General features: G+C 42.7%; 57 protein-coding genes and 1 riboswitch (1 of these 58 running past the window's edge). Of the genes, 26 read left to right on the top strand and 31 right to left on the bottom strand.

Annotated elements, in window-relative coordinates:
• Positions 1–674, top strand: partial view of a Ppx/GppA phosphatase family protein gene (locus HUZ36_RS08235; RefSeq protein WP_176032563.1) — the final stretch only. The gene continues 802 nt to the left of window position 1, outside the view; the window shows 674 of its 1,476 coding nt (coding positions 803–1,476); its start codon lies beyond the left edge, outside the window; its stop codon occupies positions 672–674.
• A gap of 308 nt (positions 675–982) precedes the next feature.
• Here the strand turns inward: HUZ36_RS08235 and HUZ36_RS08230 are convergent, their stop codons facing one another.
• Complete coding sequence (locus HUZ36_RS08230) at positions 983–2,260, bottom strand: EAL and HDOD domain-containing protein (protein WP_125252143.1); 1,278 nt, start codon at positions 2,258–2,260, stop codon at positions 983–985.
• A 284-nt stretch (positions 2,261–2,544) separates the two neighbouring features.
• On the opposite strand from HUZ36_RS08230, the gene HUZ36_RS08225 reads away from it, so the two are divergent.
• Positions 2,545–3,300 carry a substrate-binding periplasmic protein gene (locus tag HUZ36_RS08225; protein WP_176032562.1) on the top strand — a complete coding sequence of 252 codons (756 nt, stop codon included), beginning with the start codon at positions 2,545–2,547 and terminating at the stop codon, positions 3,298–3,300.
• A gap of 471 nt (positions 3,301–3,771) precedes the next feature.
• Positions 3,772–4,341, top strand: coding sequence for a PhnA domain-containing protein (locus tag HUZ36_RS08220; RefSeq protein WP_128729821.1), 570 nt, complete (start codon positions 3,772–3,774; stop codon positions 4,339–4,341).
• Positions 4,342–4,419: 78 nt separating this feature from the next.
• Here HUZ36_RS08220 and HUZ36_RS08215 read toward each other — a convergent pair whose 3' ends face one another.
• Entirely contained in the window at positions 4,420–5,262 is an 843-nt protein-coding gene (locus tag HUZ36_RS08215; RefSeq protein WP_147389861.1) for a 23S rRNA (adenine(2030)-N(6))-methyltransferase RlmJ, read from the bottom strand.
• A 225-nt stretch (positions 5,263–5,487) separates the two neighbouring features.
• On the opposite strand from HUZ36_RS08215, the gene HUZ36_RS08210 reads away from it, so the two are divergent.
• From HUZ36_RS08210 to HUZ36_RS08180, 7 genes are all read left to right on the top strand, one after another.
• Complete coding sequence (locus HUZ36_RS08210) at positions 5,488–5,715, top strand: DUF904 domain-containing protein (protein ID WP_125252147.1); 228 nt, start codon at positions 5,488–5,490, stop codon at positions 5,713–5,715.
• The gene (locus tag HUZ36_RS08205; protein ID WP_125252148.1) at positions 5,715–6,005 is read left to right on the top strand and encodes a cell division protein ZapA; all 291 of its coding nucleotides are present in this window, start codon (positions 5,715–5,717) and stop codon (positions 6,003–6,005) included. Before HUZ36_RS08210 ends, HUZ36_RS08205 begins: the two co-directional genes overlap by 1 nt.
• Before the next feature lie 41 nt (positions 6,006–6,046).
• Positions 6,047–6,979: a hypothetical protein gene (locus tag HUZ36_RS08200; RefSeq protein ID WP_176032600.1), complete on the top strand. Its 933-nt coding sequence runs from the start codon at positions 6,047–6,049 to the stop codon at positions 6,977–6,979.
• A 27-nt stretch (positions 6,980–7,006) separates the two neighbouring features.
• Positions 7,007–8,503, top strand: coding sequence for a LysM peptidoglycan-binding domain-containing protein (locus tag HUZ36_RS08195; protein ID WP_254879520.1), 1,497 nt, complete (start codon positions 7,007–7,009; stop codon positions 8,501–8,503).
• Between the two features lie 101 nt (positions 8,504–8,604).
• Positions 8,605–9,093: an FKBP-type peptidyl-prolyl cis-trans isomerase gene (locus HUZ36_RS08190; protein WP_176032561.1), complete on the top strand. Its 489-nt coding sequence runs from the start codon at positions 8,605–8,607 to the stop codon at positions 9,091–9,093.
• A 3-nt stretch (positions 9,094–9,096) separates the two neighbouring features.
• Positions 9,097–9,825 carry an SDR family NAD(P)-dependent oxidoreductase gene (locus HUZ36_RS08185; RefSeq protein WP_176032560.1) on the top strand — a complete coding sequence of 243 codons (729 nt, stop codon included), beginning with the start codon at positions 9,097–9,099 and terminating at the stop codon, positions 9,823–9,825.
• 17 nt (positions 9,826–9,842) lie between these two features.
• On the top strand, positions 9,843–10,691 hold the full coding sequence (locus tag HUZ36_RS08180) for an amidohydrolase family protein (protein WP_176032559.1): 849 nt from the start codon (positions 9,843–9,845) through the stop codon (positions 10,689–10,691).
• Here HUZ36_RS08180 and HUZ36_RS08175 read toward each other — a convergent pair.
• The 5 genes from HUZ36_RS08175 to HUZ36_RS08155 form a co-directional block, all read right to left on the bottom strand.
• The gene (locus HUZ36_RS08175; RefSeq protein ID WP_128729816.1) at positions 10,671–11,441 is read right to left on the bottom strand and encodes a YggN family protein; all 771 of its coding nucleotides are present in this window, start codon (positions 11,439–11,441) and stop codon (positions 10,671–10,673) included. The genes HUZ36_RS08180 and HUZ36_RS08175 overlap by 21 nt on opposite strands.
• Positions 11,442–11,647: 206 nt before the next feature.
• A complete protein-coding gene (locus HUZ36_RS08170) occupies positions 11,648–12,151 on the bottom strand; it encodes an Lcl C-terminal domain-containing protein (protein WP_128729815.1) in 504 nt (167 codons plus the stop codon).
• Between the two features lie 10 nt (positions 12,152–12,161).
• Positions 12,162–13,847, bottom strand: a complete 1,686-nt coding sequence (locus HUZ36_RS08165; RefSeq protein WP_176032558.1) for an Lcl C-terminal domain-containing protein — start codon at positions 13,845–13,847, stop codon at positions 12,162–12,164.
• A gap of 16 nt (positions 13,848–13,863) precedes the next feature.
• Positions 13,864–14,196 carry a hypothetical protein gene (locus tag HUZ36_RS08160; RefSeq protein WP_125252155.1) on the bottom strand — a complete coding sequence of 111 codons (333 nt, stop codon included), beginning with the start codon at positions 14,194–14,196 and terminating at the stop codon, positions 13,864–13,866.
• Between the two features lie 22 nt (positions 14,197–14,218).
• Positions 14,219–14,923 carry a DUF2982 domain-containing protein gene (locus tag HUZ36_RS08155; RefSeq protein WP_125252156.1) on the bottom strand — a complete coding sequence of 235 codons (705 nt, stop codon included), beginning with the start codon at positions 14,921–14,923 and terminating at the stop codon, positions 14,219–14,221.
• A gap of 228 nt (positions 14,924–15,151) precedes the next feature.
• Here HUZ36_RS08155 and HUZ36_RS08150 point away from each other — a divergent pair, with 228 nt between their 5' ends.
• From HUZ36_RS08150 to msrA, 3 genes are read left to right on the top strand one after another with little or no spacing between them, the layout of a single operon-like run.
• Positions 15,152–16,204, top strand: a complete 1,053-nt coding sequence (locus HUZ36_RS08150) for an efflux RND transporter periplasmic adaptor subunit (protein ID WP_147389874.1) — start codon at positions 15,152–15,154, stop codon at positions 16,202–16,204.
• A gap of 6 nt (positions 16,205–16,210) precedes the next feature.
• Positions 16,211–19,309 (top strand): efflux RND transporter permease subunit, encoded by a 3,099-nt coding sequence (locus HUZ36_RS08145; RefSeq protein WP_128729812.1) that lies wholly within the window; start codon positions 16,211–16,213, stop codon positions 19,307–19,309.
• On the top strand, positions 19,310–19,843 hold the full coding sequence (gene msrA / locus HUZ36_RS08140) for a peptide-methionine (S)-S-oxide reductase MsrA (protein WP_128729811.1): 534 nt from the start codon (positions 19,310–19,312) through the stop codon (positions 19,841–19,843).
• Positions 19,844–19,894: 51 nt separating this feature from the next.
• On the opposite strand, the gene HUZ36_RS08135 is transcribed toward msrA, so the two are convergent.
• The 3 genes from HUZ36_RS08135 to HUZ36_RS08125 form a co-directional block, all read right to left on the bottom strand.
• On the bottom strand, positions 19,895–20,872 hold the full coding sequence (locus HUZ36_RS08135; protein WP_176032557.1) for a hypothetical protein: 978 nt from the start codon (positions 20,870–20,872) through the stop codon (positions 19,895–19,897).
• Positions 20,873–21,357: 485 nt separating this feature from the next.
• Positions 21,358–23,220 carry a TonB-dependent receptor domain-containing protein gene (locus HUZ36_RS08130; RefSeq protein WP_128729810.1) on the bottom strand — a complete coding sequence of 621 codons (1,863 nt, stop codon included), beginning with the start codon at positions 23,218–23,220 and terminating at the stop codon, positions 21,358–21,360.
• 46 nt (positions 23,221–23,266) lie between these two features.
• Positions 23,267–23,492: riboswitch (cobalamin riboswitch) on the bottom strand.
• Between the two features lie 93 nt (positions 23,493–23,585).
• Positions 23,586–24,068 (bottom strand): YajQ family cyclic di-GMP-binding protein, encoded by a 483-nt coding sequence (locus HUZ36_RS08125; RefSeq protein WP_128729809.1) that lies wholly within the window; start codon positions 24,066–24,068, stop codon positions 23,586–23,588.
• A 146-nt stretch (positions 24,069–24,214) separates the two neighbouring features.
• Here HUZ36_RS08125 and HUZ36_RS08120 point away from each other — a divergent pair, with 146 nt between their 5' ends.
• Positions 24,215–24,565 carry a VanZ family protein gene (locus HUZ36_RS08120; protein ID WP_176032556.1) on the top strand — a complete coding sequence of 117 codons (351 nt, stop codon included), beginning with the start codon at positions 24,215–24,217 and terminating at the stop codon, positions 24,563–24,565.
• Positions 24,558–25,460 carry a ketopantoate reductase family protein gene (locus HUZ36_RS08115; protein ID WP_176032555.1) on the top strand — a complete coding sequence of 301 codons (903 nt, stop codon included), beginning with the start codon at positions 24,558–24,560 and terminating at the stop codon, positions 25,458–25,460. The genes HUZ36_RS08120 and HUZ36_RS08115 overlap by 8 nt, the downstream gene beginning before the upstream one ends.
• A 139-nt stretch (positions 25,461–25,599) precedes the next feature.
• On the opposite strand, the gene thiI is transcribed toward HUZ36_RS08115, so the two are convergent.
• On the bottom strand, positions 25,600–27,057 hold the full coding sequence (thiI, locus tag HUZ36_RS08110; RefSeq protein ID WP_176032554.1) for a tRNA uracil 4-sulfurtransferase ThiI: 1,458 nt from the start codon (positions 27,055–27,057) through the stop codon (positions 25,600–25,602).
• Positions 27,058–27,262: 205 nt separating this feature from the next.
• Complete coding sequence (locus HUZ36_RS08105) at positions 27,263–27,919, bottom strand: TetR/AcrR family transcriptional regulator (protein WP_125253791.1); 657 nt, start codon at positions 27,917–27,919, stop codon at positions 27,263–27,265.
• Between the two features lie 174 nt (positions 27,920–28,093).
• On the opposite strand from HUZ36_RS08105, the gene coaD reads away from it, so the two are divergent.
• Positions 28,094–28,576, top strand: coding sequence for a pantetheine-phosphate adenylyltransferase (gene coaD, locus HUZ36_RS08100; RefSeq protein ID WP_125253790.1), 483 nt, complete (start codon positions 28,094–28,096; stop codon positions 28,574–28,576).
• Positions 28,573–29,931 (top strand): capsule assembly Wzi family protein, encoded by a 1,359-nt coding sequence (locus tag HUZ36_RS08095; RefSeq protein WP_176032553.1) that lies wholly within the window; start codon positions 28,573–28,575, stop codon positions 29,929–29,931. Before coaD ends, HUZ36_RS08095 begins: the two co-directional genes overlap by 4 nt.
• A gap of 17 nt (positions 29,932–29,948) precedes the next feature.
• Here HUZ36_RS08095 and HUZ36_RS08090 read toward each other — a convergent pair whose 3' ends face one another.
• The 7 genes from HUZ36_RS08090 to argC all read right to left on the bottom strand — a co-directional run bounded on the left by HUZ36_RS08090 (position 29,949) and on the right by argC (position 36,677).
• A complete protein-coding gene (locus tag HUZ36_RS08090; RefSeq protein ID WP_147389882.1) occupies positions 29,949–30,485 on the bottom strand; it encodes a hypothetical protein in 537 nt (178 codons plus the stop codon).
• A gap of 37 nt (positions 30,486–30,522) precedes the next feature.
• Positions 30,523–30,681, bottom strand: a complete 159-nt coding sequence (locus HUZ36_RS08085; protein WP_167508256.1) for a hypothetical protein — start codon at positions 30,679–30,681, stop codon at positions 30,523–30,525.
• Between the two features lie 176 nt (positions 30,682–30,857).
• On the bottom strand, positions 30,858–32,723 hold the full coding sequence (gene argH / locus HUZ36_RS08080; protein ID WP_147389883.1) for an argininosuccinate lyase: 1,866 nt from the start codon (positions 32,721–32,723) through the stop codon (positions 30,858–30,860).
• Positions 32,724–32,737: 14 nt separating this feature from the next.
• Positions 32,738–33,949, bottom strand: a complete 1,212-nt coding sequence (locus HUZ36_RS08075; RefSeq protein WP_176032552.1) for an argininosuccinate synthase — start codon at positions 33,947–33,949, stop codon at positions 32,738–32,740.
• A 10-nt stretch (positions 33,950–33,959) separates the two neighbouring features.
• On the bottom strand, positions 33,960–34,880 hold the full coding sequence (locus HUZ36_RS08070; RefSeq protein ID WP_125253785.1) for an ornithine carbamoyltransferase: 921 nt from the start codon (positions 34,878–34,880) through the stop codon (positions 33,960–33,962).
• Positions 34,881–34,890: 10 nt separating this feature from the next.
• Positions 34,891–35,670: an acetylglutamate kinase gene (gene argB, locus HUZ36_RS08065; RefSeq protein WP_176032551.1), complete on the bottom strand. Its 780-nt coding sequence runs from the start codon at positions 35,668–35,670 to the stop codon at positions 34,891–34,893.
• Entirely contained in the window at positions 35,667–36,677 is a 1,011-nt protein-coding gene (argC, locus tag HUZ36_RS08060; protein ID WP_176032598.1) for an N-acetyl-gamma-glutamyl-phosphate reductase, read from the bottom strand. The genes argB and argC overlap by 4 nt, the downstream gene beginning before the upstream one ends.
• A gap of 175 nt (positions 36,678–36,852) precedes the next feature.
• Between argC and argE the strand changes: the two genes are divergently transcribed.
• Positions 36,853–38,001 carry an acetylornithine deacetylase gene (gene argE, locus HUZ36_RS08055; protein ID WP_128732022.1) on the top strand — a complete coding sequence of 383 codons (1,149 nt, stop codon included), beginning with the start codon at positions 36,853–36,855 and terminating at the stop codon, positions 37,999–38,001.
• Positions 38,002–38,224: 223 nt separating this feature from the next.
• Here argE and HUZ36_RS08050 read toward each other — a convergent pair whose 3' ends face one another.
• Both HUZ36_RS08050 and HUZ36_RS08045 read right to left on the bottom strand, forming a co-directional pair.
• Positions 38,225–38,410 (bottom strand): hypothetical protein, encoded by a 186-nt coding sequence (locus tag HUZ36_RS08050; RefSeq protein ID WP_125253781.1) that lies wholly within the window; start codon positions 38,408–38,410, stop codon positions 38,225–38,227.
• A 330-nt stretch (positions 38,411–38,740) separates the two neighbouring features.
• Positions 38,741–41,164: a zinc-dependent metalloprotease gene (locus HUZ36_RS08045; protein ID WP_176032550.1), complete on the bottom strand. Its 2,424-nt coding sequence runs from the start codon at positions 41,162–41,164 to the stop codon at positions 38,741–38,743.
• A gap of 154 nt (positions 41,165–41,318) precedes the next feature.
• Between HUZ36_RS08045 and HUZ36_RS08040 the strand changes: the two genes are divergently transcribed.
• The gene (locus tag HUZ36_RS08040) at positions 41,319–42,287 is read left to right on the top strand and encodes a class 1 fructose-bisphosphatase (protein ID WP_125253779.1); all 969 of its coding nucleotides are present in this window, start codon (positions 41,319–41,321) and stop codon (positions 42,285–42,287) included.
• A 117-nt stretch (positions 42,288–42,404) separates the two neighbouring features.
• Here the strand turns inward: HUZ36_RS08040 and HUZ36_RS08035 are convergent, their stop codons facing one another.
• The 5 genes from HUZ36_RS08035 to HUZ36_RS08015 form a co-directional block, all read right to left on the bottom strand.
• On the bottom strand, positions 42,405–43,235 hold the full coding sequence (locus HUZ36_RS08035; RefSeq protein ID WP_128732024.1) for a sulfurtransferase: 831 nt from the start codon (positions 43,233–43,235) through the stop codon (positions 42,405–42,407).
• Between the two features lie 2 nt (positions 43,236–43,237).
• Positions 43,238–43,639: an adenylyltransferase/cytidyltransferase family protein gene (locus tag HUZ36_RS08030; RefSeq protein WP_128732025.1), complete on the bottom strand. Its 402-nt coding sequence runs from the start codon at positions 43,637–43,639 to the stop codon at positions 43,238–43,240.
• A 396-nt stretch (positions 43,640–44,035) separates the two neighbouring features.
• Entirely contained in the window at positions 44,036–46,372 is a 2,337-nt protein-coding gene (locus tag HUZ36_RS08025; RefSeq protein WP_128732026.1) for a bifunctional diguanylate cyclase/phosphodiesterase, read from the bottom strand.
• Complete coding sequence (locus HUZ36_RS08020) at positions 46,369–46,998, bottom strand: methylamine utilization protein (protein ID WP_128732027.1); 630 nt, start codon at positions 46,996–46,998, stop codon at positions 46,369–46,371. The genes HUZ36_RS08025 and HUZ36_RS08020 overlap by 4 nt, the downstream gene beginning before the upstream one ends.
• Positions 46,999–47,121: 123 nt before the next feature.
• A complete protein-coding gene (locus tag HUZ36_RS08015; RefSeq protein WP_128732028.1) occupies positions 47,122–48,222 on the bottom strand; it encodes a phosphoribosylaminoimidazolesuccinocarboxamide synthase in 1,101 nt (366 codons plus the stop codon).
• Between the two features lie 351 nt (positions 48,223–48,573).
• On the opposite strand from HUZ36_RS08015, the gene HUZ36_RS08010 reads away from it, so the two are divergent.
• From HUZ36_RS08010 to HUZ36_RS08000, 3 genes are all read left to right on the top strand, one after another.
• Complete coding sequence (locus tag HUZ36_RS08010) at positions 48,574–49,269, top strand: ABC transporter ATP-binding protein (protein ID WP_128730724.1); 696 nt, start codon at positions 48,574–48,576, stop codon at positions 49,267–49,269.
• Positions 49,259–50,632: an ABC transporter permease gene (locus HUZ36_RS08005; RefSeq protein WP_176032549.1), complete on the top strand. Its 1,374-nt coding sequence runs from the start codon at positions 49,259–49,261 to the stop codon at positions 50,630–50,632. The genes HUZ36_RS08010 and HUZ36_RS08005 overlap by 11 nt, the downstream gene beginning before the upstream one ends.
• 64 nt (positions 50,633–50,696) lie before the next feature.
• Positions 50,697–51,149 carry a DUF3299 domain-containing protein gene (locus HUZ36_RS08000; RefSeq protein WP_373865594.1) on the top strand — a complete coding sequence of 151 codons (453 nt, stop codon included), beginning with the start codon at positions 50,697–50,699 and terminating at the stop codon, positions 51,147–51,149.
• A gap of 85 nt (positions 51,150–51,234) precedes the next feature.
• Here the strand turns inward: HUZ36_RS08000 and HUZ36_RS07995 are convergent, their stop codons facing one another.
• Positions 51,235–51,468, bottom strand: a complete 234-nt coding sequence (locus HUZ36_RS07995) for a hypothetical protein (RefSeq protein WP_125253768.1) — start codon at positions 51,466–51,468, stop codon at positions 51,235–51,237.
• A gap of 219 nt (positions 51,469–51,687) precedes the next feature.
• On the opposite strand from HUZ36_RS07995, the gene HUZ36_RS07990 reads away from it, so the two are divergent.
• From HUZ36_RS07990 to HUZ36_RS07975, 4 genes are all read left to right on the top strand, one after another.
• Complete coding sequence (locus HUZ36_RS07990) at positions 51,688–52,032, top strand: helix-turn-helix domain-containing protein (protein WP_176032597.1); 345 nt, start codon at positions 51,688–51,690, stop codon at positions 52,030–52,032.
• Between the two features lie 257 nt (positions 52,033–52,289).
• Positions 52,290–52,469: a hypothetical protein gene (locus HUZ36_RS07985; protein ID WP_176032548.1), complete on the top strand. Its 180-nt coding sequence runs from the start codon at positions 52,290–52,292 to the stop codon at positions 52,467–52,469.
• A complete protein-coding gene (locus HUZ36_RS07980) occupies positions 52,466–53,152 on the top strand; it encodes a hypothetical protein (protein WP_176032547.1) in 687 nt (228 codons plus the stop codon). Before HUZ36_RS07985 ends, HUZ36_RS07980 begins: the two co-directional genes overlap by 4 nt.
• A gap of 44 nt (positions 53,153–53,196) precedes the next feature.
• Positions 53,197–53,421, top strand: coding sequence for a hypothetical protein (locus HUZ36_RS07975; RefSeq protein ID WP_128730719.1), 225 nt, complete (start codon positions 53,197–53,199; stop codon positions 53,419–53,421).
• 157 nt (positions 53,422–53,578) lie between these two features.
• On the opposite strand, the gene HUZ36_RS07970 is transcribed toward HUZ36_RS07975, so the two are convergent.
• The 4 genes from HUZ36_RS07970 to gmk form a co-directional block, all read right to left on the bottom strand.
• Positions 53,579–53,971 carry a RidA family protein gene (locus tag HUZ36_RS07970; RefSeq protein WP_125253763.1) on the bottom strand — a complete coding sequence of 131 codons (393 nt, stop codon included), beginning with the start codon at positions 53,969–53,971 and terminating at the stop codon, positions 53,579–53,581.
• A 10-nt stretch (positions 53,972–53,981) separates the two neighbouring features.
• Positions 53,982–56,084 carry a bifunctional GTP diphosphokinase/guanosine-3',5'-bis pyrophosphate 3'-pyrophosphohydrolase gene (gene spoT / locus HUZ36_RS07965; RefSeq protein ID WP_128730718.1) on the bottom strand — a complete coding sequence of 701 codons (2,103 nt, stop codon included), beginning with the start codon at positions 56,082–56,084 and terminating at the stop codon, positions 53,982–53,984.
• Positions 56,085–56,298: 214 nt separating this feature from the next.
• Positions 56,299–56,574: a DNA-directed RNA polymerase subunit omega gene (gene rpoZ, locus HUZ36_RS07960; RefSeq protein ID WP_125253761.1), complete on the bottom strand. Its 276-nt coding sequence runs from the start codon at positions 56,572–56,574 to the stop codon at positions 56,299–56,301.
• A 100-nt stretch (positions 56,575–56,674) separates the two neighbouring features.
• Positions 56,675–57,304, bottom strand: a complete 630-nt coding sequence (gmk, locus tag HUZ36_RS07955; RefSeq protein WP_176032546.1) for a guanylate kinase — start codon at positions 57,302–57,304, stop codon at positions 56,675–56,677.
• Positions 57,305–57,671: the final 367 nt, after the last annotated feature.

Here is a 57,671-nt window from a genome sequence, read left to right as displayed (position 1 = left end):
TTGCAGTATTAATTGCATTATTCCGACAGCTACATATTGCAGCCATGCGTCTAAGTGATTATGCGCTTAGAGAAGGCTTATTATTTGAAATGCATCAAACGGAAGCATTTGATATTCGAACCCGAACTATCAATGCTTTTAGTGACCATTACAACATAGATAAATTACATGCTGACAATATATGTGAAACTATTCAGTTGTTTACATCGCAACTGAAAACCCACTGGCCGTTATCAAGCTACGATGTAGAAATGCTTTGCTGGGCAGCAAAACTGCATGAGGTAGGCCTCGCGATTAACTCATCAGGAATGCATAAACACGGGGCGTATATTGTTAGACACAGTCAACTGCCAGGCTTTACGCAAGCTCAGCAATTAACACTCAGCGCATTGGTACGGTTTTATCGAAAGAAAATTAAATTACCTGAATTGCTTGAGCTGATTGAAGGGGAATTAAGTCATTTTAGCCGCCTATTGGCAATTTTTCGCTTGAGTATACTAGTGAACCAAAAGCGTCAGCAGGAGCAACTTCCTGAACTTAGTATCGCAGCCCTAGACAATACGCTAGTGTTGCACGTTGGAGCACAGTGGCTTGCTTCCCATTCATTATTTGAAGCCGATTTAGAACAAGAGCAGGGATATTTAAAAGCATTGGGGATCCAGCTGACATTCTAAAGATTAGGACATCAAGACGCTGGCGATGACAGTGCTATCAGCAGGTTTTTTGTCTCAAAATAGCAAACTTAGTTAAGAGATATAATCAAGCAATCATAATGGATAACAGCGACAAAGAAATATACAGCGACTCAAAGTAGAGGTTTTATACCAATTTGCTTAATTAAGTGGTCTATTTTGAGGCGAGAAAATCTTGTCGATAACTAGGAAAAAATTTTGCTATTTAGTTGTTCTAAATGAGAAATTTTTAACGCTGTTAGCGTCAGATTTACTCCTTCAAATTGAGCAAGTATTAAGTCAAATTGGTATTATTCAATCTCTTCGGTAACGATGGAGAGAATATCATCCGCATACGCTCTACTAGCGAGTGCCATATCATATAAATAGTTGGTTGGTGTGGCAGGTCTAATCGCTTTTAGTATACGCTCGGCTTCTTTCCAATCGTTCCGCTCAATTTCAAACGCCAAACGCAAAGCGCCCCCCAGCAACCCCTGATAGCTCAGCAGTGCACTTGATAGTGAATCATCAAGTGAAAACTCAGATGCAATAACAGCAAGCTCGACATCGAGGATAACATCCAAAATAGACATCAATCCCAATAAGTAGCCCGTTTCAGCCATTTCTTCACCACCAGGCATGAGAAAGGTCTCTACAAATTTAGCACGTACTAAGCCCATTCTAGTAAGCTCACTTGGCTTATCAGAACCAAGTTCACTCAGCGCAAGAACTTTAACAAACTGTCTTATTGCATCTTCACCGAGATATACAACCGCTTGAGAAATTGACTTAATTTCTAATCTTTCTTCTCCAGCTCTGGCATTGGCAAGCTTCAATAATCTGGCTGTTAAGCTAAGATCTTTACTCACCCGAGATTGTATTTCTTTGAAACAAAGTGATTTTTTGGCTGTCGCCTGTAGCAGCTGGAATACCACCATTTTTGATGGTTCAACATTACCGTGATTGAGCATTTCCGGTTTAGCGAAAAAGAAGCCTTGAAAATAGTCAGCGCCTGAGGTTTTGATAAGCTCAAATTCGTCTTTTGTTTCGATCCGCTCAACGATGACTTTTATATCAGGAAACTGTCGCTTCAGCCGCTTCACAGCCATATTTGTTTTTATGATCGGCTGCTCAACTTCCACTTTGACAAACTCTACTAACGGTAATAACGGCTCCCACTTAGCATCACCATCATAATCATCCAGAGCAAAGCGGTAGCCTTTTTGCGTGAGTTTAGTCACAGTATTCACTAAAGAAGGAATATCTTTCGAACGCTCCACTATCTCAATCACAATTTTTTGTGGAGAAAGTAGTTTTGGCAACTCTTGTAATAGTGATTCATCGGAGAGATTAATAAAGGCTAACTGCCCTGCGGCTAATCGGTCTACCCCGATAAACATAAGCGAGTTAAAGAACATTCGGCCGGTTGCTTGACCATCGCTCACCCCAACAGGAAACGCGTTATTGTCTGAGTCACGATAAAGCAGCTCATAGGCAAAAACTTCCTGATCAGGCCGCAAAATAGCCTGCCTAGCAATATACTGTACTGCTGATTTGCGAATTTCAGTCACCGGACCACTCATTAACATTCGTATCCTTTAGAAGCCAAAAGGAAACCACGTATCTGGAAGCGTATAATATGGTTACGCCTTGGGCAATAAAAAGTTTCTATATTTTACAACACTTATAACCAAAAGTTACCACCTATTCATTTTAAGTGTGGTTTTACAGCAGCTTGATTACAATATAGATAAAACAGATAGTACTTGACCTGAACTTGGAGCAGGAAATGAGTTATACCAAGTCTAGGTTACTTATTAAAAGCTTCAGCGCTCCCTTGTCTTTATTTGAGCAGTTAAGCTAAGATGGGACTATGAAGCAAATTTTAATTCTTTGGCTCTTTACTTTCACAAGCTTTGTTAAAGCTGACCTCACCCCCTACTTAAAATATAGTTTAAGTGGTTCGGGTAGCTTTTATCCCTACTTTACTCATAACCCCGAAAAACCTGGTATATTTCCAGAAACAGTCGAAGCAATATTGAGCCATGCAGAGATCCGGGGGGAAAACCTACTACTTCCAGCTAAGCGTACTAACGCATATTTGGAACAGCAGCAGATTGACTTTGATATTATTAGCCCAGACTGGCTAAATGATGAACAGAAAAAAGACCCTCGATATATCTACTCGGAACCAATACTTAGCATTAGAGAATATATTGTGACTCGTCCATCGCACCCTCCCGCTTTAACGCTTACAGGAAAAAAGGTTGGGACTGTTCGAGGCTACTATTACCACGACGATAACCAGTTTCATCGAGTGGACTTTGCCTCTGAACGAGAATTGTTATTAGCGTTAAAATTGAAACGTATTGACTACATTATTATCGGTGACTTACCTGCTCAATATTGGTCAGAGCAGCTTGGTGTTGCTTTTATCTTTAATCAATTACACTCCGAAGGCATGCTGGCATTTCGCTTACTTGCTAAACATAAAAAGCTACTCAAGCCTCTCAATCAAGCGATTGCAGCCTTAAAGCAAGCGGGAGAATTCGAAAGAATTGAGCGGCAATACACCAGCACACTCCCACTAAACAAAAACACGCCAGTTAATCACGCATTAGCAAATTGATGTAACGCAAGCTTGCACAATACCACTTAGCCTTAATACTTGCTCAATTTGAAGGAGTAAATCTGACGCTAACAGCGTTAAAAATTTCTCATTTAGAACAACTAAATAGCAAAATTTTTGCCTTGCCTACAGGACGTAGGTACCTCGGCGTGAGCAGGACGCGGAAGCGGTGTTATCGACAAGATTTTCTCGCCTCAAAATAGACCACTTAATTAAGCAAGTTGGTATAAATCTGACGCTAACAGCGTTAAATATTCTCATTTAGAACAACTAAGTAGCAACATTTTGCCTTGCCTACACGGGTGTAGGTACCTTGGCGATAGCAGGACGCGGTAGCGGGGTTATCGACAAGGTTTCTCGCCTCCAAAAAAGACCACTTAATTAAGAGAATTGGTATAAATTGCCCTTTTCTAGCTGAGTATCAAGTGCGTTTCTTGCTATAATCACCGCTTTATCGCTTGGGAAGTTATTATGACAATCGCTGCCGCGCTAGCTGAGCGCAGTAACAATCAATGTGAATTATGCACATCAACTACAAACCTTGACGTCTACGAGGTACCACCAGTCAACGAAGCGCATTCAGATAAATGCGTGTACCTTTGTCAGCTTTGTAAAGACCAAGTTGAAGGTCAACAAGACTTAAACGCTAACCATTGGCACTGTTTAAATGACAGCATGTGGAGTCAAGTACCTGCGGTACAAGTCGTGGCTTATCGTATGCTTAACCGTTTAGCTACTGAGAATGGCTGGGCGCAAGATGCGTTAGATATGCTTTATCTAGAAGATGATACCCAAGCATGGGCTGAACAAGTACTTGCGGAAGATGACGATATTGTGCACCTTGACAGCAATGGCGTGAAGTTAAATGCCGGAGATACCGTTACCTTGATCAAAGACCTAGACGTAAAAGGCAGTAGTTTAGTGGCTAAACGTGGTACTGCGGTGCGAAATATCCGCCTGTCACCTTCCAACTCCGAACATATTGAAGGAAGAGTTGAAGGTCAGAACATTGTAATCTTGACAAAATTTGTTAAAAAGTAACCCTATTCTTGTTACCTTGAGTGTGGATAAAGAGCAAGAAAAGCTTTGCATTATCCAGCACTCAGGTGACTTACAACCCTACTCTTCAACTAGCTGAATACTGCGATAAAATGCCCCTTCTTCTTCAGCAAGCAAAGTGACAAGTTCAGGCAGCACCGCATCCATCGTCTTTTTTAACGTCCAAGGTGGATTAATCACTAACATGCCCGATGCCGTCATTCCTCTTTCTTGGGTATCTGCACGGGTCGCGAGCTCGAATAACTGGATATTACGAATACCAGAGTCGATGAGCTGTGACTCCATGGCGTCAATGCGCGCTCGGTCTACAACCGGATACCAAATCATATACACACCAGAGTCAAACTTTTTGTATGCTTTAATGATGCTTTGCACAGCAACGTCATAATCCGACTTTATCTCGTAGGGCGGATCCATTAATACACAAGCACGTCTGGATGCCGGTGGCACTAGGCCCTGCAACCCTTTAAAACCATCACTACCAGTTACTCGTAATGACTTTTTATGCGCAGTATTTTGCTGCAATAGTTCAAGATCTCTCGGATGTAGCTCAAAAAACCATCCTTTATCTTGGCGGCGTAAGTAATGCTCAGCAACTTTTGGCGAACCTGGATAATGACTCAGTCGCTCTCCTTCATTAAACGATTTAATCAAACAAACATAGTCGCTAATAGCTGTCACAGCGCCTGAGTATTGCCACAATTTTGCGATCCCTTGCAAATACTCTTGAGTTTTTTGCGCATCATCGCTTGCAAGTTCAAAAAAGCCTGCGCCTGAATGTGTATCAACATAGTCAAAAGGCTTCTCTTTTTTGACCATATATGACAATACTTCCGCCAATACTAAATGTTTTATTACGTCGGCAGGGTTACCTGCATGAAAAGAGTGTCTGTAACTGAGCATAAACCTGCCTTGCTAAAAGTAGCTTGCTAATTGAAACGGATTAAGTTTGAGCAGTTATTCATCTATTTTTAACTTTAATCTGAATCACTTATGAACAAAATATTCGAATACCGCTATTATCGCTTAAAAGTTGAGAAAAATCAGCAGAAAGTCGCGTAAACACTAGCATCCTCGGCCGCTTTGTTTTACATTTGCATGACAAATCACAGTCATATGAGCGCATTTATGAATAACCAAGATCTCCAAAAACTCGACCAGTTGATTGACCAACTTTTGAGCCAAAATAATCAGTTAAAATTGGAAGTTTCGGCACTGAAAGAACAAAATCAAAAACTCATCGATGAAAATGAAACATTACAGCTCGAAATGCTAGAAAGTGAAGAAAAGCAAAAAGAATTTAGCTCTTCTTTATCGGGCTTACTAGATAAGTTGCAGACCCAACAGGCGAGCTAATGTCTGAGCAAAATAACCAAGTAACAGTCACGTTGCTTGGCAAGTCGCATCAATTCGCGTGCGCACCAGATCAAGAGCAAGCGCTACATAATGCCGTAGCGCTACTTGATAGGCGTGTTGAAGAAATGCGTAAACGTTCAACCGTTCGTAATGACCATAGTGCACTGCTGCTTGCCGCTTTGCACTTATGTCACGATTTACAAGCACTAGAATTGAAACAACAGCAAGATGCTGATTTTGTCTCCTCTCTCCTTGATAAGCTCACACCAACATCTGGCGATACAAAGTGATAAACATCTGTAAACCGCTGCTATACCACATCACTTTACTTATGAGTCTAGTGTTATCGGTAATAAGCTTTCGCAGCAGCGCGAGCAATGCAATTTCGCTTCATCAGCTAAATGATTCGGTTTACTTTGTTCAAGGAAAAAACCAGCCACTGATCCCCAATCAGGCTTTAGTGGTTGGTCAGCGCTGTGCGCTACTCGCTTCTATCCATGGTGATCTGGTCGCAACAGAAGCGCTCATTTCAACACTACAAAGTCAATTCAGCGTCCCTCTTTGCTATGCGGTGTCACTACATTCAGATATAAAGCAAGATACTAGCATCGCGTTACTACAGCATGCTTTTCCAAAACTGGTATGGTTAAGCCCAACAAAGACTTCTGGCGATAAGCTACAGCAGGCTTTCGCTGCACAATTAGCGCTGTTTGAACAAAGTATTGACCTGAGTAAGACCAGAGTTTCCACTCTAGATAAAGACCAGCAGGGGGCTTGGCAAGAAAAGCTGACGATTGCCAAACAAAGAGTGGCAAGCTGGTCAGAGCGCATAACTCACTTTCGTTCAAGTGAGACCCTTGATACCCACATCACCTCTTTGAATTTAGGCGAAGTAGAAGTTAACATTGCAAATTTTACAGGATTCACAGGCTCAGATCTCACCATCTATCTTCCTCATTCGCAGGGGCTAATTGGTGGCTACAATGTCGATTTAGTCCCCTTAGTACATAGAAAGCATTGGCAACAGTGGCAACAGGCACTCCAGACTCTACGCTCCAGACCACTAAGCTGGGTGTTACCTGCAACAGGAAAGCCATATAAACCTAATATGCTCTCTATCCCGGACAAATTTTTCACCTTACTAAATCAGACCAAAGAACAGCAAGTTATTGAAAAAATAACCACTTTGTACTCAAATAAGCAGCAACAACAACGTGCAATATCACAATGGCAGCATATTCAACAACAAACTGACTTTGAATAATACTTAGCCTCTCGGTATAGTTAAAGGATGAACAGAGTCTTAATAACGCTATATGCTGTTGTGCTGATGGTCACACTCAGCGGGTGTAAAAGTAGCAGCAGTGTACAAGTAAGCAGACAAGCCATTTTGTCCGCGCTTACCCAAGTGCCCGTAGTGCCTGCAAAACAACCAGAAGCGTCCCCGGAGCCTAAAGTAATTACACCCAAAAAGAACATAAGCTCCACTCATGAGGATGATTTGTGGCAATATGTTCGTCATCGGCTTAGCTTTAATACTGCTTCTCATCCTCGGCTGGATAAACGTATAAAATGGTATTTATCACAACCTAATTATCTTCAGGTCGTTAATCAGCGGGCGGTTCCATACTTCTATCACGTAGTCAATAAAGTAGAAAGTAAAGGGCTGCCAATGGAAATCGCTTTGCTGCCATTTGTTGAAAGTGACTTTAGGCCTAGAGCCAAATCTACCCAAAATGCAGTCGGAGTTTGGCAGCTAGTTGATGCCACTGCCTATCATTTTGGGATTAAAAAAGACAAATGGTATGACGGACGACAAGACGTTTTAGCCTCAACCGACGTAGCCTTGGAGTACCTTTTATATTTACACCAACGTTTTAATGGTGACTGGCTACACGCACTTGCGGCATATAATAGTGGTGAGGGACGAGTCAAAAAAGCCATTGCGAAAAATAAAAAAGCTGGGAAACCAACACACTTTTGGCATCTGAAATTACCAAAAGAAACTGCTGAGTATGTGCCTAAGTTGCTCGCACTCAGCCATTTATTAAAAACCGCGCCTTCAGATTTTACTATTCCCAGTTTACCAAATCACGCCACAACATCCGTACTAGATATCGGCCAACAGTTTGATATTGGGCAACTCGCTAAGCTAAGTGGGATAGATAAGCGCGAAATATACGCGTTAAATCAAGGCTTTTTAAAGCACCGAAGCTCACCAAGTGGGCCACATGTCGTGCTATTACCACTGCCCCAAAAAGCATTATTACAAAGCGCATTTTTTAGAGACAACTTTAGTCACGGCTACACCGTCAAAGCTAATGACACCCTATATCGTATCGCACTTAATGCGGGCATGAGTGTGACAGCGCTAAAGGCGCTTAACAATAAAACCTCTAACTTAATCCACGTGGGAGAAACATTACGGATATCCAAAAACACAGCCCAACAACAGTGGCTCATTGACCATGAAATAAGTCCCTATATAAAGGAAATTGAAGCTAAGCCGTTACCTCAACGTGCGCATCACCATACTGTTAAAACGGGAGAATCGTTATGGACGATAAGCCGTCGGTACAATGTTGCGGTAAAAGACTTACTCAATTGGAATTCACTCACTGCACAAACACTGATTAAACCAGGGGAAGTATTGACCTTACTACTGCCAGCGGTAAATATGCGGCAGCATCAACAAGACCCGCCTCCCCCCGCCCCGGTCAATAGGGTAAAAGTCATCCAGTCGTTACTTCGCCATGGGAAACCTTTGGCAAATGAAGAGCCGAATTAATCTCGAGAAACTTGCGTCCCAGAATGCCAGTCACGTAAACTACTACCTTTACCGGTTGATGCAGCAAACATCACCTAGGACTAATTATTTAAGGTTTACTTATGCAAATTGCAAAGAACACAGTGGTAGAGTTTCACTACACACTTCATGAAGGTGACAGCCAAATCGAGTCTAGCAAAAATGGCGATCCGCTAAACTATCTTCACGGCACTGAAGGCATGCTACCAGGGCTTGAAAGTGAACTTGAAGGCAAAACAGGTGGTGATAGCTTTACAGTAACCTTAACTCCAGAGCAAGCCTATGGGGAGTACCAAGAAGGCTTAGTGCAACGTATCCCTATCAAACACCTACAAGGTCTTGGTGATAGCAAAGTGTGGAAACCAGGCATGACAGCTATCGTTGATTCAAATCAGGGACGTCATCAAGTAAAAATCGTAAAAGTTGGTCGTTTTAACGCAGATTGTGATTTAAACCACCCATTTGCCGGTAAAACACTAACATTTGCTGTTGAAGTCATCTCTGTACGTGAAGCCACAGCGGAAGAAATCTCCCATGGTCACGTGCATGCAGAAGGTGGTTGCGGACATTAAGTTATGAAAAAAGTTGCCATCGTTACCGGTGGCAGCTTTGGCATTGGCCAAGCCATTGTCAACAAGCTGCTATCGCAACATTACACAGTTTATAATCTAGATATAGTGCCTTGCGAGCAGGGTATTTTTCGTTACTGTGATGTTAGTAAAGTCGCTGATGTAAAGGGTGTCATTTCTGACATTGTGACAGAAGTAGGCCATATTGATGCGCTGGTTTCAAACGCCGGCAAACACCTAAGCGCAACGATTGAAGACACCGATGAAGCGACATTTGACGCTTTATTCGCGCTAAATGTAAAAGGTGCTTACGCTGCTATTCAAGCCGTATTACCCAGTATGAAGGCACAAAAAGCCGGAAGTATCGTGTTAATTTCGTCGGATCAAGCGCTGGTTGGTAAGCCTAACTCTTTTGCTTATAACCTGAGCAAATGTGCTCTCGCTTCTATGGCTAAAACCACGGCGTTGGATTACGCTAAATTTAATATCCGCGCTAATGCGGTATGTCCAGGTACAATTGAAACGCCGCTATTCCACCATGCCATTGACAATTACTGTCAACGAAGTGGCGCCGACAAATCACAGATAGTCGCTGAGGAAGCAAAATTACAACCGCTAGAGCGCTTGGGACAACCTCAGGAAGTTGCGGCACTTGTGGCTTTTTTACTCAGTGAAGACGCCAGCTTTATTACCGGCAGCTTACAAAGTATTGATGGCGGTTATACCGCACAGTAGCAAGCAGAGAGCCTACAATGAGCCTACCGATTATTGATACCCACCTACACTTTTTTGATTTGGCACAGGGTCAATACTCTTGGCTCAAGCACAATCCACCAGCTTGGCCGAACTTAGCGCAGATCAGGCAAAATCACCACCTCGCAAGCATTCCTGCTCATGATCGATTTACTTTGGCTGGGCTGGTGCATATTGAAGCCGGTTTTGATAATCAACATCCTATCAACGAGCTGCATTGGTTAGCACAAACTCTCACAGGGTTTCCATTTAAAGCCGTTGGCTACGCACCGATTGATGCCCCCCCAAAACAGTTTAGTGCAGCCATTACTCGCCTCATGACGCCGACGCTTGTTGCAGTAAGAGATATTACGGAAGGCGCAGATAGTCGCCGTTTGCATACGCCTTGGCTGCAAGAAAATCTAATCTACCTTGCATCATTGGGCTTGCATTTTGAAGCGCAGTTAGCTTTCTCACAGTGCGACACAATAGAATTATTACTGACACTGGCACAGCGCCACCCTCGCCTAAAAATCGTGTTTAATCATGCAGGGTTTATAGAACAAACACAACCATGTACGGCTGTCTTACAGCGGATCAGTACCTTAAAGAATGTCATGATTAAGTGCTCCGGCCATGAGATGCTTCAAAGCCCGATGGCACTGGAAAAATGGCTAGGTCACCTCATTGAACATGCTGGTGAAGATAGCTTAATGTTAGGCTCAAATTATCCGGTCTCATTGATGCAAAAGCACTACTGGCAAGTTTGGCAAGACTATTTTAATGTTATCGGACTCTCATCGACTTGGCACAAGCTGAGTCGAGAAAACGCCAGTAAGTGTTATCACTTAAGAACGGATCTGGACTAGATCATAAGCTACCAACTCAGGGACTATACGCTGTAGTTTTTCTTCCGTTTTATCCAACGAGTTTAAGCACTCACAATACTCTTCGGCTTTTTCCTCTAACTGATGGGCTTTTTTCTGTAGTGACTTGTCTATCTCTTTTGAGATGATCTCCATACGCTGCCCCATATCATTAATCCTATCTTCAATATTGCCTTCTCGAGACTTAAACGCATCACCTAAAGAAACGAGGATCGACCCTAACGAGCCATGCACAGCAGAATGAATTTTTTGGCTAATTTCCTTAGTAAAAAAATCATCAATTTTTGACAATGATTGTGGTGCGATAAAAAAGAAATCATCACCGCGTTTGAACTTGTCCATGAGTGCACGTTCAACATATTGCAGCTGAGTTTTAAGTACCTCGGGCTCTTTATCTGACATACCTTCGACGACCTGCTCAATGGCACTTAACCCTAAATTGACCCCATCCGTAGCTAAGTTAACTAACTCTGGTACCGTATCTCGGATACCTAGCGAGTATTCACGAACGACAGCCTCGCCTTGTTGGTCAAGCTCAATCCAGCGTCCAAGAATAAAAAGCTGGCTATCGTTGTTGATTTGAATACGCGTTTGTCCGTCGTCAACAATTCGGATTTCATTATCCGTAATAATAAGACCATGTCCAAGCTCAACGTCACATTTGCTTTTTGCCTGTACCGAAGTGGTCAATACTGCACAAGACACGGCTATCGCACTGATTAATCGATTCACATGGCCTCCTGTGTAGTATATAAGAAATAAAATACTTCGAGAGAGTAGCAAAATATCAAACATTCCCAAAGCCATTTTAGATAGATGAAAACTGCGTGCAGGTCAAAAAAGTAATGTAGAGTGAAATCTATAAACGATAAGTTAGTTATCTGCCTACCACGCTAAGAACTGACTACGGGGTAGGCCAAAAAGCGACAGTAACGTGCTTACTGATAGTAGCGCACTAATCGAACAAAGGCATCCGATGTTTTATTGGTTGGGTTATTCTTACCATCCGCAAACTGATATGCCCACGCAAATGTTGGCTGACTCGCTTGCGTCGTTGCAGACCAATAGTTGTTACTTTTTGTCGTAGGAAATATTGTGGCATTGACAGCAGGCGCAACACATTGATGTAGTACAATACTCGCCAATTCCTTGATATTTGGCACATGCCAATCGCTAAAATCTGCAAAGCTGTCTTGGCTGGCTGCTATTAATGCTTGCTGCCATGTTAGCTGCTGGCTATCCCCTTCACAGTTTTGTGAAGTGCTATTGTAACTTTGTCCAAAATTACAACGCTGCCACATTAATCCAGTTTGACTATCGAGTATCGTGCCATTCGCATTTACCGTATAACGGCTTGTATCCGTCACTGTACCAACACACGTTTGGGCGTAGCCTACAGTTGAAAATAATATCGTGAGTAGCATCGAAATTACATGCTTCATAGCGCTCTCCTTATGGGTTTCTAACCAATCTCACAAATGCCTTACTCGACTTTTCAACCGCAAAATCGTTACCAGTATCCATGTCTATCACATAAGCACGTCGAAGCGCTATTCCTGTGCCATCTAAACTTGATTGCGTCGTCCAATAGTAGCGGTGCCCAAGTAGTGCAGAGGCAGGCAAATTGGGAAATAGTGATTGATCAATAACCGCCGAGTTTGCATAGCTAAAATCCAACAAACCAAGCAGCTCCATGTACGTTGGTAAACGCCAATTATTACCTCCACAGTAGCTTTGCTCTCCAGTGGCAGGGTTATTAACTTCATCAATTAGCGCTTGAATTCCACAGTGGTTATCTTGCGGGCAGCTGGTATTCGCCGTTGATTGCACACTGCCTTCCGCAAATGTGCCATCTACAGATAACGCCCAGGTATAACTATTTTGTGCGTTGCGTGTAGAGGTATTCGGTAACGTCCCAGCACTGGCCTCTTTTACTTCCCAGATAAGTCCTGACACATTGTCTCTAATACAGGCAAAGTCAGTCGCATCATCAGGTAACTCATCAGCAAACTGGTTCAGCTTGGTAAAATCAAATCCGGCGTTACCTCGACCTTCTTTCGCTACTTGCGTTGCAAAATAGTCTCGCCCACGTAAGGCGTCTTGACCACTAAAGCTATCGCTGTTGCAGGCAATTGCAGTATTGTTGTCGTAGCAAGCAAGTTGACCACTATCATTGAGTTTACCCAGTGGTTTTTTCTCAATATCAACGACCACATTATCGGTCGCAGTGCGGTTTTGCGAGTCTGTTACTGTAAGCTCGAATTCAGCTTTTGATAACACATTTTTATCTGGGGCAATAAAACTGGTCACACAATCATTTGGTGCACTTAACGAGACAGTGGTTGTGGCTGGTATTTGCCTCCAACTACACTGCTTTTGACCAGACACTGTATCACTTTTAGAGCCATCTAGCGTCACCGTATCAAAGGCTTGTACCTGCTGATCACTTCCTGCATTCGCGACCACGACTGGGGTATTAGCTAATAATCCCACTGGAAACTGATTACTCGCCTGCCCTCCTTCATCATCGGTGACAGTCAACTTCCACACTGAGGTTTGTGCCGTATCTAACAGAGGATGGATAAATGATAATGTTGCATTGTTCAGACTTGACGGCTGTATGGTGTTGGGACCACTTAGCTGTTGCCATTGATAGGCGACAATCTGACCGTTTTCATCTGGATCGGAAGATCCCTCGCCGCTAAGAGTGATGGTATCTTGATATGTTGCAGGTAGTGTCTCAGGCGCTGTTTGCGTAATATTGACCAGTGGTAGTTGGTTATTAGACTTAACAGAAACCATCACCTGATCGCTGGCAAGACTGCCATCTGGCGCAACATAATCCACTTGGATTAATAAATCGACATTAGCCTTAACATCTGGCGCAACGAAGCTTGCTTGTTGATCTGTGATGGGAAACTCACTCACTGTCGCACCAGACACAACTTGCCAGTTAAACGTTCCCCCTGCAGGAGATCCTGTAGCATTCAAAGTAACGTCGGTCTTTTCAGTTACTTCTTGATCCATTCCAGCGTTTACCGAAGCGCTCACTTGTGTAGGCTCACTACCACCTGAGCCTCCGCCACAGCCGCTAAGTAGCAACGCTAATAAACACCAACTTCCCCTAAACGCTGTCATATAATCCCTATTTAAGTTACAAGTAACTCTCTTGATGTATGCGAACAAACAACTTGGTGCCCACTTTGCTGTAATCTACTTTATACTCACGGCCATCTAACGCTTGAATAAATAGCAAGCGCTTCACTTCCCCAAACACATCAACGCTTGCAACATGGACAACTTCTAGGTAGCGCTCTTTCGCTTCTCTTCGGTTTCTTGGTAGCTCTTCCTTAAAAGGCACCAAGCCATTGGCCGTCACCATGATTTTTGGGTGTGCTTCACCATTAACAATCACAAGATCTAATTTCTTCTCTTTGTGAATAATGGTATTGCGCCCACTTTTAATATAGGCCGTCTCTAAGCTCATATTGGTGTATCCTGTTACATCTTCAATGGGTGGTATGTTCTTCTAACAATGCGTTTACCACCTCTTTAGGGTTTAGTTTCCAGCGGTTTAACATGGCTGAAAATTGCCAAATATCCCTGTCTAAAGCGGTCGCAGGCAAAAGTAAATCATAACCTGTAACCGTTTTTAAATTATCCATTCGGTTTGCAAACATTGCCATTAAACCAGTGTATTCTTTACCAGCTTTGGAACGATAACTTGTATCTTCTATTAACCATTCCGATGGGCAATTGCCATTTTCACAATGTATTTTAACAGCTTGTAAAAAAATATGCCGCTGTTCTATCAATAATTTACCCGCAAGCCTCGGGGTTAGATTAATTAAAAATGCGTCAATATCATTAAGTTTAATACCAACTGTATTTAACTCAAGTGTTTCAATACCTTGTTGCACGCTCGGTATGCCACTTGAGTGAAAGTTTACAATAGGAAGAGACCAAGCTCCATACTTGTGTACATAGCTAAACTCTTGTTCATTAAAGCATAAACTAAAGTAGGGTTGCTGACTTTTCAAAAAACCGATAAAGATAGCGACTAGCATGGCACTCGCTAGAAATATTTCGATAATCGAAATAGGCGTGCCACGAAGATTGACAAAAAGCATGATCACCACCAGGCCGATGGCACCGACAAGCATAAATTCAGCACCGTGTCTGTTTGCTGTTGCACGTAATTTAGCTTCAAGCATACGTATACCAAGTGTAAAAAAAGTACATAATGATCGCCCATACTACCAATTTACGTATTGTGATACACCGTTTACAAGAGTGACTGCTTTTCATAATATTTAATTTAGGTACAAATACTTAAATTGAATTAGATTTTCGTTTAACGCACAAATTTACAGGATATGCCGTCGAGTTTGCTAGCCTTTATTTTTGTAAACTAGAAACAAATTATAATCTGGGTCACCTATATGCGTCATCAATCAGGGAAAGCACTGTTTCCTTTTATTATTATAGTGCTAGTCGCGATCAGCGGCTATTTATATTTACCAGCATCCCAAGGAAAAGCAAATGGCAGAGCAGTATCGGCAACACCGGTTCAAGCACACACAGTAGCAAAGGAAGAGCGTGTCATTACCGTTAATTCAATTGGCTCTGCACGCGCAAATCAAGCCATAAACGTAACCAGCGCGCAAAGCGATTACATTGCGCAACTGTACTTTGACGACGGAGCTGTAGTAAAGCAAGGCGACAAGCTTGTGCAGTTACGTGACGCAGAAGAAAAGCTCGACATAAAAGCGTTAAAAGTGACGCTAAAAGAAGAAATTCGACAGCTTAACAGACTCAAAGATCTCGCCAAAACCCAATCTGCGGCCCGCTCGCAGTTAGAGGCACAATCAGCTAAAGTAGACTCATTAACTGCGCAGCTTGAAGCAACGAAGACCAAATTGGCAGAAATGACTGTGTATGCACCTTTTGATGGCTTACTTGGTACTCGAAATGTTTCAATAGGTAGCTTCGTTAATAATAGTACCGTGATCACCACATTAGATGACATCAGCATCATCAAAGTTGACTTCCAGGTTCCTGAGAAATACCTAGCTCAACTGCAACTAGGTATGCAAGTGAGTGCAAATAGCGAGGCCTATCCAGCACAAACATTTACCGGAAAAGTATCCCATATAGATCCGCGCATCAATGAACAAACTCGTTCAGTACGTGTTACAGCAAGTTTTACCAACACAGAATATAGGCTACGCCCAGGTATGTTGCTGCACATCGCACTTGAGCTGGCGAGATTTGAAGCCCTTGTCGTCCCAGAGAAAAGTATTATTCCACGACAAGACAAGCATTATGTCTTTATCGTTGACAAAGAGGGCAAAGCCCAACAACGCGAGGTGCACTTGCAAACTCGCTTTAGCGGCTGGGTTGCGATTGATAAAGGCTTAGCAGAAGGCCAACAAGTGATCACCGAAGGCACATTAAAAATCCGTTCAGGATCAAAAGTGGAAATTAAGGGGTAACACGGCGTGAAAATCACTGATACGGCGGTTAAACGCCCGATCTTCGCGATCGTAATAAACTTGCTATTACTGACCTTTGGTCTGGTCGCATTTACTATGCTACCGCTTCGAGAGTATCCAGACATTGAAAGCCCCATAGTTAACGTAAGTACTAACTACACGGGCGCTTCTGCGGAAGTCGTGGAGACCAAAATAACCCAAATTCTAGAAAACCATATTTCTGGTATTGAGGGTATAAAAAGTATTAACTCGAGCAGTCGCAACGGTAGCTCAAATATCACCATAGAATTTAACATCGACCGTGACATTGATGCAGCGGCAAATGATGTGCGCGAGCGAGTATCACGAGCACTTGATAGGCTACCAGAACAAGTCAGACCCCCAGAAGTATCTAAGTCCAATAGTGATGATAGCCCCATAGCTTGGTTTGTATTAAACAGTGAAACTATGGATACGTTGCAACTGTCCGATTATGCCCAGCGCTTTATAGTTGACCGCCTCGCTGTTGTTGATGGCGTGTCTAATGTTCGCATTGGTGGCGAGCGTAAATACGCGATGAAAGTTTGGCTCAACAGACAAGCCATGGCGGCTCGAGGGATCACCAGCAGTGACATAGAGCAAGTATTACGTCGAGAGAACGTTGAACTCCCCGCCGGTGAGATTGAGTCTCTTGACCGCGACTTCTCGGTAAGGATTGCCAGAAGTTATAAAACGCAAGACGACTTCAACAACCTTGTTATTAAACGAGGTGAACAAGGTTACTTAGTAAGATTAGGCGAAGTTGCTGATGTACACCTTGAAGCGGCTGATGATGAAAGTACTTTCCGAGGCAATGGTAAAAATATGATTGGCCTTGGGATTGTCAAACAAGCCAAAGCCAACACTTTGGAAGTCGTTGATAATGCGCGTAAAGAGCTTGAAAAAATCAAGCGTAATTTACCGCAAGGTACCACAATCCAAGACAGCTATGACTCTTCTATTTTTATTCGAGAATCTATCACTGAGGTATATCGTACCTTAGCGATTGCCATGATTTTGGTGGTGCTGGTTATTTACATTTTCCTTGGCAATATCCGTGCAACTCTTATTCCCGCTGTGACAGTTCCTGTGGCCCTCGTCGCCACTTTTATGTTCTTACTTGCCATGGGCTACTCCATTAACCTCCTTACCTTGCTTGCACTTGTACTAGCAATTGGCTTAGTGGTTGATGATGCCATTGTAATGCTAGAGAACATTTATCGTCGCATTGAGCTTGGTGAGCCAAAATTACTCGCAGCATACAGAGGGGCACGGGAAGTTGGCTTTGCTATTATCGCCACCACCCTAGTGCTGGTTGCGGTATTTATCCCTCTCGTATTTATGGACGGTCGTATTGGTGCGTTATTCACTGAGTTTGCTTTTGCAGTAAGCGCAGCTGTCTTGTTCTCAAGTATTACCGCGTTAACATTGTCACCAGCGCTGTGTTCCAAGGTATTAAAGCCAAGCAATAAAGAAAACCGCTTTAGTCAGTGGATGGATAATCAGTTTAGTCGACTTGAGCAAGCATACCGTCGTGTATTACAAAGAAACTTGACGCGAAAATATAGTTTGATCGTAATGCTTGCACTAGCTGGATTTACTAGTTACAGCTTATTTCAACAAATCCCATCAGAGCTCACGCCAAAAGAAGATCGCGGTACATTTTTTGTCATGATGAATGGCCCCGAAGGCGCAAGCTATGAAAATAACGCCGAGAATATGGCCAAAATCGAAGAAAGATTGCTGCCATACGTCGAATCCAACGAATTAAGCCGTGTTCTTGTCCGTGTCCCTGGTTGGGGTGGCCAAGGAGGTGTTGCGATTATTGGTATGCCAGACTGGGATGAACGCAAACGCTCAACGTGGGAAGTCATTGATGAAATCAGTGGTAAAATGCAAGAAGTCACTGACATTCGTGCATTTGCCATCATGCGCCGAGGTATTGGTGGCGGTGGCAATGCTCGCCCCATCGAATTTGTGCTTCAAGGAAACGACTACGATGAATTGGCAGCATGGCGCGACCGTATACTTGCCCGAGCACGGGATAACAAAGGACTGGTTCGCTTAGATCATGACTACAAAGAAACTTTCCCGCAGTTTCTGATCAGTATTAATAAAACCAGAGCTGCCGATCTAGGTGTGTCCGTCAATGCAATTGGGCAAACACTAGAAACCATGCTTGGACAACGCCGCGTAACTACCTTTATTGATCGAGGTGAGGAATACGACGTCATTCTAAAAGGTACCAAAGCAGACTTCTCTGCGCCTGACAATATTGCTGATATTTACGTTAAGTCTAGAAGTGATGCGCTGGTGCCTTTAGATAGCTTGATCACGATAAAAGAAGAAGCAACCGCAGCACGACTGAATCGCTATAACCGTATGCGTGCAATCACTATCACCGCCAACCTTGCTGGTAACTATACGCTTGAACAGGCTCTGGACTTTTTAAATAAAGTTGCCGCAGAAGAAAATGACATAGATGGTGCTATTGATTATAAAGGTGAGTCTCAATTATTTTATGAAGGCGCATCAGCAATGACTTACGTCTTTATTCTTGCGCTCACCGTGACTTTCTTGGTCCTAGCGGCACAGTTCGAAAGCTTCGTGCACCCTTTAGTTATCATGTTGACTGTTCCATTGGGGTTAGTCGGTGCTATGTATGGACTATTCTTAACGGATAGTACATTAAATATCTACAGCCAAATTGGCATCGTTATGCTTATTGGGCTAAGTGCTAAAAATGGTATCTTGATCGTTGAATTTGCCAATCAGCTTCGTGATAAAGGAATTGTATTTGAGCAAGCAATAGTCGATGCCGCAGCACAACGACTTAGGCCTATCATTATGACTTCGTTAACCACTGTGATGAGTTCTATTCCGCTGGTGTTTGCTACTGGTCCTGGGTTTGAAAGCCGTATGGTTATTGGCGTCGTGATCTTTGCAGGTGTAAGCGTTGCGACCATTTTAACGTTATTTGTGATCCCAACGGCTTACACTTTACTGGCGAAAAAGACCCAATCTCCAGAAGAGACGAGCAAGCGCCTAGAAGAGCAATCTCAACAATATCCAGAGCAGGAGATGTAGATGGCAAACTTACAAACCGCAACCTTTGGTGGTGGCTGTTTTTGGTGCATTGACGCGGCATTTCGCCGTGTCAGTGGCGTCGAAGCAGTAACATCGGGATATGCTGGCGGTCATACGGATCAGCCTACGTACCAAATGATCTGTCGTGGTGACAGTGGACATGCTGAGGTGGTGCAGCTGCAATTTAATCCTGATAAGGTCAGCTTTATCACACTACTTGAGATGTTTTTTACGCTACATGATCCGACCCAGCTTAACCGTCAAGGCAATGATATAGGTACACAATATCGCAGCGTGGTGTTTTATCACAACGAACAGCAGCAACAGCAAACTCAAGATTATATAGCGCAGCTGCAACCCCAGCTACCTGAGAAAATTGTAACCGAAATAAGTCCAGCTCCGATCTTTTATCCTGCAGAGCAATATCATCAGGACTACTTTACTGAGAATCCAAATCAAGGATATTGCAGTGTGATGATAGCACCCAAGGTTGCCAAGTTCGAAAGCCGATTTGCGGCAAAATTGAAAAACTAAATGACTCGATGTTTAGAAAAGCCGAGTGCGCCATGCACTCGGCAACAGAAACTACGGTAACATAGGTACTGCAAATACATAGAAGCTTGTTTGACCATCCTTAATACGTAGATGCCCTCGCATAACTTCCATCTCTAGGTTTGCTGTATCTCCAGGCCTTAAATTGTCCAGCCCTTTGAGCGGTACAGTCCCAGCCCCGATAAGCTGCACATTGTGTTTAATCACTTGGGGAATATCCTCGCTCATATCCACACCTAGGAACTCAAAGACATCAATTACAATGCGACTAAATTCAGTATAAAGTTTATCAAAGATCCCTGGAGTCAAGCGATCCATCAGATCTAGGATCCATGGTAACTCAACCTCTGTGGTAACCACAGGTTTAAAGCTTGAAATCAAAGGGTCTAACTCAAGCTGCTGAGTTCGCACGTCATACTTACCCTTAATGGTAACATTCTCATTATTAATATGAACATGAATATAGATATTCATACCAAGCTGTTTCTTACGAAATTTGGCGTAAGACTTTAAGTCGAATCCATCAATTAAAACTGGTACTTTATTTTGCCCATCCACACGACCTGCAATTTTCATGTGCATAGTGCCAAATAAGTTTGTGGTGTGGCTAACTTTAGTCGCGCTCGCTTGCGCCGCAACCGTATTTACTATATCTGTGGTTAACTCTTTATAGTTATGCTCAACATTAGAAAATTGCTGATGAATAATCGCTGAGACCTGATCATACATTGCTTTAGGCCCTTGGCTAGAAGTCGTCCTACCTGTAGACCAACATTCCCCTCCAGTATAAATCACAGGCACTGACACAGGGGTCAAATGATCATTACCGGGGTGGCGGTAATACAGCATGCTTCGGATCTGACGGCAAGTCTGGGACTGGGCATTAAACCAGGCAAAATCACCACTCATTGCTTGTGTAGTAACATCGGGTTGTGTCGCTAAATCTACTTCACTGGCATAGGCGGACGTAACCAACCCTAGGCCAACTAGTCCTAATAAAAATGACTTCATACTCTTTTCCTTGAAGTTGTTAAATGCTAGCTCGTCTTTATATTTCAATACCCCTTGCTGTCTAACCAATTTATGCCGTTAAAGATAGCCAATTAACTAAACACTCCAGCTGTAGTAACAAAAAGTTTAACCAATAATAAAAACGAGATTTATTATTAACAAAATTTCACTAAGATTGCTAGTTACAAATGTAATTTGTACCTATTCACTTAATTAAGTGACCTATTCTGAGCCAAGAGATCTTGTCGAGCACCAGGGAGACTTGCTTTCAGCTGTTCTGAGTAAGAAGTTTTTAACGCAATTAGCGTCTGATTTACTCCTTAAACTTGAACTAGTAGTAAGACTAATTGATAACACAACCGAAGCAGCTAACTTTATAGGTAAGAAAAATGAGATTAAAGATTAACCTGATAATCAGGTTAATCTTGATAAAAGTGGATAGACGCGAGCTTTATTTTATCTTCAAGCACGATTGAAGCCTGAGGTTAAAAGCGGTAGCTTACCCCAACGTATGCCTGTCGACCCGGTGGTTTATAACCGAGTAGCGAGCCATCTTTCGCTTCCCCAGCAGTTGCATTGAAATAGCGCTTATCAGTCAGGTTTTCAATGCGTCCTGTTAGTTTGAACCTATCGAAGAAAGTATAGTTTGCAGCTAAATTAAATACGGTATAAGACGGTAACGTTACAGTATATGAGCCTTGGGCTCCCCATACTTTATCGTTGCGCTCACCACGATGCACTAACGTCAGGGTTGCATCCACATCTTGCCATGTTTTACTGATCGTATAGGTCAGCGTGCGTCTAGCACGACGCTGCAATTGCTGCTGTGTTTTTGCATCCTTTGCACTAACGTAACTGGCATTGAGTGTATGTTCAACTCCAAAACTATCTTCAACTTCAACAACTAAATCTGCACCTTCAAAATCAGCCCGTTCAATATTAAACGGTACGTACTTCCAATCGCTATTCGGTTCATAAACGATTTTATCGGTGATGCGATTATCATACACTGCCGCTTCAATTCGAAAACGCTCATCACTATAAGTAACGATGATTTCGCTATTTTTTGCCTCTTCAGGGCTCAGATTAGCGTTAGGTAAATAATACGGGCTATCGATAACAAAAGTCTGAGATAAAGAAGGTGCTCTAAATGCACTACCATGATTGAATTTTACGCTCAGTCCATCCGTAACTTGTTTACCTAGCGCTAAGGTGTAGGTATTTGCTCGACCGTGAAAGTCATAGTCATCAGTTCTTAACACGACCTCTGCTAGCCAGTTTTCATCATTATAAAAACCGCCAAATGCCACTGAGAGATTGTCACGCTCAGATTCTGAAAACGTAGCGGTTGATTCACCAACATCTTCATTTAAAAACGTTATATTACCCGTTAAGCTCAATGCTTCACTGATATGATACTGAGATTGATATTCAAATTGTCCACGCTTTGTTACATAAGCGTTGTCATCAGCACTACTGCCTATTTGAACATTTTGCTCTTTTCCTAGGCTATAAGAAACATGCTGACTAAGTTTTTCGGAACTTCTTTTCCATGCTAATTTATTGGTATAGTTATGAAAACGGTAGGCATCACTTCCCCAAGCATCGTATTCACCTTCACCCTCACTGTACTGTGAGCGAAGGCTAAAAATACCACTTTGCTCATCACCATACTGTAAAGTTAAGCCTGCGTTACCGTTATAATAACCATCGCGGTCATGGTTTTTACCGACGATAGCCTGAGGATCTTTTTCAATTACGTCATAGCCATCAGTATGGCTATACCCCGCATTAGCTGACAGAGTGAACTTATCTTTTTTATAGCTTGCTGTTGCTTCAATATCAGAATAATTGTGACTACCCGATGTTAACGTAATGGTGTTGTGGTTACCTTCACGACTGATAATATTAATCACACCAGCAATCGCATCAGAACCATAAATTGCCGCCTTCGCACCACGAATGATTTCAATTCTTTCAATACTATTTAATGGAATATTCGTTAACGAATTATCACCCGAGTTAGCGTCAGTAACTCGTACACCATCAACTAAAACCAAGGTATGCTTGGCATCATTACCGCGTAAAAATAAGCTCACGCTTTGGCCGAAACCACCATTTCTCACGGCCTGAATACCGGCGACATTGTCAAGTAATGAAACCACATCTTGCACATTGCTTTTTTCGATGTCGCTACGACTGATCACCGAGATCGCGGCAAGTGCACTTTCAAGTGGCTGTTCAAATTTGTTCGCCGTGACTGTGATGTGTTCAATATTTTGATCTGCAAATACAGAAAAAGAGAGCGCCGCAGTGATGGCTGCGCTTAGAGCAGTTTTATTTAACATGGTTTCCCCTAACTTGTACCCACCGTACAAGAACACAAAGTGACTGTCTCAAGGCCGGTCTCCGGGCTCAGTTAACTTGGATTTGCATATTAACTCTACCGTTGCGGGGGCAGCGCAGGCATTGAACCGATCCACACTAAATAATACACCTGATTGTGATACTTTCGCGTACCTAGTATCAAGACTATTTAGTTGTTCCCTTGTGTTCGCACCAACTTCCCGATTATCTATGCACTTGGCAACCAAACTAGGTTGTGCATAGCACCTTGAAAATTCGTGGCTATTGTCTTGGGTTTAGAAGGAATTGTCAATGGACGTCTAGAAATCTAAAAGTGCAGCGTGCTGCACTTTTAACATAGGCAAGGTTAATCGCGGAAGTTTTTAAACTGGAAAGGCTGTCCTAGCTCTGCGCCACGGATAAGCTGCATAGTTTCTTGTAAGTCATCACGCTTTTTACCAGTTACACGAACTGTATCACCTTGAATTGAGGCCTGAACTTTAACTTTTGAGTCTTTGATCAACTTGACTAGCTTTTTCGCCATGTCTTTATCGATCCCTTGTTTAAGGGCAACTTTACGTGACACATATTTGCCCGAACGCTCAATGTCTTTTAATTCAAAACTTGCTACATCTAAACCACGTTTGGCTGCTTTGCCAACAAGCATATCAAACAACTGCATTACTTGTTGTTCTGCTTCAGCTTTTAGGTTGATCACCTCTCCTGTTAACTCAATAGAGGCATCAACACCACGAAAGTCAAATCGAGTATCAAGTTCACGAACCGCGTTGTCTACGGTATTTTTTGCTTCTGTCATTTCTATTTCAGATACAATATCAAATGAAGGCATGCTTCTCTCCTAAAGTCGTTTTGGCTGGATTATAACAGTTTATACTCTGTTTGAGTTATTTTAAGTTTTTACCCTATGTATGTTCACCCAATGGCCAGTTTTCAATGTTATACTGCCGACTTAGTCATGTAGAAGTGGAATGAATTGTGACACGGCGCGTTTATAAAACCTTGCTAATTATTTCTTTAATCATATGTACTGTGCTATTTGCTAAGGAAGTGAGCTTGTCTCCAAGGCTATTTCCACATGTCGATAAAGTAGCGCATTTTGGTGTCTTTTTTATACTCGCTTTTATCTCGCACCACGCATTTAAGTTTAAGGTTTGGTTTCACTTACTCCTGCTTTCTTTATACGGTGCGGGAATAGAGTGGATGCAAGACTCACTGCCCTACCGTCAAGCATCAACAGCAGATTTTATTGCTGATGTTGCCGGTGCGCTCAGCTACTTTGTGTTATTTTATTTTTGGGCGCGCTGGCGTAAAAAGCAACATGGCTAGTATCCACATTGTTGGTGATGGTGCGATAGGCTTGCTACTGGCTCAACATCTGAGTCAGTCTCATCACGTAACCTTGATCACACGAACAAAACGTGCTGTAACCTACCACTACCAGCAACAAAGTGACACTCAAGTAATAGCATGCCAACATACACTATCAACTGAGATCCCAGCAAAAAGCATAGACACCCTGATTATTCCTGTTAAGGCTTACCAAGTCGTTGACGCTATCACTGAGCTCTACCCAAAGCTATCTGCACATGGCAGCTTGATCTTAAGCCATAATGGCATGGTTGATTGCTCAAAAGAACTGGCAAAATTAGGTAGCAATCAGTCAGCTTACTTTTTAAGTACCTCTATTGCAGGATACAAGATTAAAGATACGGTATACCATACAGGCCAAGGAGCGACTTGGTTTGGCCCTCTAAATTTGTCAGCTCAATGTCATTATCAAAAGCTATTTTCACAGCTGTTTGGCACATTCAAAAATGCTCAAACCACTTCTGACATCATGCCAATCCTTTGGCGAAAGCTCGCTATAAATATTGCTATTAACCCATTAAGCGCACTTGAACAAATCAAAAATGGTCAGCTCAGGCAGCCCAAATATGCGGCCAGAATACTCAATTTAATGAATGAAGTACAGTTTATAGCTGCAAAAGCTGGGGTTAACGTAGCACTGAACGAGTTACTGACGCTTGCCTACACCGTGATGATGCAAACAGCAGAAAATCGCTCTTCGATGAATCAGGATATCGCGAATAATAGACGCAGTGAAATTGATGCCATGTGTGGATATATCTGCAAGTTAGCTGCGAAGCAACATATTACCGTTCCTTATAATCAGCAACTGCTCGACGAAGTAAAGAAATGTGAGTTGAATACCTCAGTATAAAAACCTATCCACGCTCTGCTGGCAACTTAACGTTTATGTCGTTCACCAACAATAATTACGCTATTCATCTATTGGGTGAGCCGCATGCTCACCCAACACGATAATACTAGTTAAGCTAATCGGTATAAGGTTCTTTATTTTAAGGACGATACACCTTTACATTGGTGTAGCCATTTTCATGCAAAATAAGCGCTTGTAGTTGGCTCATTACGCCTTTGGCGCAATATAAATAGTATTCTTTATCTTGTGGTAAATCGCCAAATTTGGTGGCTAACCTAAAGAAAGGTAAATGAATGACCTCAGCGCCTTCGAGTTCTAGCGGGTTTGCATCTTCTTCATCTGGAGAGCGAATATCCAGCACTACCGCGTTGTCGGGTAATTCGCTTACCGACTCAGCCTCTTTGACCTCTTCTTTTGCTTCAACTTCAATGTCACGAATACCTTTCACTGTGGCATTTGAAACCACGGTGTTTAACACATCAAAATCAAACTTTTCTTCTTCCGCTAAAATTTTATCAAGCTGTGCTTTGACCGTCGGTTTTTTAGAGATCACACCGCAGTATTCCGGCATCGCTTCAGCCATTTCATTGGTACCAATAGCACGCGCGATACGAATGATTTCTTCTTTATCATGCTGGATGAGCGGTCGTAGGATAAGCATTTCGGTAACACGGTCAATGACATTGAGGTTAGCCAGTGTTTGACTTGATACCTGGCCGATACTCTCACCGGTCACAATTGCAGGGATCCCCAAACGTTCTGCAACCACGGTACCAGCGCGCATCATCATGCGCTTCAGAACCACGCCCATCTGCCCACTTTCGACGTTTTCAAGAATTTCAGCAACAACAGGTTCAAAGTCAACCGTGATAAACTTCACTTTATGCGTTGAGCTAAACTGTTTCCATAAATAATGGCTCACTTGCTTAACCCCTATCTCATGCGCCGCGCCGCCCAAGTTGAAGAATAAGAAGTGAGTACGCGCCCCTTTTCTCATCATTTGATAGGTCGCAACACCTGAGTCAAAACCACCGGAAATCAAAGAAAGCACATCTTCTTGCGTTGGCAATGGGAAACCACCCAAACCAAAATGCTGATGGCGGACGATATAAGCTTTATCGTCTTTAATTTCAATTTTTACCGTCACATCTGGTTTTTTCAACCTAACACTTGCGCCCTCAATGTTTTGGTTTAATCCCCCCCCGACATAACGCTCGACATCGCTTGATGTAAATTCATGCTGACCTTGGCGTTTTACGCGAACGCAGAAAGTTTTACCTACAATTAGTGGTGCAACTAGTGCAAGCGTTTGCTGATAGATATCATCAAGCGTTTCAAACTGGGTCTCTTGCACCTCAATAAATTGCACGATCCCAGGTGTGCGCTTGAGATTATCAATTAACGCCAAGCGCGTTTTTTCATCATCGAGCTGACTGGTCACTGAGATGTTGTCCCAGTTATTTTTAACTTTTACGTTTTCGTCAACACGCACCAACAGCATTTTGATGTTTTTCTCTAATACTTTGGTGAAGCGCTTACGGACAGATTTGCTCTTAATAGCAATTTCAGGGTGTAATTTGACGATAAATTTAAGCATAAAAGTCACTCTACTACAGGTCGATTATCGGTTGCGATGCTGCTTCGATTTGACCAAAGAGGACGATATCGTGGCGCACACCGGCCGAGGGACGGTTCGGGCGCGCGAGTATATCAAATTCAGAAGCGATTAGGAAATAATCAACGTATTTACTATCAATCTTCACGTGCAATAGCGAAACCTAGCTCTGTCACTTTGATAATAATTAAGCAATACTTGGTAAGCTTGCCTCAGCTAATGCCTGATAATGTTGCTGTAATTGCGTTATTTTCGGCATACTCATTTGCGTCGCATAAGGTTTAAATAACATGAGCACCTTGACGATGCCGTTGTATATATCTTGCTGTTCTAACACGCCCGTCATTCGCCTTGCTTTCACATAAGGCGTCCAAAAGCTCACGGTCATTTTTAGCATATGGGCGAGCTCTTTTGCATCAGCGTCATTAATCGTGATAACCCCCGACTCTCTCAGCCCAATCACCACCGCTTTTACTTGCTCTAGTAGGCGAGCTTGAAACGCAATATAGTTTTTCTTTAGCTCATCATCTTTGGCTAAAATATCTGTCAAATTGTCATAGAAGAAATGATAGCGCCACATTAAGTCAAACAATGAGTCTAGGTAGAGCGTTAGTTGCTCAAGCGGCTCACTATGTTGCTCTAAAGGCTTAAAGTGTGTATTTAAATGCTCGCTATACAGTGCGAATATCTGCCTGATAATGTCTTCTTTATTTTTAAAATGATAATACAAATTGCCTGGGCTAATACCTAAACTAGAAGCAATATGGTTGGTCGTAATAGCGCGCTCTCCATGCAAGTTAAATAAAGCAATGCTGGTACGGATTATTTTTTCCTTGGTATTCATTACAATTCTCTATGATTGTTGAAACTTACTGAGCCCTATCATTTTCGTCTTGAGCGCCCTTGATAAAAGTAGCACTAATTTTACCCTGAGATAAGCACCATGCCGACAGAGCTGACCAGTGTTTTTTGAAAAAAACCTTGCTACCATACAAAAAAATTCAACACAGTTATGCTCATGAAAGTCACAGCACTCTACCCAGGTACATTTGATCCATTAACCAATGGACATGAAGATTTGATTAAACGAGCCGCAAAGATGTTTGATACTGTCATCTTAGCCATTGCCCACAATCCAAATAAAAAGCCATGCTTCTCTTTGGAACAACGTGTTGCTTTAGCTCAAGAAATTTTAAAATCGCACGAAAATGTAAAAGTCATTGGATTTTCTGGTTTATTGGTAGATTTAGCTAAAGAACAACAAGCCAACGTTTTGATCCGTGGCATTAGAGCGGTATCTGACTTCGACTATGAATTTCAATTGGCAAATATGAACCGTCGATTACACCCAGATTTAGAAAGCGTGTTTTTAACGCCATCTGAAAAGAATTCATTTATCTCATCAACTTTGGTAAAAGAAGTTGCCCTTCACAAAGGTAATGTCAGTGAGTTTGTTCACCCACTGGTCGCCAACGCGTTAGAGGAAAAATTACACGGATGAAAAAAAGCCTATTATCCCTTGCTGTATTGATGGGTACATGTGCTCATGCCTCACCATGGATAGAAGTATCCCAGAGTGAGCTTAAACATAGTATAGACCTGCTCGTTGCGCAGGGAGTGATCAATCGCCCAGTGAATCAATACCCGCTACTGTGGAGCGGAATTGTCAATGATCTTGCAAGTGTTGATGATCGTAACTTATCGCAAACTGCAAGCTTCGCGTTAGCCCACCTGCGCCATGCACTAAAGCAAGCAAAAAGAGAACGCTATAGTAGTGTAACTGCTCACTTTAATGGTGCTGACGTACGCTCAACCGGGTTTGGACAACGTCATGATGCTCGTTCTGGGGTACGCAGCTTTGGGATCATCACCGGCAAGTCTGTCAGTGCCAAGGTAGCGGTTAACTACACAGATGAAGGCCAAGATGGTAAATATGTGAATCATCATGGTAGCCATATGGCAGTGCTATTTGGTAATTGGTCACTCAGTGCTGAGCGCTTAAGTTACTGGTGGGGGCCAAGCAATGAAAATACGCTGATGCTTTCTAATAATGCAGCACCGATGAAAGCAATCCGCTTAAGTCGAGCAAATAATAACTATAGTGGCCCAAGTTTTCTGTCTTTTGTAGGGCCTTGGCAAGTAACCGCTATCATGGCAAAACAGCGCCCAACCATCAGCAACAAAAAAGAAGGTGATTTCTGGGGATTTCGAGCCGCAGCTTTTCCTATTCAAGGGTTGGAGCTGGGCTTTAGTACCACCTACAGTGATTTTGTGTATCAACAACAAAACCTTGAAAGTGAAAAGCAATCACAACGACTCACCAGTGTTGATATAAAGTACTCCACTCGCTTAGGCGACAGACCATTTGCATTTTATGGTGAATTTGCGGGAGGAAACGACAGTGGCGCTTTGCCAGATGAGCCAATGTTTACCTTAGGAGTAGAGAGCTACTGGGGTAACACAACTCACCGCCTAAAAGGCTTTGTTGAGTATTCAGATACCAATATTGAGTGCAAAGATGCCCTCACTCTGTCACTTTGCCCAAGAGATAATAGCCTCGACTTAGCGAATTACCAAGAGCGAGGCTTATGGCTTGGCGCCAGCACAGGACTAGGCGCAAAAAGTATCACGGTTGCGCTAGACTATTTTAGTACCAATGGCGTAGGTGCCTATGCAAAATTAAAGCGCATTGATTATGAAACTCAAGACCTCGAACGAAACCAGTTGGAGCTTGGGTATCAACAAGGTGTATTTGGTACACTTGCTAAAGTTGGTGTAACTGCTTGGCAAGATAAATCTTTAGCAGAAGATGATAGTCATGCTGCTTTGACATTAAGCGTCGAGTATCAATTTTAATGAGCGGCTAAAGCCGCTCATTTATTTTCATTCGCGTAATCAGGCATACCAAGTCGGTTTATTCTGGCCATTAGCTTTTTCAGCCCAAGCCAATCTTTATCAATAATCAAAGTAATGACAATCGCGCAATCACAAACTAACACAGCAACGGAATAAACACTCCAAAACCACCACTGCTCGCGGGTCTCAAATACCCCTAAATCTATATATAACCCCAAATAAAGTAGCGAGTTAATCGCTAGAAACAAAAAGACATAGTGCAGCGCAGTACACCATGGTACTTTCAGCTTATAATTTATCCCGATTAATAAAACAATGGTAAGTAGGTCATAAAAAAACCACAGTAGATAGAGAGTGTGATCAGCTTGGGTTAAATCAAGGAAAACGTTACTACCCAAGTAAGACAGCGCAACAATGCCACTGGTAACAATTAAAGAAAGGTTATCTTTTATCTTCAGTAAAAAAAACAGTAAATTTAATAGGAAGCCGGTCACAAGACCGACCACCACTATCGAGTCAAAGAAGATACCAATTTTTGTAAGATCAAAATACATAGATTATTTTGATCAGGACTCGACTTTTTTCTATACATTAGCAGAATCTTGGATCCTTAATAAGGATACCGCCACCGCCGCGAGCACCTGATACTTTACCTAAAACAGACTCAGTTAAAATTACCTTATCAGAAAGTAACTTTACTTGACTAGTTGTTTTTGCTTGGTTTTTTCTAGCTAAGATGGCTTTTTTCATGATTTCCCTCAAAAATACAAAATATCAATTCAACTCCTAAACAGAGTCGTCTACAAAATTATCAGGAAATATCAAGCACACAACATGCCAACATTTACACAAAATTAACATAAAACAAGTCAACTTATAAAAAACGCGCCAAATAATGCGCGCCCTTACCCAATACCTGATGACTATTAAGCCACAAATTTACATGGAATACTTAAGCTAGATGATTGTTTTATAATGAAATCCATAGCAATTTCATCACAATTATCTTTTCGCAAGCACAGCTCGCAATCCTTCATGACTTTTTCAGGCAAACTGTCTTTAGTACAGTTATTAAAACCTTGCTTTGTGAAAAAACCTGGCACTCTAGTGAGTACGATTATCCGATTAAGCGCCAACTTTTTGGCTTTCTCTAATAAGTGCTCAACCAACCTTTGACCTTGCCCCTTCACATTGCAATTGGGATTCACCCCCAAAGAGCGGATCTCAGCAAGCCCAGTGTCATAGATATATAACGATGCACATCCTGTCACTTTGCCGTCAACTTCAGTCACTGCAAACTCATTAATACTATGGATCATGTCACTCTTGGCTCGAGGTAGGTTTTCCCCCACCTTTGCCCAGTACTGTATAAGCTCCGCTATCGCTTCGACATCATCTAAATTGGCATCACGAACTTGAATTTTTCGCTTTTTTTTTGCCGCTTTAATCGCTTTTGTCACTTGCGGCAAAGAAGTGCCGCCTAATGCTTGGCGGGCGGCAATACATGCGTCAATTTCAAGTACAGGATATACATCTTTTTCGATCACTGAACATACCTGCTGAAACTCTTCGATACTCAAGTTCTCAAGATTTTGTCCTTTGCTAATTGCTAACTGCACTAACTCCCCAACAATATGATGACCTTCTCTAAAGGGGATCCCTTTAGCAACAAGATAGTCAGCCAGCTCAGTTGCGTTAGCATGTCCTCCTTTGGCTGCTGCAAGCGTTTTGTCACCATTGACTTTAATGCCTTTTACACACGCTTCAGCCATATGAATACAGGCAAGCCAAGTCGGCATGGCATCAAATAAACCTTCTTTGTCTTCCTGCATATCTTTATTGTATGCAAGTGGTAGTGCTTTTAATGTCATCATCATGGCACTGAATGCACCAAAAACTCGCCCTGTTTTGCCACGGATTAACTCCAATGCGTCAGGGTTCTTTTTTTGAGGCATAAGAGATGAGCCTGAAGTTACACTATCCGCCAGCTCTATAAACCCTGACTCACCAGAATTGTAAAAAATCAAATCTTCAGAAAAACGGGATAAATGTATCATTGAGATAGAAGCACAGCTTAGCAACTCAACGACAAAGTCCCGGTCAGATACCGCATCTAAACTATTGCGAGCAGCTTCTCTAAACCCAAGGTTGACCGCCAGTGCTTGACGGTCAATGGGATACGCAGTGCCAGCTAGTGCGCCTGAGCCTAAAGGGCACACGTTCAAGCGATCTAAAGCATCATGCAGCCGTGACTCATCTCGCTCAATCATTTCTACATACGCCATACACCAATGACTAAATAAAACTGGCTGTGCACGCTGCAAATGAGTATAACCTGGCAAAATGGTACCTAACTCTTGCTCAGCCAGCGTGACTAGTGCCTGTTTAAGCCCGCTCAACGCATTTAGTAGCTGCTGCGCCGTTTTTCGACTCCACAATCTAAAATCAGTCGCTACCTGATCATTACGGCTTCGCCCTGTGTGCAGCTTTTTACCTAAATCGCCAACTTTGTCGATTAGTTTAGCTTCAACATACGAATGAATATCTTCATATCCAGCCCTTGCAACGCTATGAGGATCAGCAAGCACCTCATCCAACAGTAGCTTAAGTGCTGAAACAATCTGCTGGTGCTCACCTTCACTTAATATGTCAACCTGCTTCAGTGCTCCAGCCCAAGCGATAGAACCAACAATATCTTGTTCTGCCAACTGATAGTCAAATGGCAAAGAATCATTAAATTGCTTAAATGCTTCATCAGGACCTGATGAAAAACGGCCGCCCCATAATGCCATTTTATGCTCCTAATTTATTGCTGTTTTAGTTTGTTTAATGCCGAAATACGGCTAGACAGAGAGAAAAGACGAATAAAGCCTTCAGCATGTGATTGGTCATACACGTCATCCTCACCAAAGGTCGCGAAGTCCTCGCTGTACAAGCTATTTATTGACTGCTTTTGAACGGCCTGCACATGGCCTTTATAAAGCTTAAGTACCACTTCCCCTGTTGCTTGTTGTGCGAATGATTCAGCCGCTGCCAAAATAGAGTCTTTGAGAGGCGTAAACCAACGACCGTCATAAACGAGATGTGCAAACTCCTCACTCAAGCTGGCTTTCCATTTGCGGCATGATTTATCTAGAATTAGCTCATCTATGGCTTGTAAAGCAGCCATCATTACTGTGCCTCCCGGTGTTTCATAGCAACCACGAGATTTCATACCAACTAACCGGTTTTCAACAATATCGACCCGACCGACACCATGCGGCGCCGCAATCTCATTGAGTTTCACTAAGCATTGATATGGAGAGTAACGCTCACCGTTAACCGCTGTGATCTCCCCTTTTTCGACTAATAAAGACACATATTCAGGCTTATCTGGTGCCGCTTCAGGGGAGTTTGTCATAGTCCACACTTGTGAACTTGGTTCATTCCACGGATCTTCTAATTCTCCCCCTTCATGGGAAATGTGCCACGCATTGGCATCACGGCTATAAATTTTAGTGGCAGAGGCAGCACAAGGAATATTTCGCTCGGCCAAGTAATCGAGTAACGACTCTCGACTTGATAATGACCATTCACGCCATGGCGCAATCACTTTAAGATCAGGGGCAAGGGCAGAAAAACAAGACTCAAATCGCACTTGATCATTCCCCTTACCGGTGCAGCCATGAGCTAAAGCATCAGCGCCAACTTTGCGCGCGATCTCCACTTGTGCTTTAGCGATAATAGGACGAGCCATTGAGGTACCAAGCAAATAAGTGCCTTCGTAGGTTGCGCCTGTTTTCAGCGTTGGATAAATATAGTCGCTAACCATTTCTTCTTTTAGGTCGACGACATAACAAGCAGAAGCACCTGACGCGATTGCCTTTTGCTCCACTCCGGCAAGCTCTTCTTCGCCTTGACCGACATCCGCAACGAATGCAACTACTTCACACCCATAGTTTTCTTTTAACCAAGGGACAATCGCTGATGTATCTAAACCACCTGAATAAGCCAGTACAACCTTATTAATCTTGCTCATGTTTCTCACCTCAAACGTAATCTTTGTTAAACAGCGATACCAACAGTGCATTTTGCGCATGCATACGGTTTTCTGCTTGTTGAATAATTTTTGACTTCGGCCCATCCATTACTTCAGACGTAATTTCAAACTCACGGTGGGCAGGCTGACAATGCAGCACAGTTTGTGCACCGCAAGCCTCTAGCAATTGTTGGTTGATTTGGTAGGGCATAAATGTGTCTTTCACTTGTTCAAGTGGTGTCTGATTTCCCATTGATACCCAAGTGTCAGCATAGAGTACATTTGCCCCAGCAGCCGCTTCCACTCGGTCACTGACTAATACAGATGCCCCATTTACCGCAGCAATCTGCTCTGCTTGTTTAACAATTTGGGCATCAGGAGAATGGCCTTTTGGACATACAGCAACAAAGTCACTACCTAATGTCGCTGCAAGCAGCATCAATGAGTGAGTAACGTTATTCCCCTCACCAAGATAGGCAATTTTGATTTGGCTGACATCCTGATAGGTTTCAAATAAGGTAAGAAAGTCAGCTAAAGCTTGGCATGGGTGGTAAAGATCGCACAAGCTATTGACTACAGGAACAGATGAAAACTCCGCCAATGTTTCAAGCGTACTGTGATGATTGACTCGAGCAACTAATCCATCAGCCCATGTTGCGATGTTTAAGGCAAAATCTTTTACAGACTCACGCGCTCCCATGGCGCCATTTTGCTGGTCAAGATAAACGGCATGGCCTCCTAATTTATGAATACCAATATCAAACGAAAGTCGAGTTCTTAAACTCGGTTTTTCAAATAAGGTAACGATAGATTTCCCAGCAAGGACTTGGTTATATTCTTGTGGATGATCCTTTATATTTTTTGCAAGTTTCAGCAACGCGATTACTTTGGCTTGATCTAATTCCAAACCGGTTAAAAAGTGTTTTGTCATGGTTTTGATCCTACGGAAGTATTTGTGTACCCACATGCTCACCATTGAGCAGTGCAATTAAGTTTTCTGGCTTTTTCCAGCTAGAGATGTACACCCCTCGTCGTAAGTGTTGGGCAGCGTGAAGACTGGTCTTAACTTTGACCTCCATCCCGCCCACAATGACCTTTTGTGCGATTAACGTAGTAATTTGTTCTGCGTTGAGCTGATTTAGTGGCTGTTTTTTTTCATCCAGTACCGCAGCAACATCCGTCATCAAAATAAGTTCAGCCCCCAGTTTATTGGCAATTGCAGCGGCTGCTTCATCAGCATTGACATTGTACAAATGACCATCAACACCAATACCCACTGAACTCACCACTGGTAACTTGTCGAACTCCAATATAGCTTCAAGCATCCCTCCAGCGGTCGCTTCACATGTACCGACACGGCCTAATGCTTTTAGTTTTTGAGTGGTCGTAAACCCAGCATCGTACAAGCACAACCCGACAGGATTAAGCTGCGCCGTTATGGCATCTGCCATCAGTTGCTTGTTTGCACAGCCAGCAAGCGCACCAACAATATAAGGCATTTGCTCTTGTGGGCTTATGCGCAGACCTTGATGTTTTGCCGTAGCAAACCCGGCATCTGCTAACCATTTGTCAACTAATGCCCCACCACCATGAACAATTACAAACTGTTTATGTGGTGCACTTTGTTGAATTTGTTTAATGGCTAAAAATAGTGCTTGCGCTGCACCTGATTGATTCAGCACCGCACCACCGAGTTTAATCACCCAAGTTTGTTTGCTCATGCTGACATTCCTAAACCTTGATAATGATCCAACCCCGCCGCCAAGTTCATGCACTGTAACGCTTGCCCTGCCGCGCCTTTAAGCAAGTTGTCAATTGCCACCACCACGATCAGCTGATTGCCTTTTTGTTGCCAACCAATATCAACAAAAGGCTGATTTTCAACAGCTTTAATTGATGGAAGTTGACTTGCCTTTAGTCTAATAAGTGGTTCATCAGCCAGCACCTGGTAAGCAGCATCGACTTGATTTGTAGTGACATTTTCCTTCAGAGTGACGTAGATTGTTTCTAAGATACCACGCTTAAAATTTCCTAAATGCGGCGTAAACAACACTGGATGACTTAGATATTTCTCAATTTCGGGGGTATGTCTGTGCGTAAACAAACCGTATGGTGCGAGTGATACCTCACAAAAATGGCTTGTAACATTCGCCTTTCTACCAGCACCTGTTACACCAGAAACAGCGTTGATGATCACAGGCTGCGCTGATATCAAGTCAGCCTGTTGTAATGGTTTGAGTGCATTGAGCGCAGCGGTTGGGTAACAACCAGCAACGGCCACCAACTTCGCCGCTTTAATCGCATCGCCATACCACTCAGCTAAACCATATTGCGCTTGTGTTAGCCAGTCTTGGTATGGATGAGAAAAGCCGTAGTAGGTTTCATAATCCTCATTGTCAGATAAGCGGTAACCACCAGAAAGATCAAATACTCGCTTTCCCATTTGTAAAAACACCGGAGCAAGCTCCACGCTTACCTTATGGTCAGTGCACAAACAAACGTAATCTGTAGATTGTTCAATGAGCGAAAATGCTTGCTGATTTAGTGGTTCAAGCTCAATATCTAACAAGCCTGTATGTTCTGGATATAACTCGCTGATGAGTTTGTGTTTATCTGTGCTTTGTTCAGACACAAAGCAGTGCGTAAGGGAAAATTCAGGGTGTCTGGCAACCAGCTTAGCAAGCTCAGCACCACTGTAGCCGCTCGCTCCGATTATAGATACATTCAACATAGTACTCTCAAGATTAAAAAGTTTAATTGGAATTGTTTTTTCTAAGTGTTGAAGTCAAATCGTCGCATTGCCGCCTCTAAATATATTTATGCCAAAAAAGTGAATTGATATTCACTTTAAACACCTTTATATTTTTATGCAAGAACTTTGAATAAGTATTTTAGGAATTTTTATGAAACTTCCCGCTTTTATGGACATGTACCAACAGCTGATCGCAGCGCCATCTATCAGTGCATTAGAAGAAAGTCTAAACATGAGCAATCGGAATGTGATCCAGCTACTCGCACAGTGGTGCGAAACGTTAGGGTTTACAGTTGAAGTGACGGAACTTGAACAGGCAAAAGGTAAGTACAACCTGATTGCAAGACGAGGTAGTGGTGATGGCGGCTTAATGTTAGCGGGACATACCGATACCGTTCCATTTGATGAAAGTCGATGGCAATTTGATCCATTTAAATTGAGCATGGAAGACAATAAACTTTATGGCCTTGGCAGTATTGATATGAAAGGTTTTTTTGCCTTTGTATTAAACGCTATTGGTGAATTAGATGAGTGTGAGCAATGTGCACCAATCATGATTTTAGCTACCGCTGATGAAGAAACAACCATGGCTGGTGCACAGGCTATCGCTAAGCACCCCAACCTAAGACCTGCACGCTGTGTGATTGGTGAACCTACCGATATGGTGCCCGTCTTTACTCATAAGGGGCATATGACCAGCGCCATTCGTATTGTTGGTCGTTCAGGGCATAGTTCAGACCCTGAACGGGGCCTAAATGCCATTGAGATCATGCACCAAGTGATTGCAAATTTATTAAAGTTAAGAGAAGAATTAAAGAATAAATATTCAATAAAACATTTCGCAATTCCCTATCCAACTCTAAACCTTGGGCACATCCATGGTGGCGATAATGCAAACCGTATTTGTGGCTGCTGCGAATTACATATTGATATACGCCCTTTACCTGGGTTGAGTATTAAAGAGCTACAAGGCATGTTGATAGATGCAGTTGCGCCCATTAACGCTCGCTATCCACACTGTGTTTCGGTTATGGATATGCACGACCCTATTCCTGCGTTTACTGGCTCGACAGACTCAGCGCTGGTCAAGATGGCTGAGCGCATATCAGGGCAGCAAGCGATTGCGGTTAACTACTGTACTGAAGCACCATTTTTGCAGCAACTTGGCTGCGAAACCATTGTGATGGGGCCAGGCTCTATTAACCAAGCACACCAACCAAATGAATTTCTAGCAATGGAAAAAATTCAGCCCAGCCAAGCGATACTGACACGTTTGATTAAAGAGAGTTGCTTTTTATAGAAGTCATAAAGAGAGGGTATATAACCATCTTAAGATTTGGATAAATATTGGGTTTATATCCTTTATCTTTATTGAGTGGTCTATTTTGAGGCGAGAAAGTATTGCCGATAGCCGCGCTCTGCTATCGTTAACAGTAGATACTAAAAAACCTCGCCATATTTTGACGAGGTTTTTCTATATCAGTAGCAACCTGAGTCCAGGTTTACCTGATTACTGAATAGGCTTACATTTCAGTTTTACAAATCACAATAGACATAGTGTATGTAGTCGGTCTGTCGCAACGTAAACCATCGCTGTTACATAGGTTTGTTGCTACACCACCGGCAATAGCTGGAGTTGCGTTTACAGGTAGCGCTTTGTTATCACGAGATAGATTTTTGATGCTTTTTTTATTTAGGTTTAGTTTCATTTTCAATTTTCCTGTTGAAATAATCCAATATCTCAGAATACAGCCAATGTTATCACTTAACGAAATAATAAAACTGGCCTAATTATGTCTGCTAAATTGAGTTTGTACCCATACAAGCCTAAATAGCAGTCATTTGAAATTACCAAAAAAGGTACTATTGTCAATAAATAATTTCTTTTTTGTTGATAATTTAGCTTTCAATAACACTAAAAAAGTGCACAGTTCTATATTCAAGCAGTAAGGCTTGAACTCAAACAAGCAACGACTAAAGAGCATGTTATTAATCCAAGTTCAAGCAAAGTGAAAACCACCTATGATGAAGGTTGTATATTAGATTGGTGAGCCTGGTGGCATATCGAGTGTTTTAAAGTGCCCGCTCCATTCACCAGAACGTAGATACTGGTTTATTTGCTCAGCCAGCATATGCCTGAACGCCTTATCAAATGATACGTCGTTAAACACCGATGAGTGGCTAAACGCGTTCGCTATTTCTGCTAAATAAAACTTTAGTTGCGCTTGCACTTCAGGAGCGACCTTATCACTTTGACTCAGTGTCACCAGTTTCACCGCGCTTAGATATTGCACCCTTTGCTTTAGTTTTTGTCTCATACCTGCACTCTCTGATTGCTCAAATACGCGTGTATACATTGAATCTAGTAGCGCCTGTGTGCCAAAAGATTCAGGGTCGCGCGCATGTTGTTGTGCGAGGCGGTTTAAACGTTGAGGATGTAACAATAAATCTAGACTATGCTGTGCAGCAACCTCTGGAAGCGCCATGGCATCTAGGGTTAGCCCTGTGCGACCTTTGATACTCTCGCGAGTTTTATACTCTCCATAAGCTTTGGGTGGGATCAAAGCTAAAATCGACTCCGCGATAGCCAAGGTATCAGGTGAAAGCGTGTCCAATAGTGCGTTTGTTGCACTTTGTTGCCGTGCCTTGTCAACGACTTGCGCTCCTTTTATTACCTCTTCACCACGTACTTCATAGTCATAGTCTACCCCCGCGATAAGTTTAACCGCAGCTTCAACTTGATAGCGATGGAATAAATAAAGCGGCACGAGTCTTTCTTCTAACTGTGACAGTGCAACTCCTTTTTTAATGCTGTTAATTCCAAAAGTATCCAAGGCTTGTTGACGTACCTCTAGTACTCGCCGTAGCTCAGCAGCAGGATCTGCGCCATTATCCCAAAGGTGAGCTGTGGGGTGTGCACCGCCTTTAGCCCTGGCATCTGAGTCCGAAATAAACTCCAGCTCCAGCGCTTTATTTTCAGCTAGGATGGCAGCAAGCTCAGTGGCCTCATCGGCACCGCGAAAGTCACTGTAACCATATTTAATAACCTGCGTATCCCATGCGCCCATTCCTTTGGCATAGCCTTGGGTCACATCTAATTTGCCATTTTCAAAACTTACCAGTGGATGAGGGTAATCCATCACAGATGCTCGGTTTTTTACCGATGCAGAGAAATTGTGCGCAATCCCCAAAGTGTGGCCTATTTCGTGGGCACTGAGTTGACGGATACGCTCCAGTGCCATCGCATGTAACCGCTCGGTGGTCTCATTTCCTTCAACAAACGGCGCAGAAAGAGCCTCTGCAATAAGGATATCTTGACGCACACGCAACGAGCCTAGCGTAACATGCCCTTTTAAAATTTCACCGGTACGTGGGTCGATCACCGATGCGCCGTATGACCAACCTCGCGTCGCACGATGCACCCACTGGATCACGTTGTAGCGAATATCCATGGGATCAGCATGCTCAGGTAAGATTTTGACCTGAAAAGCATTTTTATAGCCCGCAGCTTCAAATGCTTGATCCCACCACTTTGCACCATCAAGTAATGCGGTTCTCACCGGCTCAGGTACGCCTGGGTCTAGGTAATATACGATTGGTTTTACCGCTTCTGATACTGGCGCAGTTGGATCTTTTTTCTCTAAACGATGGCGCGGAATGTAGCGCACTAGCATCGACTCTCCAAGTGGTGCAGAGTAATCTTTATGCTCAATACTCCAGTAACCCGATTGCGGATGAAATGCCCGCGGCTGATAATTGTCCTCGGGAAGCTCAATCAAAGAGTGGTGTTGATGTACGGTGAGCGCGTGAGGATCTGCACTGACTTGACGAACATACTCTCCAGGCTTATTACCTGTAAAAGTCAGCACAGCCTCCAGTTCCGTATTTTTTATAAATGCCTTTGAGCGTGGCATAAATACTGCGCTGCGGCTGCTGTCTAGGGAAAACGTGCCTTGGTTTCGCCTAGCAAGCGTACGAGAAACCCCATGCACATCACTAAGTAAATAAGGGGTATAGTCTATCAGTACACTGTCGTTATCCTCAGCGACGACTTTAAACCCATGCAGTATGCTTGAGGCAAAGGCCTCTTTCACACTTTGTTTTTCCGCTTCATTATTGGCACTAGCACGATAATACGTATTTATCGCACGAAGCATGACTTTATCACCAAAGCGTTCAAACTGAACAAGGTGGGTGCCACCTAACTGGCCTCTATCTAAACCAATATCATTAGAACCAATGCCGTAGGGTAAGCTATGCTGTAGTAAGAAGGGTGCATTAAACTTGTCGATGTCTAAATATAACTTGCCGCTTGAAGCGTCACTGTAAAAGGCGTAAAAACCGGGGTGATGATTAAAACTGGCAGTAAATTCATCTATAGGCTTAATTGCTGCGTGTGCATGAGTTATCATACACAACAACAAAGCCGACACAGTGTGAGTGAAGTACTTTATTTTGCTCATGGCTGCTCTTTGTTATTTATGGTTTTGAGGCTTAACCCCAGTTGTATCTGAAATCGTATACAATTTACAGCCTTTCAAGACGAATTACAGCGCAGTTTATAGCACCTCTCACATTATTTATTGCTATAAACACAAAGTAATCAGGACTTAAAAAATGCGTAGACTCCCTCCGGTGTTAGTAGAAGATGGTTGTTCTCGTGAGTTGGTATCTCTTATCCGTACCATTCTCGCGGCATGTAAAGAAATATCGTTCCGAGTTGGTCAAGGTGCACTCTCAGGCGTACTTGGCTCTACCCTTGATGAAAATATCCAAGGTGAAACTCAAAAGAAACTCGATGTATTGTCAAATCAACTCTTAAAAGATATTTTGCTTGAGTCTGGATATGTAAAAGCCATTGCTTCTGAAGAGGAAGACTTCACGGTGGCAGGTGATCCTAACGCTAAGTATATTGTTGCCTTTGACCCGCTCGATGGCTCTTCAAATACTGACATTAATTCACTAGTTGGTACAATTTTCTCAATTATGGAAGCGCCAGAGGGTTCTGATCCAAGCGATCCTGCAATTTTCATGCAGCCTGGCCATAAACAAGTCGCAGCGGGTTACGTATTGTACGGCCCATCGACTATGCTAGCGCTTTCCACAGGTAAAGGTACACGCCTATTCACGCTAGATAAGACCCACGGAAGCTTCTTGTTAACGCAAGATTTCGCTGAGATACCAGAGGACACAAAAGAGTTTGCCATTAACGCTTCCAATCAACGCCATTGGACACCTCCTATGCAAAACTACATCGAGGATTTGCTTGCAGGAGAAACCGGACCTCGCGGTAAAAACTTCAATATGCGCTGGATAGCAGCAATGGTAGGAGATGTTCACCGTGTATTATGTCGTGGTGGCCTATTCACCTACCCAGAAGATCGTAAAGATCCTAACAAACCGTTTAAACTTCGCTTGCTTTACGAAGCAAACCCTATGGCGATGCTTATCGAGCAAGCTGGTGGTATTGCACATACTGGCCGTGAGCGTATTTTGGATATTCAACCTGAAGAAATACACCAGCGCGTTGGTGTTATTTTAGGATCGAAGAACGAAGTTGAAGCTTGCCTTGCTTATCACAAGTAATTGAAAACGAAAAAGGGGCCATGTAGTGGTGCCCTTTTTCAACCAACGACCCTACATGAGGTGACATTTTTCCAGCTCAAAAGTGTAACATCACTCTCATCAGACGTGATATCCAGTTTAGGTTACTGTTTCAACTGGGACATCGGGATCAGCGCCCCATTCACTCCACGAGCCGTCATATACCGTCAACTGTTGGTAACCTAGCTCGTCAGCCACCAGCGCTAAAATACAAGCTGTAACACCTGAACCACAAGAGAATATCAGAGGCTTAGTCTTATTTTTTGATAAGTCGCTATATAACACTTCAAGCTCAGTGAGTGGTTTAAAGCAGCCATCGGCGTTTAATAAACGCGTGTAAGGCAGGTTTTTACTTTTAGGCACATGACCGCTGCGCATATCTGCACGGGGCTCCGGCTCTTCTCCAGAAAATCGCTTCGCGCCTCTGGCGTCAATCAATAGACTTTGTTGTGATGGTATATTGGCAATCACAGCATCTTTATCAATAAATGCACTATCATCGAAGTTTGCGACAAAGTCTCCAGCTGTCGCTGGCATCAGGTAGGATTGGCAGGTTGGATACTGCTTTTCACACCAAGCAGGAAGTCCGCCATCTAGTACAAAAACTTGCTCATGTCCCATTTTTTTGAGCATATACCATGCTCTTGCCGCACTAAACATGCCTTTATCATCGTACACCACCAGCACATCATCATGGTTAATGCCAAGCTGGCGCATTTCTGCCTGAAACTGAGCGGCACTACAGCACATATTCGGCGTTTTAGCTTGCTCGGCACACAGTGCACCACTAATATCAAACCGTAGCGCACCTTGGATCTTTGCGGGTGGTTGGTATGGTCCCTGCTGATCGGGTTTAACGATGCCCGCATCAAGTACCTTTACGCGCGCTAAATTAGCAAAAAGCCAAGTTACATCCACCGCATGCTTCATGATTAGTTGTCCCTAGGCTGACGTACCACTTCAATAATCTCGGTTGTTGATATAGAAGGGGTGCGCTCTAGATACACTACATCACAAATATCCTTATAAATATCAAACTTCCCCTTCCAGTCATCGCCCATTACCAGTACATCAGCATCAAAGTCTCGTAGATACTGCGCTTTTAACTCCAAAGACTCCTCAACAAACACTTCATCAACAAACCGTAAAGAGCTGATTATTTTTAAGCGTTCAGCAATAGAGTAAACTGGGTTTCTACCTTTTTTAGAGAAATTCAACTCATCTGATGAAATCCCGACAATAAGGTAATCACCAAGCGCACGTGCACGTTCTAGAATGTTTACATGGCCAACGTGGAAAATATCAAAGGTGCCGAATGTAATGACTTTTTTCAAACTAACTCTCTTCTACAAGTTATACCAATTATCTTAGTTAAGTGAATTGGTATTATGCGTATCAAACATCATACCGATAAATGAGTATAGGCTATGACTACACTTTGGATTAATGCCACTAAGAGTACAGAAATCCCCTAAAGAATTCAGCTTTTTTGCTGAATATCTAGGTTAAGGGCGTCAACATCAAAGTTTCTCGGGCAAAACTTAACTCCACTCGGTTGAAGATATTGGCCGAAGCTCCACTAATCGAGCTGGTAGCTTCTCAAACTCGCTCTACTATAAAACCCACAGGCTCACTCCGTATCTTTTAAAGCGTAGCCAGCAAGAGTGGCCTACAGCTTATCCTCCTTACCATAGGCTGATGTCCCAAATAACATGGTGATAATGGCAAGCTCACCCCACCTCATGATACCTTCCTAACCATAAGTCAAAGTCGTCAGCTTTAAGCGGTTTACTTAAATAATAGCCCTGTGCGTAGTCGCACTGCATATCTGCTAATAGCTCAAGTGATGCTTTGTCTTCTACTCCCTCTGCCACCACACTAAAACCAAGTTGATGCCCAAGCGTAATGGTTGAGTTTACAATAAATTGGTCTTTTTCAGACTGTGCCAATTTTAAAATGAATACCTTATCGAGTTTCAATTCATCTATTGGCAACATTTTAAGTCGCCCAAGCGACGTTTGGCCAACACCGTAATCATCGAGTGAAACCTGTACACCTAAACGCTTAAGCGCTTGCAAAACCGAAATGCCTTTTTCTTCGTTTTCTATCATGTCACGCTCCGTAAGCTCAATAGTGATAAGCTCAGGCTGCACCTTATGACGCTGTAGCAATGATTGTAAATGTGGTAGAAAATCTTTATCGATAATGTCTTGAGCCGATACATTGATGGCTGCTTTTATATGCTCACCTTGTCTGCTCCAATTAGAGACCTGCGCTATTACTGTATTGAGTACCCACTGAGTCAAATCTACAATTAGCCCCGACTGCTCGGCCAAATCAATAAACAGTTCAGGAGATACCCATTCACCATTGTTACGCTGCCACCGGATCAGTGCTTCAACTTTATCAATGCGATTGCTTTTCATATTGAGTTTTGGCTGATATGTCATAAACAATTGACCATCATCACTGTTGATTGCTTGTCTCAACTCGTCAATGATTTGCAACCGCTCTAGGTGAGCTTCATCCTCACCTGACTGATAATAGTAAACTTCATGACCATCATGTGCTGCTGTATCTACCGCAATCAAGGCACGACGCACTACATCTTCTGGGGTATGTGCTTGTTTGGGATAATGCACTACGCCAATACTAAAGCGAAGAGAAATATCCAGTCCTTGTACCATATAGGGCTGACTCAAGTCTTGATTTAACCGCTGTGCACACTGCACAATACCTAATACAGCTTGCTGTGGGTCTTCACACGCTTGCGCTTGATGGGCAACTAAAAACTCATCGCCTCCTAAACGCACATTCAACCCTGTGTCAGAAGCATTTATCTCTGCAATGCGCTGCGCTACGGCTTTGATACAATCGTCTCCAACACGAGGCCCTAACTTGTCATTAATATGACGTAGCCCTTTTATGTCTATGGCAATAAAATAATATTCAGTACCACCTGCAAGTACTTTATGTAACTTATCCAGTGCAGCATTACGATTATAAAAGCCAGTTAGGTAATCATGACTTGCTTGAAATCGAATTTGCTCTTCGCGCTCTTGAATATCTTCACCCATCTCATTAAAGGCATCAACCAACTGGCATATCTCTTGTGTTGGGCGAGACTCTTCTAATTTGGCTGAGTAGTCGCCTTTAGCAAATCGCTTAGCAAGCTCAGTTAGCTTACTAAGTGGTGTAGTAAGGTTTTTTGCAACAATGCCGCTGGTAATAAAGCCGAGTAAAATAGTAGCTGTGGAGAGCAATATAATAGTAAACACCATTTTATCGAACTCTTGATATTGCGTCGTTAGGTCTGCACTTAACACTAAACTAATGGGATTACTCTCCAGTGATGGTAAATTCACTTCGGCGCTTTTATAAACCGCATACTCGCCAAGCCATCGAGTTGTCTTTTGCGACTCAAGAAAAGCAAAGAGATCACTTCCGAGGGACAAACCAGCAACAGAGCTGGCTTTGAGCTTGTCAGTCGCACCAACAAAACTACTCTCCATACCTGTGAGTTCTTTTAGTTCCTCAGCAACAGATTTACCAACTTCAAACCCTATTACTGAATATGCGATCGTTCTTGGCGCACGAACAGGTAAAATGATGACTTGATAAAGCTGCTCACTCAACACTACGAAAGCGGAGTGATCTTGATGATTTTTCAATACTTGCATCCAAGTGCGAATATCGCTTGGTACCTCTATACCTTGAGCATTTGCAGAGATAAGATCACCATTAACATCTAGCAACAGCATCAGATCAGCGTCTATTCTGCGGGAGTGATTGAGTAATACGCTACTTATTGTTTGTGCATCTCGTGTTGCGACAGCCTGCTTAAAACCAAAGTCAGCTGTCAGTACCGTCGCAGCAGTGACCAGCAGGCGCTCTCTTGCTTTCAAGTACTGTTGATACACATTTTGTGCGACTTGGATTTTTCGTTGTACTTGAGCTTCATTAAATTTACTTGTAGACCACCAAAAACTTGCCAAGCTTATTCCTGCGGTTAACAAAATAAGCGCAATACATAGACTGATTATTTTATGTTTAAAACTATTGTTCATTCATGCTGCCCGAAGCGCGCCCCAAACGTATTGCGTGGCGCTGGAGTGGTTATTTCAATTGTTATCGATATCTGACTATTTTTGCTTTCGATCTGAACAGTTTGTTTTTTATCGATATCTTTAGTTTGATAAGGATGCCATACCATCACGGTATCAATATTGTCTGGTAAATTAACCAAGCCTTGTGCATCCGTTATCAATACCGGCTGTTCAGCGATATAAATATAGCCCACCATTGAATCATGGATATTACAACCTAACACTACTATTCCTGCTTTTTCAAACATAAGTGGTTGATTTGGCGTACCAGAGTAAAGTTTTAGTTCAAATGGCTTGGTTTGTGAAAATGAATAAACGTGATGACGAATATCATCGCTATTTGGGAAGCTAATCTCTTGCCCTGGCTGAATTGCTAACACAAAGGGCACAAAGGCCTTATCGAGCTGATCCATAATAGCGATGTTGTTTGCGATTGGTTGTGCTGCTGACGATTGCAATTCAACAACGGCATGCTGAAGCGACATACCGTTTTCATCAACAATCCGCAACTGCGTAGCCGCCACGACGCGACTAGTCAAAGCGCATAGCAGCAACAGCCAAAATTGAGGCAAAAGAAAGGCACGCATCAGCAGCTCTATTAATCGTAATAATTAGGTTAAGTAAAAGAGACCTTGCCTCGAAAAGCAAGCAAATAAGAAAATCTGCCTTAATAAACTTGTTATTAAGGCAAACAAATTGGTGTGTGAAAGTTATTTGATAAGACCGTAATGCTTATCAAGAATATCAATGACTTCTTGACGTGGATCTGTTGGAATGACTAACTCACGGCCAACAATTTTACTGGCAATACCCACGTAAGTTTCGCTCACAGACATCATTACCGCTTCTGGCAATAAATAATCACGGGCAAGCGCTTCACGCTCTGGCATACGATCTTTATTTAGTAATACATCGCTGTCAGGCACATTGTTTATCAGGAGTTGGCGGAACCCTTCTTTTGAGTTTTCAACTATCTTGCCATCACGGTAAGCAGGCCCATCCCAAATGCGAGATGAGTCAGGCGTACCAACTTCGTCGATATAAATTAAGCGCGCTTGGCCGTCTTTGTCTTCAACATAGCCAAACTCGAACTTGGTATCGACAAAGATCTGATCAAGCTTTTTCAGCTCGTTGCTGATCAGAGTAAAGCCTTCAGTGAGCAACTGTTCGTACTTATCCACATCAGCGGCTGATTTGAAGTTAAATGCACTAAGGTTATCTTCAATGTTTTGACGAGAAATATTCACGTCATCCACTTCCGGTACATCAGCGACTCCTTTGATGATCCCTTTCGTTGACGGTGTAATCAAAACATCATCCAGCTTCTGATTGGCTTCTAAACCTTCAGGTAGCTGCAAGCCACAAAACGACCGAACTCCTTTGGCATAGTCACGCCACATGCTGCCAGTAATATATCGGCGCGCTATCGCCTCAACTCTTACTGTACTGGCTTTACGTACAATCCAAACATAAGGATGTGGAATATCGACAATATGGTTACCCGCAAGGCCCGCTTCATTAAATAAGGAGAACCAATGCGCCGCAACACTATTGAGCGCAATCCCTTTACCTGGGACACCATTAAGGCCATTTTCGCCTTGCCAGATACAATCAAATGCTGAAATACGATCTGAGATCACCATGATTGCCAATTCTGTACCGGACGGAACATCATAGCCTTTTTCTTCAATTAAACGCGCACTGTCGGCGTCGGTTAACCAATAAACTGAACGTACTTTACCGCTGTGAACCGCACCTTTAGTGCGAATTGGAAGATCGTCATTGACGTCTAAAACTTTGTAGCTACTCATTGTTACTCCGATGACAGGATGTGCCTTGCTAAAGGGCACAAAATAATGAGGGGGTTAGGGGCGCTATAATAGTCGAGCTGAACAAAAATCACAATTTAATACCAATTATCTTAATTAAGTGGTCTATTTTGAGGCGAGAAAACCTTGTCGATAACAAGGCAAAAATTTTTCTATTTAGTTGTTCTAAATAAGAAATTTTTAACGCTGTTAGCGTCAGGTTTACTCCTTCAAATTGAGTAAGTATTAAGTTTAATTGGTATAACTTGCATCCTTGTTGTTGGGCTTAACGGGGTTTTGCTTTGCAGGCGACTGTTATACCATCACACAATTGTTTGCCAGTACAGAGACATTATGCTCACTATTACACACTTACAGTTTACTTGGCCTACAGCGAGCAAGCCGGTATTAAATATACCTATGCTTAATATCGCCCGAGGAGAACACGTGTTTTTACATGGCCCAAGTGGCAGTGGTAAATCCACGTTACTTGGCTTGATTGCAGGTACTTTAGATTGCCAACAAGGCATGATTGAGATAGCAGGCACCAAAGCCAGCACACTTAGCCGTAGTCAACGTGATAAGTTCAGAGCTGACCATATTGGTACTATTTTTCAAAGCTTCAATTTATTGCCTTATTTATCTCCTATTGAGAACGTCACCCTTGGCTGTGAGTTTTCCAAAAAGCGTAAGCAAAGTATCACATCGCAAAGCAAAACCCTTGAACAAGAAGCCAAACTTTTACTCACTGAGCTTGGGATTGACGAACATACCCAACAGCGCAGTGTCGCAGAGCTGAGTATTGGCCAGCAACAGCGAGTAGCTGCAGCCCGCGCCTTTATCGGTAGACCCGAGATAATTATTGCTGATGAGCCAACCTCGGCACTCGATGCCGATAGCCGTGATGGCTTTATCAAATTGCTCTTTAATCAAGCTGCCGTTTACAGCGCATCTATCCTCTTTGTTAGCCACGATAAGAGTTTAGCTCCCTTATTTAATAGGCAGCTCAGTCTGAGTGAATTAAATCAAGGAGCTCAGTATGCTAGTTAAGCTTGCATGGAAAAGTACACTAAATAGGAAGGCCAGTGTCGCCCTCACTCTGGTCACCATTGCCATTAGTGTGATGTTACTGCTTGCAGTAGAGCGTGTTCGCCAAGACGCAAAGTCTAGCTTTGCAAATACAATTTCGGGTACCGACTTAATTGTAGGTGCACGTACTGGTGACATTCAATTGCTCCTTTCAAGCGTATTTAGAATTGGCCATGCCAACAATGCCGTACAATGGCAAAGCTACGAATATATAAAGGCGCAACGTGGCGTCGCTTGGAGCATTCCGATAAGCTTAGGTGACAGCCACAAAGGCTTTGCTGTACTAGGCACAGATGACAATTACTTCAAACATTATCAATACGGCAAAAAACAGCACCTTACCTTTAAAGCTGGCCGCGCATTTCATAATCCTCAAGAAGTGGTGCTTGGGGCAACAGTTGCTAAGCAACTAGGATACAAGCTGGGACAAAAAATTGTTATTTCTCATGGGATGGGCAACACCAGTTTCCATCACCACGATGACAACCCGCTGGTTATTTCTGGTATTTTGGCTGCAACTGGCACACCGGTAGATAAAACACTACATGTGCCACTCAGTGCAATAGAAAAGATGCACAGCACAGGACACAGCAAAACATCGCGCCAGATTTCACGACCACAGCACACCGCAAACCACGACGATGAGCACGAGCATGAGCATGAGCATGAGCATGAGCATGAGCATGAGCATGAGCATGAGCATGGTAGTACAAACAATAGCGCCTTACTGCACAACCTCAATTCAACACCTGGTGATTTAATTGGTTCAACCAAACAAATTACGGCATTTTTACTGGGCTTTGAGTCACCTCTTTATACCTTACAAGTGCGCAGAAATATTAATTTATATAAAGATGAACCTCTACTCGCTATCATGCCAGGGGTAACATTAAGAGAATTATGGGCAATGCTAGATATTGTCGAGAAAATTTTGCTACTTATCACGCTCGCAGTTGTATTGATAAGCTTACTTGGTATGTTGACCTCCCTATTGGCCACCTTAAACCAAAGGCGTCGGGAGTTGGCTATTCTGCGCTCCGTTGGGGCGCGACCTTGGCATATTTTTACCCTGCTTGTCAGCGAAGCAATTTTAATTACTGTGTTAGGTTGTATTTTTGGTGTTGCACTTTTCTACGCTCTGCTCATTGCTGCACAATCGGCTCTGCAAAGCCAATTTGGGGTAGTGCTCAGTTTCAGCCCACTCTCAGCCTATGAACTCACGTTACTTAGCGTTATTATAGGCGCAGGTACACTGATTGGCGCTATTCCCGCCGCCCGCGCTTACTTTTACTCGCTTGCCGATGGCATGCAAATTAAAACCTAAGAGGAAAAAAATGCAGTTAAACGCACGTACTCACGTTTTTTATTTTATTGCATGTATCACAGCGATGATACTCAGTGGTGCCGCAAAGGCAGCTCCACCGAAAGAACTGTTTTGGGAAGACTTAATTCCAAAAGGGCATGTACAAATTAGTAATCAAGATGCGGCAAGCCATGAAGGCGCTGAACAAAACTGGATCCAACCCGATTTAGACGCCCCTGTCGTTAAAGAGTTGGACGGTCAACTAGTAAGCTTACCAGGCTTTGTGGTACCACTTGAAGGTGACAGCGAAGTGATCACCGAGTTTTTACTCGTACCTTACTTTGGCGCTTGTATTCATGTGCCACCGCCACCGCCCAATCAAATTGTGCATGTCAAAATTAAAAACGGTGTTCCCATTGAAAGCTTGTATGATGCAATCACAGTCAGTGGCATTATTAAAGTTTCAACATGGAAAGGCGACATAGCGCAAACCGGCTATATGATGGAAGCCAAAGGCGTCGCACCATTTGAGTTGTAGCAAAGCTATAAACAATAAAAAAGAGTGCCAACCGATACTCTAGCTTGATTGGCACTCTTACCACTGCAAACGGTGCTTTATCGCGCTATTCCGTACTCGGTGCACTGGCATATACCAGCTCAACTAGATTATTCATTGAGCGTGATTTCTGCATATACGCTTTTTCCATGTGTGCCAATTCTTGTAATTCAAATAACGTACTTTCCACCAGTGAAAACCACTTCGCGGTGGTGTCTGATGTTTTCGGGTCATTGTGGCTTGCTTTTTTCAGTGCCACATAAAGAATATTCAGGTCGTTATATTGACGTAGATAGTCCATATCATCCTCTGTTGTTACACTATTATTAACGTCATAAAACAGTATCAAAGGCCTTGCAAAAAAATCTTGTCGAATCAATTTTTATATTAACTAAATGAAAACCAATAGATCTGCTCACAAATTAATTTCCTCTTGCAGAAACATTTTTATTGATTACAATTTGCAGTTAACAAAGATTATACATAAAAGTAACTTGGGTGGCATTGAGCATACTCCCCCATACAAGAAAGGACTATATTGGTGGGCAATCCCTATTTTAAATATAACGGTGACGACCTCAGAAGAATGCGTCTTGCAGCCCAAAAAACCACGCAGCAAATGGCTGATCTTGTAGGTATTAGCCGCCAAACCTACGAAAACTATGAAAATGGTGTGAGTCGAATACCATGGGATCACTTTCAAGTTTGGTGTAGGTATTGTGATATTGACCTTTCTCCCATAATCAAACAGTTTCAAGCTTTAAGGAACTTAATTAGTGACTCTCAGCTAAGACGCAAAAGCCCGACACCAGCCAACTGTAGTGGCCAACAAACACCAGCCAACACCAAAAAGGTGGAGGAATAAATACATAGGTTATTAATTAGTTTAAACCGCTAAAGGATTAAAAAGGAAATCAGCTATGCAAACCTGGAAAGGATATAGATAGTCCAATTTAAGAAGTTTAGTTATATGTAGGTAATTAGGCATTTTATTAACTCAAAATTGCTCAAAAGCTAATTAGGAAACGCACTTTAGCCTCTCAAACTGTTCTCAATAGGTGCTTTCCAGAGTAGAGTGTTAATAACTTTAACCACTGCAAAAAACCTATTAAGGAATAGAACATGATGTCTTCAAATCAAAAAAAAATGACAAAGATAACTAAAACAAAAGTATTATCAAAATCTGAAAATGAGCAAGTTTTTGGTGGTAGCTTGGGAGTCATAAAAGATGACCCTAGAGGCTCAGCAGCTCCTTCATCTGGTGTTAATCTTTTACCTATATCACTAAGGAAGTTTAAATGATTAAAACATGGCACTTTGCCTTGTTAGCTATCGTAACATGGTGTTTTACCTCATATATTCAAATTAGCTTTGAAGAGTATGCTTATGTTTATGTCATTGTTACAACTTTAATATTAACATTTTTTTTCAAAGAACAAGAAAATATTAAGCACATTTCGTTGGGGTTAGTTTTAGTTATCTCTTTTGAGTTTTACTCATATTCATTAATCACTGAACGATTATTCCCTGAGAAACCTGCTTATTTTGTAAACGGCTTAATATTTGTTCTGCATTTTATTACTGATCTGGCACTATTTTTTTACTTTAAAAATAGAACGAGGCTATCTATTACCTTTATAAGTAAATTCCAGCCTGAGAAGCGAGAGTTTATTTATATGACTCATGCAGACATTCTATTAGTTGGAATTTATTTCCTTTTCATAATAGTAGATGTTAGCGCCTTTATTGAAAACTTAATTCGTAATATGGACTACATTTTCGGTGTTGCAGAAGAGACAGCTAAGCCATATTGGAGCTGGAATTGGATATATCAAAGCTACCCATATGCTAAAGCTATCTTGCTCGCTGCAGTTGTAACTGTGCTCTTGGCAACCGTTTACGTTGAACGTTTTCGTCCTGCACCAATTAATGAAAGTGAAGAAGACTTAACGCCTAAAAAATCCGAGCCGCAGCATAAGTCATAGTCCTCTATGCTGCTTTTATCTTAACTCAATTGAAGGAATAAACGATGGATTTAAAACTGAACAAGAAGCAACTAAAGTCATTATCAGGGACTCCGCGAATACTGGATTATCATAACACTCGTGAGATTGGCGGCGGTTGTTCTTATCACTGTAGCCGTAACTTAAACTGTGATACCGATGCTGCAACACTAGAGTGCCCGTCAAAGGCGCTAGCCTGTGTTCCAGAGCCAAATACGTTACATTGCGATTGTCCAACCAATATGTGCTAATACCAATTTGACTTAATACTCTGTATTAAATAGGGGTATCATCCAGTAGGTGCAGCCCACTCTGTCGCGCTGTGTAATGTATTCTCGCTGCACAAATAATTTGCCCCCGTACTAGTTACGGGGGCAAACGAGTATACAGCTTAAAAAAGCACTGTGCTTAGTTCGTTGATGGCAGCTCCATAATGCCGTCAATTTCTACCTGTGCACCCTTTGGTAATTCTTTTACACCAATGGCTGCACGTGCTGGATATGGCTTTCTAAAGTATTGCGCCATAATCTCATTGACTGTTGCAAAATTACTTAAGTCTGTCAGGAAGATATTCACCTTAACCATATCTTGAAGCTCACCACCGGCCTCTTCACACACTGCGGTTAAATTTTTAAATACTTGGTGTGTTTGCTCTGCAAAATCGTCAGAAATAAATTCCATCGTTTCAGGGACCAATGGGATCTGACCCGATAAATAAACAGCAGTGCCCACTTTAACCGCTTGGTTGTAAGTGCCAATTGCTGCTGGCGCTTTATCTGTTGAAATAATCGCTTTGTTCATGGATGTTCCTTTATTTTTTACGATACACGCGTTGCACATCTGGCATTACTCGAATTCGACGCATGATATCTGCAACATGAACTCGGTTTTTCACGGTAATACCTAAATCAATCACGTATAAATTACTTTCTTTTTCATCTGTTGCGATCTCAACAATGTTTGCTTGTGTTGTTGCGACCACATTGGTTAACTTAGCTAACGCACCTTGGTGATTGATTATCTCAACGCGAAGCGCGGCGATATACTCTTTCTCTGGGTTGTCCTCCCATTTCACCACGAAGTACTTTGAGCGCTCGTTTTGCCAACCTTTAATATTTTTACATTCTTGACGGTGCACCATTAGCCCTTTGCCTTGGCTTACGTAGGCTGTAATGGCATCTCCTGGCACAGGGCGACAACATTTAGCATAAGTCACCAACATACCTTCAGTACCGATTATCGCGGCTTTCGCACGTTTTGCAATATCTTCTACAGCATTATCATCTTGCAATAAGCGCTTTGCTATCAATACACTCATGATATTACCGCAGCCAATTTCAACCAATAATTCTAGTAAGGTGTTGAGCTTGTGTTCTTCCAGTACATTATCAATTTGTTCTTGTGGAATATCATCCAGCTTGTGCTCACCAAGGGCTGAATCAAGCAAACGACGACCTAATAAAATAGCTTCTTCTTCTTGCTGGCTCTTGAGGTAGTTACGGATCCCAAGGCGTGCCTTACCCGTTACTACAAAATTAAGCCATGTTGCATTTGGATGTGCGCCTGAACTGGTTATCACTTCTACTGTTTGCCCGGTGTCCAGCGCCTTGCTTAGTGGGTACGGCTTGCGGTTTACACGCGCACCAACACAGGTATTACCGACATCTGTATGCACGGCATAAGCAAAGTCTACCGCCGTTGCCCCCATAGGCAGCTCCACAATGCGGCCGTCTGGCGTAAAGACGTAAATTTCTTCAGGGAATAATTCGGTTTTGACGTTTTCAACAAACTCAAAAGAGGAACCGGCACTTTGCTGTAATTCCAGCAAGCTTTGCATCCACTGACGCGCGCGCTGCTGCGCAGTGTGGCCAGCGTTATCACCAGATTTTTTATACATCCAATGCGCTGCAACCCCTTTGTCTGCCATGTGATCCATATCATGTGTACGAATTTGGATTTCAACTGGAATACCATGAGGGCCAACTAATGATGTATGCAGTGATTGATAACCGTTGGTTTTTGGTACGGCAATATAATCCTTAAAGCGCGTTTCAATTGGTTTATATAGATTATGTGCAACACCTAGCACACGGTAGCAAGTATCAAGGTTATCAACGTTGATCCTAAACGCATAAATATCCATCACCTCGTTAAACATCAGCTCTTTATTCAGCATTTTGCGGTAAATACTATATAAGTGCTTTTCACGACCTTTAACTGAGCCTTGGATCCCAGCTTCTTCTAACCTAGATTCGATTTCAGTTTGAATATTACTGATCACTTCTTTACGATTGCCACGTGCTTTTGCGACCTCTGATCGTAGCGCACGATAACGCATTGGATATAACGCCTGAAACCCTAAGTCTTCTAACTCGTTTTTAATATCATGAATACCTAGGCGGTTTGCAATTGGGGCGTAAATCTCCAACGTTTCACGAGCAATTCGACGGCGCTTATCAGGACGCAGTGCCCCAAGCGTTCGCATATTGTGTGTTCTATCGGCAAGCTTAATCAAGATGACTCGAATATCTTGGGTCATCGCCATGATCATTTTGCGGTAGTTTTCGGCTTGGAACTCTTTTTTATCTTTGAAACTCAGTTTGTCGAGCTTTGACACCCCTTCCACCAGCTCAGCGACAGTATCGCCAAATATTTCGGCTAAGTCGTCTTGGCTAAAGTCTGTATCTTCAATAACATCGTGCATCAGCGCGGCCATGAGTGTTTCATGGTCAAGCTTCATACTCGCTAAGATCTGGGTGACTTCCACTGGGTGGGTAATATAAGGCTCACCACTGGAGCGCGTCTGTCCCTCGTGTGCCTCACGAGCCACAACATAGGCTTTTTGCACCAACTCAACGTCTTCTGGTGACAAATATTCTGAAATTTTCTTTTTGAGGCCTTCAAACAGATACATTCACACTCCAATGTTTCAGAGAATATACTCGGCGAGTATAAAGCGGGTTACAAGCTAATTACTTAAGAATATACGATGAAAAACCAGCAATGCCAATGAACAATTTATGCGACTTGTTAGGAAGTTAAGGACATGACACGGATGTATTTTGCTGGTTCTCAAAACAATAATGCCAGCAAAAGCTGGCATTATTGAAATTTAGACAGTGGTTGGATTAGCGGTTGCCACCAACGATTGCAGCAACAGCTGCAAGCTCTGCAGCTTCTTGGCTCTGCTGCTCTTCACGGTCAATAATATCTAGTGAGTCTGTGGTTACAAAACCTTGCTCAATTTCACGTAGCGCGATTACGGTTGGCTTGTCGTTTTCAGCATCAACCATAGGATCTTTACCGCCTACAGAAATTTGGCGAGCGCGACGCGCTGCTACTAAAATCAAGTCAAAGCGGTTACCAATTTTATCTACTGCATCTTCTACAGTTACGCGAGCCATCGAAGCACTCCAAATTCAGTTCATTATGCAAAAGGCTAGTTTACTGTATGTCTAGCCTTTCGCCAAGTATTGATGGTTAAAAAACCTGAGCTGTGGATAATTAATGTCTTGTTAGCAAGTCAGCGATCAGCGCTTGATGACGTACAGCTTGTGCTTTTTGTTCTAACCGTGCTGAAATCACAATATGCTCAAGCTCACTGCGTGTTTGCTCAAAGTCATCGTTGACCAAAATATAGTCAAACTCATTGTAATGTGAACTTTCTGATTTCGCTTCTGCCATACGACCTGCAATGACTTCTTGCGAGTCTTGGCCTCGGCTATTTAAGCGACTTTCTAATTCAGCGGTTGACGGAGGGAGAATAAAGATTGTTTTTACTTCCGGCATTAATTCACGCACTTGGCGCGCACCTTGCCAATCGATATCCAAAAATACATCGACACCCGCAGCAAGTTGCTCTTCGATCGCTTGCTTCGAAGTGCCATAGTAGTTTTCAAATACTTGTGCCCACTCGAAAAAGTCGCCTTTGTCGATCAACTGATTAAACTCATCTACAGAAACAAAGTGATAATGAACACCATTTTCTTCGCCCGGACGAGGCGTGCGCGTGGTATGAGACACAGAGACTTTAATGTCGTTGTGCTTTTCTAATAGCGCTTTAATTAAACTTGATTTACCCGCACCAGAAGGTGCAGAAAGGATAAACAGATTACCGCGTGTAGGTGATGTCATAGTCGTTCTCAACAATAAATACCGGCCGAGTAATGTTGCTTTACTCAAGTCTGCCGCAGTGCTAAAAGCGGACATTATACCGAGTAACGTATAAGAATACACTAACGAAAAATCACCTTAATTGACTCCAACCGAGGTGTGTATCCACAGATGTAAAACCCTCATGTGGGAGCGAGGTTACCTCACGCTCCCTTAACTGCTCGCCGCGTGAAGCAGCTCCTACCAAGGTGCTTACCTACTAGGAGCAAAACTCTCGTGTAGGGGCGAGTTTACCTCGCGATCCCTTAACAGCTCGCCGCGTAAAGCGGCTCCTACCAAGGTGCTTACCTACAGGAGAAAAACCCTCATGTGGGAGCGAGTTTACCTC

Source organism: Pseudoalteromonas sp. McH1-7 (genome assembly GCF_013366255.1).
In the GTDB taxonomy this organism is placed as follows: domain Bacteria; phylum Pseudomonadota; class Gammaproteobacteria; order Enterobacterales; family Alteromonadaceae; genus Pseudoalteromonas; species Pseudoalteromonas peptidolytica.
Note: the sequence above shows the minus strand (reverse complement) of the source record. Positions and strands in the feature narration are given on the sequence as shown.

Excerpts from the sequence above, each read along its gene's own strand:
- HUZ36_RS08130 (WP_128729810.1), bottom strand. The coding sequence starts at position 23,220 with ATGTTAAATAAAACTGCTCTAAGCGCAGCCATCACTGCGGCGCTCTCT.
- HUZ36_RS08220 (WP_128729821.1), top strand. The coding sequence starts at position 3,772 with ATGACAATCGCTGCCGCGCTAGCTGAGCGCAGTAACAATCAATGTGAA.
- HUZ36_RS08190 (WP_176032561.1), top strand. The coding sequence starts at position 8,605 with ATGCAAATTGCAAAGAACACAGTGGTAGAGTTTCACTACACACTTCAT.
- argE (WP_128732022.1), top strand. The coding sequence starts at position 36,853 with ATGAAACTTCCCGCTTTTATGGACATGTACCAACAGCTGATCGCAGCG.
- thiI (WP_176032554.1), bottom strand. The coding sequence starts at position 27,057 with ATGCTTAAATTTATCGTCAAATTACACCCTGAAATTGCTATTAAGAGC.
- HUZ36_RS08225 (WP_176032562.1), top strand. The coding sequence starts at position 2,545 with ATGAAGCAAATTTTAATTCTTTGGCTCTTTACTTTCACAAGCTTTGTT.
- HUZ36_RS08070 (WP_125253785.1), bottom strand. The coding sequence starts at position 34,880 with ATGACAAAACACTTTTTAACCGGTTTGGAATTAGATCAAGCCAAAGTA.
- HUZ36_RS08085 (WP_167508256.1), bottom strand. The coding sequence starts at position 30,681 with ATGAAAAAAGCCATCTTAGCTAGAAAAAACCAAGCAAAAACAACTAGT.
- HUZ36_RS08155 (WP_125252156.1), bottom strand. The coding sequence starts at position 14,923 with ATGCTTGAAGCTAAATTACGTGCAACAGCAAACAGACACGGTGCTGAA.
- HUZ36_RS08040 (WP_125253779.1), top strand. The coding sequence starts at position 41,319 with ATGCGTAGACTCCCTCCGGTGTTAGTAGAAGATGGTTGTTCTCGTGAG.
- HUZ36_RS08000 (WP_373865594.1), top strand. The coding sequence starts at position 50,697 with ATGATACTCAGTGGTGCCGCAAAGGCAGCTCCACCGAAAGAACTGTTT.
- HUZ36_RS08015 (WP_128732028.1), bottom strand. The coding sequence starts at position 48,222 with ATGAGTAGCTACAAAGTTTTAGACGTCAATGACGATCTTCCAATTCGC.
- HUZ36_RS08005 (WP_176032549.1), top strand. The coding sequence starts at position 49,259 with ATGCTAGTTAAGCTTGCATGGAAAAGTACACTAAATAGGAAGGCCAGT.
- HUZ36_RS08075 (WP_176032552.1), bottom strand. The coding sequence starts at position 33,949 with ATGAGCAAGATTAATAAGGTTGTACTGGCTTATTCAGGTGGTTTAGAT.
- HUZ36_RS08035 (WP_128732024.1), bottom strand. The coding sequence starts at position 43,235 with ATGAAGCATGCGGTGGATGTAACTTGGCTTTTTGCTAATTTAGCGCGC.
- HUZ36_RS08095 (WP_176032553.1), top strand. The coding sequence starts at position 28,573 with ATGAAAAAAAGCCTATTATCCCTTGCTGTATTGATGGGTACATGTGCT.
- HUZ36_RS07975 (WP_128730719.1), top strand. The coding sequence starts at position 53,197 with ATGGATTTAAAACTGAACAAGAAGCAACTAAAGTCATTATCAGGGACT.
- HUZ36_RS07980 (WP_176032547.1), top strand. The coding sequence starts at position 52,466 with ATGATTAAAACATGGCACTTTGCCTTGTTAGCTATCGTAACATGGTGT.
- HUZ36_RS07995 (WP_125253768.1), bottom strand. The coding sequence starts at position 51,468 with ATGGACTATCTACGTCAATATAACGACCTGAATATTCTTTATGTGGCA.
- argB (WP_176032551.1), bottom strand. The coding sequence starts at position 35,670 with ATGAGCAAACAAACTTGGGTGATTAAACTCGGTGGTGCGGTGCTGAAT.
- gmk (WP_176032546.1), bottom strand. The coding sequence starts at position 57,304 with ATGACATCACCTACACGCGGTAATCTGTTTATCCTTTCTGCACCTTCT.
- HUZ36_RS08160 (WP_125252155.1), bottom strand. The coding sequence starts at position 14,196 with ATGAGCTTAGAGACGGCCTATATTAAAAGTGGGCGCAATACCATTATT.
- HUZ36_RS08165 (WP_176032558.1), bottom strand. The coding sequence starts at position 13,847 with ATGACAGCGTTTAGGGGAAGTTGGTGTTTATTAGCGTTGCTACTTAGC.
- HUZ36_RS08105 (WP_125253791.1), bottom strand. The coding sequence starts at position 27,919 with ATGAATACCAAGGAAAAAATAATCCGTACCAGCATTGCTTTATTTAAC.
- HUZ36_RS08170 (WP_128729815.1), bottom strand. The coding sequence starts at position 12,151 with ATGAAGCATGTAATTTCGATGCTACTCACGATATTATTTTCAACTGTA.
- argH (WP_147389883.1), bottom strand. The coding sequence starts at position 32,723 with ATGGCATTATGGGGCGGCCGTTTTTCATCAGGTCCTGATGAAGCATTT.
- HUZ36_RS08020 (WP_128732027.1), bottom strand. The coding sequence starts at position 46,998 with ATGCGTGCCTTTCTTTTGCCTCAATTTTGGCTGTTGCTGCTATGCGCT.
- HUZ36_RS08125 (WP_128729809.1), bottom strand. The coding sequence starts at position 24,068 with ATGCCTTCATTTGATATTGTATCTGAAATAGAAATGACAGAAGCAAAA.
- HUZ36_RS08195 (WP_254879520.1), top strand. The coding sequence starts at position 7,007 with ATGAACAGAGTCTTAATAACGCTATATGCTGTTGTGCTGATGGTCACA.
- HUZ36_RS08215 (WP_147389861.1), bottom strand. The coding sequence starts at position 5,262 with ATGCTCAGTTACAGACACTCTTTTCATGCAGGTAACCCTGCCGACGTA.
- HUZ36_RS08185 (WP_176032560.1), top strand. The coding sequence starts at position 9,097 with ATGAAAAAAGTTGCCATCGTTACCGGTGGCAGCTTTGGCATTGGCCAA.
- HUZ36_RS08210 (WP_125252147.1), top strand. The coding sequence starts at position 5,488 with ATGAATAACCAAGATCTCCAAAAACTCGACCAGTTGATTGACCAACTT.
- spoT (WP_128730718.1), bottom strand. The coding sequence starts at position 56,084 with ATGTATCTGTTTGAAGGCCTCAAAAAGAAAATTTCAGAATATTTGTCA.
- HUZ36_RS07985 (WP_176032548.1), top strand. The coding sequence starts at position 52,290 with ATGATGTCTTCAAATCAAAAAAAAATGACAAAGATAACTAAAACAAAA.
- HUZ36_RS08150 (WP_147389874.1), top strand. The coding sequence starts at position 15,152 with ATGCGTCATCAATCAGGGAAAGCACTGTTTCCTTTTATTATTATAGTG.
- HUZ36_RS08180 (WP_176032559.1), top strand. The coding sequence starts at position 9,843 with ATGAGCCTACCGATTATTGATACCCACCTACACTTTTTTGATTTGGCA.
- rpoZ (WP_125253761.1), bottom strand. The coding sequence starts at position 56,574 with ATGGCTCGCGTAACTGTAGAAGATGCAGTAGATAAAATTGGTAACCGC.
- HUZ36_RS08050 (WP_125253781.1), bottom strand. The coding sequence starts at position 38,410 with ATGAAACTAAACCTAAATAAAAAAAGCATCAAAAATCTATCTCGTGAT.
- HUZ36_RS08135 (WP_176032557.1), bottom strand. The coding sequence starts at position 20,872 with ATGAAGTCATTTTTATTAGGACTAGTTGGCCTAGGGTTGGTTACGTCC.
- HUZ36_RS08025 (WP_128732026.1), bottom strand. The coding sequence starts at position 46,372 with ATGAACAATAGTTTTAAACATAAAATAATCAGTCTATGTATTGCGCTT.
- HUZ36_RS08205 (WP_125252148.1), top strand. The coding sequence starts at position 5,715 with ATGTCTGAGCAAAATAACCAAGTAACAGTCACGTTGCTTGGCAAGTCG.
- HUZ36_RS08090 (WP_147389882.1), bottom strand. The coding sequence starts at position 30,485 with ATGTATTTTGATCTTACAAAAATTGGTATCTTCTTTGACTCGATAGTG.
- HUZ36_RS08200 (WP_176032600.1), top strand. The coding sequence starts at position 6,047 with ATGAGTCTAGTGTTATCGGTAATAAGCTTTCGCAGCAGCGCGAGCAAT.
- HUZ36_RS08045 (WP_176032550.1), bottom strand. The coding sequence starts at position 41,164 with ATGAGCAAAATAAAGTACTTCACTCACACTGTGTCGGCTTTGTTGTTG.
- HUZ36_RS07970 (WP_125253763.1), bottom strand. The coding sequence starts at position 53,971 with ATGAACAAAGCGATTATTTCAACAGATAAAGCGCCAGCAGCAATTGGC.
- HUZ36_RS08230 (WP_125252143.1), bottom strand. The coding sequence starts at position 2,260 with ATGTTAATGAGTGGTCCGGTGACTGAAATTCGCAAATCAGCAGTACAG.
- coaD (WP_125253790.1), top strand. The coding sequence starts at position 28,094 with ATGAAAGTCACAGCACTCTACCCAGGTACATTTGATCCATTAACCAAT.
- HUZ36_RS08010 (WP_128730724.1), top strand. The coding sequence starts at position 48,574 with ATGCTCACTATTACACACTTACAGTTTACTTGGCCTACAGCGAGCAAG.
- HUZ36_RS08115 (WP_176032555.1), top strand. The coding sequence starts at position 24,558 with ATGGCTAGTATCCACATTGTTGGTGATGGTGCGATAGGCTTGCTACTG.
- msrA (WP_128729811.1), top strand. The coding sequence starts at position 19,310 with ATGGCAAACTTACAAACCGCAACCTTTGGTGGTGGCTGTTTTTGGTGC.